Source organism: Micromonospora sp. PLK6-60 (assembly GCF_019890675.1).
GTDB lineage: Bacteria > Actinomycetota > Actinomycetes > Mycobacteriales > Micromonosporaceae > Micromonospora.
In genome coordinates, this window is the sequence record NZ_JAIOAA010000001.1 from 403,699 (window position 1) to 459,760 (window position 56,062).

The 56,062-nt window shown below is 71.9% G+C and carries 56 protein-coding genes (2 of these 56 running past the window's edge); 28 read left to right on the plus strand and 28 right to left on the minus strand.

The features are described from left to right. From K7640_RS01580 to K7640_RS01595, 3 genes are all read right to left on the minus strand, one after another. Nucleotides 1-650, minus strand: partial view of an LLM class flavin-dependent oxidoreductase gene (locus K7640_RS01580; RefSeq protein ID WP_222952829.1) — the 5' portion only. The gene continues 412 nt to the left of window position 1, outside the view; 650 of the gene's 1,062 nt are visible here — the first part of the coding sequence; the start codon lies at nt 648-650; the stop codon falls past the left edge of the window. A gap of 103 nt (nt 651-753) precedes the next feature. Next, the gene (locus K7640_RS29885; RefSeq protein ID WP_255607732.1) at nt 754-1,176 is read right to left on the minus strand and encodes a (4Fe-4S)-binding protein; all 423 of its coding nucleotides are present in this window, start codon (nt 1,174-1,176) and stop codon (nt 754-756) included. Nucleotides 1,177-1,207: 31 nt separating this feature from the next. Then, entirely contained in the window at nt 1,208-1,516 is a 309-nt protein-coding gene (locus K7640_RS01595) for a GNAT family N-acetyltransferase (RefSeq protein WP_222952830.1), read from the minus strand. A 218-nt stretch (nt 1,517-1,734) separates the two neighbouring features. Here K7640_RS01595 and K7640_RS01600 point away from each other — a divergent pair, with 218 nt between their 5' ends. Continuing rightward, entirely contained in the window at nt 1,735-2,202 is a 468-nt protein-coding gene (locus K7640_RS01600; protein ID WP_222952831.1) for a MarR family winged helix-turn-helix transcriptional regulator, read from the plus strand. A gap of 370 nt (nt 2,203-2,572) precedes the next feature. On the opposite strand, the gene K7640_RS01605 is transcribed toward K7640_RS01600, so the two are convergent. After that, nucleotides 2,573-3,175 carry a response regulator transcription factor gene (locus tag K7640_RS01605; protein ID WP_222952832.1) on the minus strand — a complete coding sequence of 201 codons (603 nt, stop codon included), beginning with the start codon at nt 3,173-3,175 and terminating at the stop codon, nt 2,573-2,575. Next, nucleotides 3,172-4,326, minus strand: a complete 1,155-nt coding sequence (locus tag K7640_RS30695) for a histidine kinase (protein WP_222952833.1) — start codon at nt 4,324-4,326, stop codon at nt 3,172-3,174. Before K7640_RS30695 ends, K7640_RS01605 begins: the two co-directional genes overlap by 4 nt. A gap of 107 nt (nt 4,327-4,433) precedes the next feature. On the opposite strand from K7640_RS30695, the gene K7640_RS01615 reads away from it, so the two are divergent. The 4 genes from K7640_RS01615 to K7640_RS01630 all read left to right on the plus strand — a co-directional run bounded on the left by K7640_RS01615 (nt 4,434) and on the right by K7640_RS01630 (nt 7,919). Further along, complete coding sequence (locus tag K7640_RS01615; RefSeq protein ID WP_222952834.1) at nt 4,434-5,315, plus strand: ABC transporter ATP-binding protein; 882 nt, start codon at nt 4,434-4,436, stop codon at nt 5,313-5,315. 24 nt (nt 5,316-5,339) lie between these two features. Further along, on the plus strand, nt 5,340-6,059 hold the full coding sequence (locus K7640_RS01620) for an ABC transporter permease (protein ID WP_222952835.1): 720 nt from the start codon (nt 5,340-5,342) through the stop codon (nt 6,057-6,059). Further along, nucleotides 6,056-6,742, plus strand: coding sequence for a GPP34 family phosphoprotein (locus K7640_RS01625; RefSeq protein WP_222952836.1), 687 nt, complete (start codon nt 6,056-6,058; stop codon nt 6,740-6,742). Before K7640_RS01620 ends, K7640_RS01625 begins: the two co-directional genes overlap by 4 nt. A 244-nt stretch (nt 6,743-6,986) precedes the next feature. Next, entirely contained in the window at nt 6,987-7,919 is a 933-nt protein-coding gene (locus tag K7640_RS01630; protein ID WP_222952837.1) for a zinc-binding dehydrogenase, read from the plus strand. A 55-nt stretch (nt 7,920-7,974) separates the two neighbouring features. Here the strand turns inward: K7640_RS01630 and K7640_RS01635 are convergent, their stop codons facing one another. Further along, nucleotides 7,975-8,919, minus strand: coding sequence for a DUF5996 family protein (locus K7640_RS01635; protein WP_222952838.1), 945 nt, complete (start codon nt 8,917-8,919; stop codon nt 7,975-7,977). 106 nt (nt 8,920-9,025) lie between these two features. Beyond that, nucleotides 9,026-9,751 (minus strand): flavodoxin family protein, encoded by a 726-nt coding sequence (locus K7640_RS01640; protein WP_222952839.1) that lies wholly within the window; start codon nt 9,749-9,751, stop codon nt 9,026-9,028. A gap of 305 nt (nt 9,752-10,056) precedes the next feature. Here K7640_RS01640 and K7640_RS01645 point away from each other — a divergent pair, with 305 nt between their 5' ends. Beyond that, nucleotides 10,057-10,665, plus strand: coding sequence for a TetR/AcrR family transcriptional regulator (locus K7640_RS01645; RefSeq protein ID WP_222952840.1), 609 nt, complete (start codon nt 10,057-10,059; stop codon nt 10,663-10,665). A gap of 286 nt (nt 10,666-10,951) precedes the next feature. On the opposite strand, the gene K7640_RS01650 is transcribed toward K7640_RS01645, so the two are convergent. Then, on the minus strand, nt 10,952-11,470 hold the full coding sequence (locus K7640_RS01650) for a MarR family winged helix-turn-helix transcriptional regulator (RefSeq protein WP_222952841.1): 519 nt from the start codon (nt 11,468-11,470) through the stop codon (nt 10,952-10,954). Nucleotides 11,471-11,562: 92 nt separating this feature from the next. Between K7640_RS01650 and K7640_RS01655 the strand changes: the two genes are divergently transcribed. Next, nucleotides 11,563-11,982 carry a Rid family hydrolase gene (locus K7640_RS01655; RefSeq protein WP_222952842.1) on the plus strand — a complete coding sequence of 140 codons (420 nt, stop codon included), beginning with the start codon at nt 11,563-11,565 and terminating at the stop codon, nt 11,980-11,982. A 70-nt stretch (nt 11,983-12,052) separates the two neighbouring features. Here the strand turns inward: K7640_RS01655 and K7640_RS01660 are convergent, their stop codons facing one another. Beyond that, nucleotides 12,053-12,496, minus strand: a complete 444-nt coding sequence (locus tag K7640_RS01660) for a helix-turn-helix domain-containing protein (protein WP_222952843.1) — start codon at nt 12,494-12,496, stop codon at nt 12,053-12,055. Nucleotides 12,497-12,620: 124 nt separating this feature from the next. On the opposite strand from K7640_RS01660, the gene K7640_RS01665 reads away from it, so the two are divergent. Further along, nucleotides 12,621-13,490, plus strand: a complete 870-nt coding sequence (locus K7640_RS01665) for an aldo/keto reductase family oxidoreductase (protein ID WP_308042398.1) — start codon at nt 12,621-12,623, stop codon at nt 13,488-13,490. A gap of 81 nt (nt 13,491-13,571) precedes the next feature. Here K7640_RS01665 and K7640_RS01670 read toward each other — a convergent pair whose 3' ends face one another. The 3 genes from K7640_RS01670 to K7640_RS01680 all read right to left on the minus strand — a co-directional run bounded on the left by K7640_RS01670 (nt 13,572) and on the right by K7640_RS01680 (nt 15,804). Beyond that, entirely contained in the window at nt 13,572-14,393 is an 822-nt protein-coding gene (locus K7640_RS01670; protein WP_222952844.1) for an alpha/beta fold hydrolase, read from the minus strand. 19 nt (nt 14,394-14,412) lie between these two features. Next, entirely contained in the window at nt 14,413-14,982 is a 570-nt protein-coding gene (locus tag K7640_RS01675; RefSeq protein ID WP_222952845.1) for a DJ-1/PfpI family protein, read from the minus strand. Between the two features lie 87 nt (nt 14,983-15,069). Continuing rightward, on the minus strand, nt 15,070-15,804 hold the full coding sequence (locus K7640_RS01680; RefSeq protein WP_255607736.1) for a GntR family transcriptional regulator: 735 nt from the start codon (nt 15,802-15,804) through the stop codon (nt 15,070-15,072). Nucleotides 15,805-16,145: 341 nt separating this feature from the next. On the opposite strand from K7640_RS01680, the gene K7640_RS01685 reads away from it, so the two are divergent. The 7 genes from K7640_RS01685 to K7640_RS01715 all read left to right on the plus strand — a co-directional run bounded on the left by K7640_RS01685 (nt 16,146) and on the right by K7640_RS01715 (nt 24,513). Then, nucleotides 16,146-17,510, plus strand: a complete 1,365-nt coding sequence (locus tag K7640_RS01685) for an extracellular solute-binding protein (protein WP_255607738.1) — start codon at nt 16,146-16,148, stop codon at nt 17,508-17,510. Nucleotides 17,511-17,545: 35 nt separating this feature from the next. Next, the gene (locus K7640_RS01690; RefSeq protein ID WP_308042399.1) at nt 17,546-18,454 is read left to right on the plus strand and encodes a sugar ABC transporter permease; all 909 of its coding nucleotides are present in this window, start codon (nt 17,546-17,548) and stop codon (nt 18,452-18,454) included. Then, nucleotides 18,454-19,365 carry a carbohydrate ABC transporter permease gene (locus K7640_RS01695; RefSeq protein WP_222952849.1) on the plus strand — a complete coding sequence of 304 codons (912 nt, stop codon included), beginning with the start codon at nt 18,454-18,456 and terminating at the stop codon, nt 19,363-19,365. The genes K7640_RS01690 and K7640_RS01695 overlap by 1 nt, the downstream gene beginning before the upstream one ends. Beyond that, nucleotides 19,365-20,432, plus strand: a complete 1,068-nt coding sequence (locus tag K7640_RS01700; RefSeq protein ID WP_222952850.1) for an ABC transporter ATP-binding protein — start codon at nt 19,365-19,367, stop codon at nt 20,430-20,432. Before K7640_RS01695 ends, K7640_RS01700 begins: the two co-directional genes overlap by 1 nt. Next, a complete protein-coding gene (locus K7640_RS01705; RefSeq protein WP_222952851.1) occupies nt 20,432-21,508 on the plus strand; it encodes an ABC transporter ATP-binding protein in 1,077 nt (358 codons plus the stop codon). Before K7640_RS01700 ends, K7640_RS01705 begins: the two co-directional genes overlap by 1 nt. Nucleotides 21,509-21,663: 155 nt before the next feature. Beyond that, a complete protein-coding gene (locus K7640_RS01710; protein WP_222953123.1) occupies nt 21,664-23,124 on the plus strand; it encodes an NAD-dependent succinate-semialdehyde dehydrogenase in 1,461 nt (486 codons plus the stop codon). Nucleotides 23,125-23,262: 138 nt separating this feature from the next. Next, nucleotides 23,263-24,513: an iron-containing alcohol dehydrogenase gene (locus K7640_RS01715; RefSeq protein WP_222952852.1), complete on the plus strand. Its 1,251-nt coding sequence runs from the start codon at nt 23,263-23,265 to the stop codon at nt 24,511-24,513. Nucleotides 24,514-24,525: 12 nt separating this feature from the next. On the opposite strand, the gene K7640_RS01720 is transcribed toward K7640_RS01715, so the two are convergent. Next, entirely contained in the window at nt 24,526-25,242 is a 717-nt protein-coding gene (locus K7640_RS01720; RefSeq protein ID WP_222952853.1) for a gamma carbonic anhydrase family protein, read from the minus strand. A 13-nt stretch (nt 25,243-25,255) separates the two neighbouring features. After that, nucleotides 25,256-26,845, minus strand: a complete 1,590-nt coding sequence (locus K7640_RS01725; protein WP_255607740.1) for a hypothetical protein — start codon at nt 26,843-26,845, stop codon at nt 25,256-25,258. 211 nt (nt 26,846-27,056) lie between these two features. Between K7640_RS01725 and K7640_RS01730 the strand changes: the two genes are divergently transcribed. Further along, nucleotides 27,057-28,388 carry an NAD(P)/FAD-dependent oxidoreductase gene (locus K7640_RS01730; RefSeq protein WP_222952854.1) on the plus strand — a complete coding sequence of 444 codons (1,332 nt, stop codon included), beginning with the start codon at nt 27,057-27,059 and terminating at the stop codon, nt 28,386-28,388. Between the two features lie 94 nt (nt 28,389-28,482). Next, entirely contained in the window at nt 28,483-29,094 is a 612-nt protein-coding gene (locus K7640_RS01735) for a sigma factor (RefSeq protein ID WP_222952855.1), read from the plus strand. A 100-nt stretch (nt 29,095-29,194) separates the two neighbouring features. On the opposite strand, the gene K7640_RS01740 is transcribed toward K7640_RS01735, so the two are convergent. Then, nucleotides 29,195-30,148: an alpha/beta hydrolase gene (locus K7640_RS01740; protein ID WP_222952856.1), complete on the minus strand. Its 954-nt coding sequence runs from the start codon at nt 30,146-30,148 to the stop codon at nt 29,195-29,197. 159 nt (nt 30,149-30,307) lie between these two features. Here K7640_RS01740 and K7640_RS01745 point away from each other — a divergent pair, with 159 nt between their 5' ends. From K7640_RS01745 to K7640_RS01755, 3 genes are all read left to right on the plus strand, one after another. Further along, nucleotides 30,308-31,351: a DUF4331 family protein gene (locus K7640_RS01745; RefSeq protein ID WP_222952857.1), complete on the plus strand. Its 1,044-nt coding sequence runs from the start codon at nt 30,308-30,310 to the stop codon at nt 31,349-31,351. A gap of 91 nt (nt 31,352-31,442) precedes the next feature. Next, nucleotides 31,443-32,369, plus strand: coding sequence for an SDR family NAD(P)-dependent oxidoreductase (locus K7640_RS01750; protein ID WP_222952858.1), 927 nt, complete (start codon nt 31,443-31,445; stop codon nt 32,367-32,369). Nucleotides 32,370-32,391: 22 nt separating this feature from the next. Then, nucleotides 32,392-33,231 carry an NAD(P)-dependent oxidoreductase gene (locus K7640_RS01755; protein ID WP_222952859.1) on the plus strand — a complete coding sequence of 280 codons (840 nt, stop codon included), beginning with the start codon at nt 32,392-32,394 and terminating at the stop codon, nt 33,229-33,231. Between the two features lie 93 nt (nt 33,232-33,324). Here the strand turns inward: K7640_RS01755 and K7640_RS01760 are convergent, their stop codons facing one another. From K7640_RS01760 to K7640_RS01770, 3 genes are all read right to left on the minus strand, one after another. Further along, nucleotides 33,325-34,209 (minus strand): carotenoid biosynthesis protein, encoded by an 885-nt coding sequence (locus tag K7640_RS01760; protein WP_222952860.1) that lies wholly within the window; start codon nt 34,207-34,209, stop codon nt 33,325-33,327. Then, nucleotides 34,206-34,670, minus strand: a complete 465-nt coding sequence (locus K7640_RS01765) for a hypothetical protein (protein WP_222952861.1) — start codon at nt 34,668-34,670, stop codon at nt 34,206-34,208. Before K7640_RS01765 ends, K7640_RS01760 begins: the two co-directional genes overlap by 4 nt. 83 nt (nt 34,671-34,753) lie before the next feature. Further along, nucleotides 34,754-37,489 carry an AAA family ATPase gene (locus K7640_RS01770; protein WP_222952862.1) on the minus strand — a complete coding sequence of 912 codons (2,736 nt, stop codon included), beginning with the start codon at nt 37,487-37,489 and terminating at the stop codon, nt 34,754-34,756. Nucleotides 37,490-37,706: 217 nt separating this feature from the next. On the opposite strand from K7640_RS01770, the gene K7640_RS01775 reads away from it, so the two are divergent. From K7640_RS01775 to K7640_RS01790, 4 genes are all read left to right on the plus strand, one after another. Beyond that, nucleotides 37,707-38,651 carry an AfsR/SARP family transcriptional regulator gene (locus K7640_RS01775; RefSeq protein ID WP_308042403.1) on the plus strand — a complete coding sequence of 315 codons (945 nt, stop codon included), beginning with the start codon at nt 37,707-37,709 and terminating at the stop codon, nt 38,649-38,651. After that, a complete protein-coding gene (locus K7640_RS01780) occupies nt 38,648-39,406 on the plus strand; it encodes a PP2C family protein-serine/threonine phosphatase (RefSeq protein WP_222952864.1) in 759 nt (252 codons plus the stop codon). Before K7640_RS01775 ends, K7640_RS01780 begins: the two co-directional genes overlap by 4 nt. 112 nt (nt 39,407-39,518) lie before the next feature. Then, complete coding sequence (locus tag K7640_RS01785) at nt 39,519-40,487, plus strand: helix-turn-helix domain-containing protein (protein WP_222952865.1); 969 nt, start codon at nt 39,519-39,521, stop codon at nt 40,485-40,487. A gap of 103 nt (nt 40,488-40,590) precedes the next feature. Then, the gene (locus tag K7640_RS01790; RefSeq protein ID WP_222952866.1) at nt 40,591-43,353 is read left to right on the plus strand and encodes an AAA family ATPase; all 2,763 of its coding nucleotides are present in this window, start codon (nt 40,591-40,593) and stop codon (nt 43,351-43,353) included. 123 nt (nt 43,354-43,476) lie between these two features. Here K7640_RS01790 and K7640_RS01795 read toward each other — a convergent pair whose 3' ends face one another. Genes K7640_RS01795 through K7640_RS01815 form a run of 5 tightly spaced genes read right to left on the minus strand, consistent with a single transcriptional unit; the run spans nt 43,477 to nt 50,706 of the window. Further along, nucleotides 43,477-46,092, minus strand: coding sequence for a cation-transporting P-type ATPase (locus K7640_RS01795; protein WP_222952867.1), 2,616 nt, complete (start codon nt 46,090-46,092; stop codon nt 43,477-43,479). Continuing rightward, nucleotides 46,089-47,036: a carbamate kinase gene (locus K7640_RS01800; RefSeq protein ID WP_222952868.1), complete on the minus strand. Its 948-nt coding sequence runs from the start codon at nt 47,034-47,036 to the stop codon at nt 46,089-46,091. Before K7640_RS01800 ends, K7640_RS01795 begins: the two co-directional genes overlap by 4 nt. 3 nt (nt 47,037-47,039) lie before the next feature. Continuing rightward, a complete protein-coding gene (argF, locus tag K7640_RS01805; protein ID WP_222952869.1) occupies nt 47,040-48,041 on the minus strand; it encodes an ornithine carbamoyltransferase in 1,002 nt (333 codons plus the stop codon). A 17-nt stretch (nt 48,042-48,058) separates the two neighbouring features. Continuing rightward, the gene (locus K7640_RS01810; RefSeq protein WP_222952870.1) at nt 48,059-49,309 is read right to left on the minus strand and encodes an arginine deiminase; all 1,251 of its coding nucleotides are present in this window, start codon (nt 49,307-49,309) and stop codon (nt 48,059-48,061) included. Beyond that, the gene (locus K7640_RS01815; RefSeq protein ID WP_222952871.1) at nt 49,306-50,706 is read right to left on the minus strand and encodes an amino acid permease; all 1,401 of its coding nucleotides are present in this window, start codon (nt 50,704-50,706) and stop codon (nt 49,306-49,308) included. Before K7640_RS01815 ends, K7640_RS01810 begins: the two co-directional genes overlap by 4 nt. 323 nt (nt 50,707-51,029) lie before the next feature. On the opposite strand from K7640_RS01815, the gene K7640_RS01820 reads away from it, so the two are divergent. Then, nucleotides 51,030-51,365: an STAS domain-containing protein gene (locus K7640_RS01820; RefSeq protein ID WP_222952872.1), complete on the plus strand. Its 336-nt coding sequence runs from the start codon at nt 51,030-51,032 to the stop codon at nt 51,363-51,365. Nucleotides 51,366-51,433: 68 nt separating this feature from the next. Here the strand turns inward: K7640_RS01820 and K7640_RS01825 are convergent, their stop codons facing one another. Further along, on the minus strand, nt 51,434-51,811 hold the full coding sequence (locus tag K7640_RS01825) for a UBP-type zinc finger domain-containing protein (protein ID WP_308042405.1): 378 nt from the start codon (nt 51,809-51,811) through the stop codon (nt 51,434-51,436). Between the two features lie 177 nt (nt 51,812-51,988). On the opposite strand from K7640_RS01825, the gene K7640_RS01830 reads away from it, so the two are divergent. Continuing rightward, the gene (locus K7640_RS01830; protein ID WP_222952874.1) at nt 51,989-52,795 is read left to right on the plus strand and encodes an alpha/beta fold hydrolase; all 807 of its coding nucleotides are present in this window, start codon (nt 51,989-51,991) and stop codon (nt 52,793-52,795) included. Nucleotides 52,796-52,951: 156 nt separating this feature from the next. Continuing rightward, nucleotides 52,952-53,287 (plus strand): cupin domain-containing protein, encoded by a 336-nt coding sequence (locus K7640_RS01835; RefSeq protein ID WP_222952875.1) that lies wholly within the window; start codon nt 52,952-52,954, stop codon nt 53,285-53,287. 94 nt (nt 53,288-53,381) lie between these two features. On the opposite strand, the gene K7640_RS01840 is transcribed toward K7640_RS01835, so the two are convergent. From K7640_RS01840 to K7640_RS01855, 4 genes are all read right to left on the minus strand, one after another. Next, nucleotides 53,382-54,221: a hypothetical protein gene (locus K7640_RS01840; RefSeq protein ID WP_222952876.1), complete on the minus strand. Its 840-nt coding sequence runs from the start codon at nt 54,219-54,221 to the stop codon at nt 53,382-53,384. A 165-nt stretch (nt 54,222-54,386) separates the two neighbouring features. Beyond that, complete coding sequence (locus tag K7640_RS01845) at nt 54,387-54,830, minus strand: SRPBCC domain-containing protein (RefSeq protein ID WP_222952877.1); 444 nt, start codon at nt 54,828-54,830, stop codon at nt 54,387-54,389. 12 nt (nt 54,831-54,842) lie between these two features. Further along, entirely contained in the window at nt 54,843-55,205 is a 363-nt protein-coding gene (locus K7640_RS01850) for a winged helix-turn-helix domain-containing protein (RefSeq protein WP_222952878.1), read from the minus strand. Further along, nucleotides 55,202-55,663: an SRPBCC domain-containing protein gene (locus K7640_RS01855; protein ID WP_222952879.1), complete on the minus strand. Its 462-nt coding sequence runs from the start codon at nt 55,661-55,663 to the stop codon at nt 55,202-55,204. The genes K7640_RS01850 and K7640_RS01855 overlap by 4 nt, the downstream gene beginning before the upstream one ends. Nucleotides 55,664-55,864: 201 nt before the next feature. Between K7640_RS01855 and K7640_RS01860 the strand changes: the two genes are divergently transcribed. Continuing rightward, nucleotides 55,865-56,062, plus strand: the beginning of a protein-coding gene (locus K7640_RS01860) for an RNA polymerase subunit sigma-70 (protein ID WP_222952880.1). The gene runs 801 nt beyond the window's last position; the window shows 198 of its 999 coding nt (coding positions 1-198); the start codon lies at nt 55,865-55,867; the stop codon falls past the right edge of the window.

Here is a 56,062-nt window from a genome sequence, read left to right on the forward strand (position 1 = left end):
TCCACGTACGGAGCGAAGCGATCGGGTGCGCCACCGATGATGGCGAGCATCAGCCGGAACCCGTAGTGGGCGGTGCGGAGCACCGACTGCGGCGACCCGCCCACGCCCACCCAGGTGTGCAGCCGTCCCGAGTCGGTCTTCGGGTAGACGTCGGCGTTGTGCAGGGCGGCGCGGGTGGTGCCCTCCCAGGTCACCGGTTTTTCGTCCAGGAGTCGATGGAACAGGTCGATCTTCTCCTCGAACAGCACCTCGTAGTCCTTCAGGTCGTATCCGAACAGCGGGAACGACTCGGTGAACGATCCTCGTCCGAGGATCACCTCGGCGCGACCACTGGAGAGGGCATCGAGCGTGGCGAAGCGCTGGAACACCCGCACCGGATCATCCGAGGACAGCACCGTCACCCCCGACGCGAGCCGGATGCGCTTCGTGGCGGTCGCGATGCCGGCGAGCACCGTCTCCGGACTGGAGATCGCGAACTCCGGCCGGTGGTGCTCGCCCAGTGCGACCACGTCGATGCCGATCTGGTCGGCCAGCACCGCCTCGGCCACCGCCGCGCGGATCGCCTGCGCGTGCGAGACGATCTCCCCGCGGTCGTCGCGGGGACGGTCCCCGAAACTGTCGATACCGAACTCGACCTGCGATGCGTCCATCGTGTGTAGCTCCTTAAATGTCTTCACCAGGACCTCGGGGGGGCACGAGAGCCTCACCTGCGGGGCGTTCGGACCATCCTTTTTCGTCAGCCGGGTTGTCGGGTCAGCCCTGTGGCGTCCGACCGCAGGGTCCCGCGTGATCGCAGTACGGCTGCCGGCGGCTCTGCCCGCAACCACACAGGACGACTCTGGTTTCGGCGCGCGCGCCGTGCGGCGTGTCCACGCTCAACTCACCACGCACGATCAACTCTCCGGTGGAACCGCGCGTGATCCGCGTGGGCCGGTCCGGGGTCTCCGCCCCGCCGTCCACGCGTGCGTACTGCAACGCTCCGGAGGGACAGCGCCGCACCACGTCGGCGACCCGCTCGGCCTCGGCACCGTCGGGCCGGATCCACGGGCGCCGGCCCGGGTCGAAGACCTCCGGCAGGCCGCGGACGCACTCGGCGGCGTGCAGGCACCGCCCGGCCTCGAAGGTCACGGTGATCGACTGGCCCTCGTACGCCTTCTTCCCGGTTCCGCTGCTCATACCGACCTCCATCGTTGCCGTGCCCGCCTCTTCAGTCCCTGACCCGGCTGCGGGACTGGTAGACCAGGTCCTGGTATTCCGGGTGCCGGGCGATCCACCCGGCGATGAACGGGCAGGTGGGCAGGACCAGCAGGTTCGCGGCGCGGGCCTCGTCGAGGGCGGCGCGGGCCAGGGCCGCCCCCACTCCGCTGCCCTCGTACTCCGGCGAGACCTCGGTGTGTACGAACGCGATGAGTTCCGGGGTGCGGATGTACTGCGCGAAGCCCGCGACCGTGGACTCTCCCTCGACCCGCGCCTCGTACCGGTTGGCTTCGGGGGCATCGCTCACCTTCACTGCCATGTGTCCTCCAGATCTCAGGTGTGGTGGAGCTTCACGTCGCTGGCCGCGGCCTGCCCACAGAAGCCGATTGGTTGACGCATCATCCACACTAGAGACAGTTTGTTGATCCGTCAACCAGTTGGCCGGGGTGTCGGCTGCCTTCCCTACCGCGCGGACGGCGGCATCCGTCGGGGCGTCCGGCAGGCACGAGCCACGCCCGAGGTGGTTACGCTCCCCGCATGGACGCAACGCCCCGCTGGCTCACCTCGGAACAGCAGGCCGCCTGGGACAGTTTCATCCGCATGCAGGAAAAGCTCATCGGGCGACTCTCCCGCCGGGTCCAGGCCGACTCCGGCATGTCCGCCGCCGACTACATCGTGTTGGTCAAACTGACCGAGAGCAGTGGCGGACGGATGCGCTTCATGGACCTGGCAAAGGTGGTGGAGTGGGAGAAGAGCCGCATGTCCCACCAGGTCAGGCGGATGACAGAGCGCGGGCTGGTGGCCAGGGAGGAATGTCCCGACGACGGACGCGGAGCGTTCATCGTCGCCACCCCGGCCGGCGTCAAGGCGATCGAAGAGGCGGCACCCGTGCATGTCGAACATGTCCGCCGACTGTTCATCGACGCCCTCAGCCAGGAAGAACTCGACACCCTCGCCAGGATCTCGGACCGCGTCCTCGCCCATCTGGAGGGGCAGCCCGACTGACCGGCCACGCGCCAGATCGTACGGACGCACGCGGCCCCATTGCTGCGACACCGCGTCTCCGCCCACCACCGTCAACGCCGCCTCACGCCGCGAAGGGACCGTCCGGGGCGAATGCCCGCGCGGCGAAGCGGTCAGCGATGCGGCGGTGGGTGGCGGTGTCCGGGTGGAACTGGTCGGGCAGCGGCAGTTCGGCGAAGTCGGCCTCGCCGTAGAGGTCGAGGCCGTCGAGGTGGTGCAGGTTCGGGTCGTCGGCCGCGCGCTGCGCGGTGATCCGCGCCAGCTCGCCGCGGATGACACCGAGCGTGAGCTTCCCGCTCTCAATCCATCGAGTGATGTCGCCTGCCGCGCAGGGCGAGGACCGATCCGCCGGTCACAGCCAGTCGTGTTCGCGGGCGTAGCGGGCCGCCTCGTGGCGGGTCCGGGTCTGGGTCTTGCGCATGGCGTTGGACAGGTAGTTACGGACGGTGCCCGGGGCGAGGTGGAGCCGGGTGGCGATGTCGGCGACCGAGTAGCCTTCGCCGGTGACCCGCAGCACGTCGGCTTCGCGGTCGGTGAGGGGGCAGTCCTCGGTGACGGCGAGCGCGGACACGTCCGGGTCGATCCAGCGTTTGCCCGCGTGCAGGGCGGCGATGACCGAGGTGATGTGGGCCGGTTCGGCGGACTTGCTGACGAAGCCCTGGACGCCGAGCCGCAACGCCTTGCGCAGCACGCCCGGGCGGGCGTGCCGGGTCAGCATGAGGATCACCTGCTCGGGCCGCGCCCGGCGGATCTGCGCGACCGCGTCGAGACCGTCCACGCCCGGCATCTCCAGGTCGACGACCAGCACGTCGGGCCGGTGCCGCAGGGTGGCTTCGACGGCGCTGCGGCCGTCGTCGGCTTCGGCGAGGACGATGATGTCGCCCTCCATCGGCAGCAGCGCGGCCAGGGCCGTACGCAGCAGCGCCTCGTCGTCGGCGAGCACGATACTGGTCATCGGCCGTCCTTCCCCGGGGCAGTTGGGGCCGCGACGGCACGAGCGGGTGGGAAGACCGCGGCGGTCAGGAACCGCGCGGCGGTCTGTTCCACGGTCAGCTCACCGCCGTCCCCCGCCACCCGTTGTCGCAGCGCCGCCAGTCCCCGCAGCTCGGGCTGCGCGCCGGCGGTGACGCCGTCGTTGACGATGGTGATGCCCGACTCGGCGAGCGTGATCTGCACCTGGGTCGCCTGCGCGTGCCGCAGGATGTTGGTGGTCGTCTCCCGCAACACCTGCCCGAGCAGTTCGCTGCTGCGGGCGTCCACCTCGGCCTCCCGGGTCACCCGGACCCGGATGCCGGCGGCCTCGAACAGATTCTTCGCGTTCTCGATCTCCGCGGTGAGGTTGAGCCGCCGTTGGCCGTACGCGAGTTCCTTGGTCTGCGCGATGGTGTCACTGACCAGGGCGTACGTCTCGCTCAGCTCCTTCTCCGCCCGTGCGGTGTCCCCGAGCAGCAGTCGCTGGGCCAGGGCGATCTTCAGTTTGACCACGTGCAGGGTGTGACCCTGGATGTCGTGCAGGTCACTGGCGAACCGGGCGCGTTCCCGCACGACGGCCAGCTCCGCCTCGCGCTCGCGGGTCTGTTCGAGTTCCCGGATGAGGTCGTAGAACCGCTCGCCCACCACCGTCATGACCGTCACCAGCACGGTGAGTCCCGTCGGGACGAGGACGTAACGGACCAGCACCTCGCGGATGTCGTCCCGCTCGACCAGCAGCCGCGCTGCGCCGACCACGGCGACGTAGCTGAACAGCCCGGTTACCGCGAGCACCCGCCGCCGCCGCACCTCGCGCAGGGCGAGGGACCCCACGGCGCAGATCCCCCAGTACGCGTTGGGGCTGCCGGTCACCAGCACCCCCAGCGGCCACACCGCTGCCGCGACGAGCACGCACGGCAGCGCGAACCGGGCGAGGTCGTTGGCCGTCCACCGTTCGAACGCCACCACGCCCGCCACCACGCCGGGCGCCAGGACGATGACGTGCCACCAGGCGCGCGTGTCGATGTAGAGCAGGACCACTGCGGCGATCACGACCGGCGGCAGTGACGTCGCCAGGTTGAGTCGGCGCAGCCGTCCCTGCGTCGACTCGGTGAAGCGCGGCGGTGGTGCGGTCACCACCCCAGTATCCGGCGGCCACCGGCGACGACCAGTGACACCACGTCACACGCGGTCGTGACACCACGCCACTGACGCCTCGGGCGCGGCCGCGCTGTCATGGGTGCATGTCCACCACACCCGTGATCGAAGTCGACCGGCTGAAGCTGACCTACGGCGACTTTCCCGCCGTCAGGGACCTCTCCTTCGAGGTGCGGCCCGGGGAGCTCTACGCGCTGCTGGGCACCAACGGGGCCGGCAAGACCTCGACCCTGGAGGTCGTCGAGGGACACCGCAGGCAGACCTCCGGCACCGTACGTGTCTTCGGACGCAGCCCCGGCGACCGGCGCGTGGTGCGTCCCCGGATGGGAGTCATGCTCCAGGAGAGCGGTTTCTCCCCCGACCTCACCGTCCGTGAGTCCGTTCGCCTGATCGGCCGGCTCACCCGGCGCAGCGACGACGTCGACCGGGTGCTCGACCTGGTCGGCCTCACCGACCGGGCCGGCCGGAAGGTGGCCCAACTCTCCGGCGGGGAGAAGCGGCGGTTGGATTTCGCGACCGCCGTCTACGGCACCCCGGAGCTGATCGTCCTGGACGAGCCGACCACCGGCCTGGACATCCAGTCCCGCGACGCCGTCTGGACGACGGTGGACCGGCTGCGCGAGAACGGCGCGACGATCGTGCTCACCACCCACTACCTGGAGGAAGCGCAGCAGCGCGCCGACCGGATCGGGCTGATGCACCAGGGCACCCTGCACCGCGAGGGCACCGTCTCCGAGCTGACCCGCAGCCTGCCGGCCGTCATCCAGTTCCGCCTCGCGGAACCGGTGCCGCTCCTGCCGCTGCCGGCCGCCGTCGGCGCCGACGGGACGGTCGTGATCGAAACCTTCGCCCTGCAGAAGGACCTGCACGACCTGCTCGGGTGGGCCCAGGACCAGGCGGTGGAGCTGCGCGACCTGCAGGCCGGGCCGACCCGGCTCGACGACGTCTTCCGCGCCATCACCCACTGAATCTCGTCCGCACAGGAGTGCCACATGTTGTCCATCGCGTCCAGCGAGCTGATCCAGATCCTCCGCAACCGGCTGGTGCTGGTCACCAGCCTCATCATCCCGTTCGCCGTCTCCGCCTTCTTCGTCCGCCAGCACGAGACCTTCGCCGACATCGGCAGCCTCGGCTACATCGCGGCGATCGTGCTGTTCACCGTGGCCGCTTTCGGGCTCTACGCCACGGCCGTCACCACGCTGGCCTCCCGACGCCAGAACCTCTTCCTGAAGCGGCTGCGCTCCACCGCCGCCGGTGACTCCACCATCCTGGCCGGCCTGCTGCTGCCGCCCACCGCGATCGCGGTGGTGCAGGTGGCGGCGATCCTGACCGCGCTGGCCATGGTCGCCGGCGGGCCGGCCAACGTCGCCCTGCTCGTGCTGGCCGTCCTCGCGACCCTGGCCATGATGATCGGCCTGGCCCTGGCCACCGCCGGGCTGACCAACTCCCCCGAACACGCCCAGGTGACCACCCTGCCCGTCACCCTCGGCGTGATCGCCGTGTCCAGCTGGGTGGGCATCTCCGGCACCGAGAACCTCGCCTGGCTCAAGCGGCTGCTGCCCGGCGGCGCGGCCACCGAACTGGCCAGGAACGCCTGGAACGGCGGCGTCGCCGTGGCCGACTCCCTGCTCCTGCTCGCGCCCACCCTGGGCTGGGTCGTCGTCGCCGTCGCCCTGGCCACCCGACTCTTCCGCTGGGAGCCCCGCCGATGACCACCGGACCCCGGACGCATTCGAAGCCGCCGACCCTGGCGGAAGATCTCCTGCTGCTGCTGTTCCAGCCCGGTTCCGGGACCGTCGCGAGTGAGAACACCCTCTTCTACGTCCTCGGCGGAGCCGTCCTCGCCGACCTCGCCCTCGGCGACCACCTGACCACGGCGGGCCGGGGCCGGGTCAGGAGTGTGCCGGACAGCCCACCGCCGGATCGCCTGCTGCGTCCGGCGTGGGACTACCTCGCGGAGAAGCCGCGAGGGGTGCAGACGGCACTCGCGGCCATCGGCCCCGCCCTGCGCCAGCCGGTGTTGCAGCGGCTCATCACCCGCGGCGACATCGACCAGGAGCCCCGCAAGGTGCTCGGCCTGTTCCGTTCGACCGCCCTGCGGGAGGGAAGGACCGAACGCCGGGCCCGTCTCCTCGCCGACGTGCGACAGGTGCTCGTGGAGGGCGCGCAGCCACCGGCTCGGGTCGCCGCGCTCGTGGCGCTGCTCTCGGCGAGCGGGACGCTCCCGCAGTTCCACCGCGAAATCCCCTGGACGTCACCGGTCATCACGCGGGCCAAGGAACTCGAGCGGGGCGACTGGGGCGCCGACGCCGCGGCGCAGGCGGTGACCCGCACCGTGACGGCCACGGTCGTCAACAGCGCCATCGTGGCCAGCACCGTGCTGCCGCGAGGCTAGCGCGCCGACCGGCCGGACCCCGCCCTAGGCCCTGTCCTGTCGATCATGTCGGTGCGAGGCGCGGTCCAGGCGGCGGTCCGGCAAGGCGGCGGTTCGTCCGGATACCGGTGTTGTATCCGGACGAACCGACAACGCCGCCGGTCGCCGTCTGGGCCCGTCGCAGCCCGGCAATGATCGGCAGGACGGGGCCTAAGCCCACCCGCCGGCGACGCGGGCGACTCGAACGACGAGAGGTGAGACAAGCATGTTGGCATGGACGGTCGAACCCGACGCACCCGGCCGACTAACGCTGCGTGACGTCGCGGACCCGGAGCCCCTGCCGCACGAGACGCTGGTACGGGTCGACGCCTTCGCGCCCAACCCCGGCGACGTCGCCGCGCTCGACACTGTCCCACCGGGCACGATCCCCGGCTGGGACGGCAGCGGCATCGTGCTCCGCGCCGCCGCCGACGGACACGGGCCCGGCGAGGGCGAGCGCGTGCTCTTCCTCGGTTCCGGCGGCGGCTGGGCCCAGGTACGCGCCGTGCCGCACACCACGATCGCGACCGCCGACGATTCTCCGGAGCGGCTGGCCACCCTTCCGGTGCCGGCGACCAGCGCCTTGCGCGCCATCCGGCGTTTCGGGTCGATCCTCGGCAGGCGGATCCTCGTCGTGGGTGCGGGCAGCGCCGTGGGCGCCGTGGCCGTGCAGCTCGCGGCCCGGTCCGGCGCACGGGTCGTCGCGGTGGCCCGGGATCCGGCCCAGCATCGCGCGATCCGCGCGGTGGGAGCGCACGAGACACACACCAGCGTCGCCGCCGCCGGCGCCCGCGTGCACGGCGTACTCGACGTGGTCGGCGGGCAACCCCTCGTCGACGCCTACCAGCTGCTCGAAGCGGGTGGCACGGTGATCTCACTCGGTCACGCGGCAGGGGTTGGGGAGCACTTCCCGTACGGGGCGTTCATCGGGGACGCCACCATGGCGAACCGCTCCATCACCAGCTTCTTCCTCGGTACTGAGCCGGACCTTGCGGCCGAGCTGGGCTTCCTCGCGGCGGAAGCACGGGCGGGGCGTCTCGACGTCGGCGACGTCGACCCGAGGTCGTGGACGGAGCTTCCCGAGTGGATCGCCAGCGGCACGCCCCGACGCTCGGGGCGGGTCGTGTTCCGGGTGGACCACGCGAGGAGGACCGCGTGACCGTCCCCCGTACCGCACCCGAAGCCGACGTCGCGCCCGTCCGGCGACCTGCGGCTCAGCCAGACCGCAGGTGGTGGCGCCACCGGAACGGGTCGTCCTCCAGCGCGGAACGGTCCCACCGCCCGAGGTCCGCGGCGGCTTCGTAGCTGGTGCGGAGGAATTCGGCGACCGCCCGGTCCGGGTCCGGTGCCGCGCGGGCGACCTCGTACGGCAGCAGGAACTGCTGGAACTCGGTGCTGAAGTAGGCGCCCTCGGGACCGACCCGCTGGTCGGCGAACCCGTCGGGTGCCGGGTAGGCGTAGGAGTAGAAGGCGCCTTCCTCACCCCCGCCGGGCCAGAACCCGCAGCTGGACAGCTCCCGGGAGTAGCCCTCGACCATGACCCAGTCCCCGCAGTTGGGCATCCCGCCGGGGTGCGGCGGGGCCGACCGGCCGGAGAAGCGGGTGCAGGCGAGATCCATCCCGCCCCAGAAGAAGTGCACCGGACTGACCTTGCCCACGAAGTGCGACCGGAACTTCCCGATCACCCGGTTCGCCTGCAACAACTGCCGCCAGAACAGGGTGGCCGCCTCGCCGTCGTAGGAGGCGTGCTGGTGGTCCTCGGCGAACGGGATCGCCGGGTCGACCTCGTTGGGGCGCGGCCGGATCGGCGCCTCGATCCCCAACTGGTCGAGCATGGCCATCAGTTGGGCGTAGAACTCGGCGACCGCCATCGGCCGCAGCGGAAGGCTCCGCGTGCCGCCGTCGCTGCTGCGCACGTCGAGCCGGTGGTCGAGGAAGTCGAACTCGATCTCGAAGGCCCCCGTCCGGTACGGGATGGTCGACGTCGTCAACCCGCGCGGGCTGACGTACAGGGTCACCTGCCACCAGTGGTTGAGCAGCGGAGCGTGGGCCATCCGGATCTTTCCCACGATCTGGGTCCACATGTGCAGGGTCTCGCGGGTCGCGGTCCAGTCCGCGACCCGCAGGCTCGGCCAGCTCACCGTTGCCGGGCTTGTCATCCGTACGCACATCCTTCCTGGTCTGTCTGACGTCGGGGCGTCGTTGCGGCCCGGCCGCACCCGGCGAGCGCTGGTGCTCCGCCGCCGGTGTGCGTTCGCGACGTGATCAGCGGTACTCCGGGTTGGCGTTGCCGGGACGGGTGCCGGCGTCCCACGCCGTGCGCTGGTTGCCGTAGGCCGGGAACCCACCGGCGCGGCGGATCATCGACGCGAGGTGGAGCAGGTTGTAGGTCATGAACGCGGTGTTGCGGTTGGTGAAGTCGTTGTCCGGGCCGCCGGAACCCTCGTCGAGGTAGGACGGCCCGGGGCCGATCTCGCCGAGCCAGCCCGCGTCGGCCTGGGGCGGGACGGTGAAGCCGATGTGCTGCAGGCTGTAGAGAATGTTCATCGCGCAGTGCTTCAGACCGTCCTCGTTGCCGGTGAGCAGGCAGCCACCGACCCGGCCGTAGTAAGCGTACTGGCCGTGCTCGTTGAGTACGCCGGAGTAGCCGTAGAGCCGCTCGATCACCCGGCGGGTCACCGAGCTGTTGTCGCCGAGCCAGATCGGTCCGGCGATGACCAGGATGTCGGCGGCCAGCACCCGGGTCAGCAGCGCGGGCCATTCGTCGGTGTCCCACCCGTGCTCGGTCATGTCCGGTCGGACGCCGGTGGCGATGTCGTGGTCGACGGCGCGAATCTGGTCCACGCTGACCCCGTTCGCCTCCATGATCGCCGCACTGCGGTCGACCACGCCCTGGGTGTGGCTCCGGCCCGGGGAGCGGTTGAGGGTGCAGTTGATGTACATCGCGCGCAGCCCGGTGAAGTCGGGCTTGTCGGTCACCGACGCGGTCATGCGGGTCCTTCCTGGTGGTCGGGGGTGCTGGCGGCCCGCCGGTCGGCGCGGAGGTCGTCACGCTCGACGTCGGTCCAGACGAAGGAGCCTGCTACCTCCCGCGCATCCGGTGGGCCCACGTGACGAGGCCAGGGCAAAGGCCGTCGCCCGGCCGATGCCGGTGGTGGACCCGGTAACCAGGGCAGCCTTGCCGGTCAACTCGCTCATAACGGGATCTCTCCTCCGCAGATTCTGTACCGATCGGTCGGTACAGAAGACCGTAGCACTTCCGATTCGATCGGTACAGAACTGGTAGGCTCGATCACATGGACACGCACCGGAGCGCGCAGGTCGGCCGGCCTCGGGGCTTCGACGCCGACGAGGCTCTCGAGAACGCGATGCGGGTGTTCTGGGAGCACGGCTATGAGGGCGCGAGCCTCGCCGACCTGACCGAGGCGATGGGGATCAACCGCACGAGCATGTACGCGGCCTTCGGCAACAAGGAGGAGCTGTTCCGGAAGGCCCTGGCCCGCTACAGCAACGGCCCCGCGTCGTACGGCGTCGAGGCACTGGCCGAGCCGACCGCCCGGCGGGTGGCCACGGCGTTCCTGCACGGCGCGGTGCGGAGCAGCACCCTGCCGGGCTACCCGGCAGGGTGCCTCAGCCTGCGGGCCTCCCTGCTGGGGGGTGCGGACGGGCGGGCGGTCCGCGACCTCCTGGCCACCTGGGGCACCGACATCAGCACCCAGCTGACGGATCGCTTCCGGCGGGCGGTCGAGGAGGGCGACCTGCCTCCGGAGACCGACCCGGCGCTCTTGGCGAAGTACGTCATCACGCTCGGCAACGGCGTCGCGGTGCAGGCCGCCGGCGGCGCCGAGCGCGACACCCTCCAGCTGGTCGTCGACGCCGCCCTGCGGAACTGGCCGCCGCTCTAGCCGGCCACCGCGTACTGGCTTCCGGGAACATCACCACCGCGCTCCGCGACGCGCACGGTGTTCCTGGCCCCACGTACCCGCTTCCTCAGGGTTGGAGCGGGCGCAGCATAAATGGGAGAAAGCACTGGGAGTCCGCTGCGGCGTGGGGTCCGGCGGCCAGGACGACGCCGTGGTGGGCGGCGATCAGCAGCCGGAAGTCGGCTACCTCACCTGTCCCGCGTACGCCCACCCACGCCCGACCGCGACGGCGTCCGTCTGACGTGCAGCCGCGACGAGGCAGCGCCCACTACGGGCCGGTCACCTCCCCGGCCAGGTCGACCGGCCGCACCTTGAGCTTGGTGGCGATGCGCATCAGCGCGCGTCGGTCGGCGGGGGTGAGCGGGTCGAGCACGTACCGCCGCACCGAGCGCACATGCGCCGGCGCGGCGGCGACCACGACGTCGTAGCCGGCGTCGGTGAGGGCGGCGATCGTGTAGCGGCGGTCCCCCGGGTCGGGGAATCGTTCGACCCAGCCGCGCTGCTCGAACCGCTTGACGACGTTGGAGAGGCGGGACAGCGAGCCGTTGGCCAGGTAGGCGAGTTCACTCATCCGCAGCCGCCGGTCGGGCGCCTCCGACATGTGGCTGAGGGTCAGGTAGTCGAAGAGGGACAGGCCGGCCACCTGCTGCAGGGGCGACTCCAATCGGCCGGGCAGCAGCAGGACCAGCGAGGCCAGACCGGTCCAGGCGTCCTTCTCCTCCGCCGACAGCCAGAGCGTCTCGTCGGTGCCGTCCCCGTCCGGGCCCGGGGTCGCGGTGGTTGCCATGCCGACACCATACCCAGCCGCACTGACTTCATGGTTGAAGTTCTCCGTGCTACCTTTCACTTCAAGCATGAAGTCAGAGACGGGAGCGAACCATGACTCAGCCACAGTTCTTCGCCACGCCCGGCTACGGCCCGTGGATGCTGGAGAACCGGCACTACCAGCAGGCCGTCCGGATCGGCGACCGGGTCGAGATCTCCGGCCAGGGCGGCTGGGACGACCAGTTGACCTTCCCCGAGTCGCTCGATGAGGAGATCGTCCGGGCCTTCGACAACGTCGAGCGCACCCTGGCCACGGCCGGGGCCACCTGGCGGGACGTCGTGTCCGTGGACTCCTTCCACGTGTCGGACTCCCCCGACGTTCTCAGCGAGGCGCACGGCCCGGTCATGATCGAGCAGCTCCGCAAGCGGATGGGTGACCGGTCGCCCATCTGGACCGTGCTCGGTGTCGCGACGCTGGCCGCGCCGAAGATGCGCGTCGAGATCCGGGTGACCGCCGTCGTGGGTCGTTCCTGACCGGTCACGATCCGCCACGACGCGGAACGCGTGCGCCGGGCCGGCCTCTCGCCGGCCCGGCGCACCCGCTTCAGCCGGCGCGGTTGTCGTACGACGCGCGGTTGGCGAACACGTCGTCCATGTGCGTCTCAGCCCAGGCCTTGAGACCGCGCATCATCGCCAGCAGGGAAAGACCGAGGTCAGTCAGCTCGTAGGAGACCGTCACGGGCACGGTGGGCGTCACGCGACGGGTGACCAGGCCGTCGCGCTCCAGGGAACGCAGCGTCTGAGTCAGCATCTTCTGACTTACGCCAGCGATCAGGCGGGACAACTCCGAGTAGCGCAGTGACCGCGGCTCGCCGGCGCAATCGGCGCCGGGCCGGGCCGATCCGCCGCCACCGAGCGCGGAGAGGACGAGGGTCACCCACTTGTCCGAAACCCGGTCGAGCAGTTCGCGGCTGGGGCAGCCGGCCAGGAAGGCGTCGTACTCGGCCTTGGCCTGGGCTCTGCGCTGCGCCGCCGAGGTCGTCGCCATCGCCGCGTCTCCCGTCATCTGGCCCGTTACGCACCTGGAAGTGCGTACTTCCTTCTGGGTAGTTACCCCCTCAGAGTAGAGCAGGCATCCGCAAGCCCTCCTTCCGAAAGACAGAGGCATCAACGTGCTCTCCTCCTCTTCGCTGCCCGGTGGCAGCTGGACCATGGGCGACCTGACCGTCACCCGATTCGGCTACGGCGCCATGCAACTCGCCGGTCCCGGGGTCATGGGGCCGCCCGCCGACCGCGCCGGCGCGCTCGCCGTGCTCCGCGAGGCAGTGGAACTCGGCATCACCCACATCGATACCGCCGGCGTCTACGGCCCGCGCGTCACCAACCAGTTGATCCGGGCGGCGCTGCACCCGTACCCGGCGTCGCTGCACATCGCGACAAAGGTTGGCGGAGCCCGCGACGAGCAGGGCGGCTGGCCTCCGGCCCGCAAGCCGCAGGACATCCGCCGATCCGTCCAGGAGAACCTGGAGGACCTCGGCCTCGAGGTGCTCGACCTGGTCAACCTCCGGCTCGGTGACGCCACGGGACCACAGGCCGGCTCACTCGCCGAGCCGTTCGAGGCGCTCGTCGAGCTCCAGCAGCAGGGCCTGGTCCGGCACATCGGGGTGAGCAACGCGACCGGGCAGCAGGTCACCGAGGCGCAGTCGATCGCGCCCATCGTGTGCGTGCAGAACGCGTACAACCTGGCGCTGCGGCACGACGACGAGCTGATCGACGCCCTCGCGGACCAGGGCATCGCGTACGTGCCCTACTTCCCGCTCGGCGGCTTCAGCCCGTTACAGTCCTCGGCACTCACGAACGTGGCCGCTCGGCTGGAGACGACTCCGATGTCGGTAGCCCTGGCCTGGCTGCTCCAGCGCTCGCCGAACATCCTGCTGATCCCCGGTACCTCGTCCACGGCACACCTGCGCGAGAACGTCGACGGCGCCGGTCTCGTCCTCTCCGACGAGGACGTCGCCGAACTGGACAAGATCGGCCGCTAGCGGCAGGTCAGCGCTGTCCGGACCGCGTCCTCGATTGCCCGGCCGGTACGTTGCCGGCGCCAACTCCAACGTGCGGAATTCCTAGTCATCTCGGTCCCGGCGAAGAAAGCCCGACAGCAGTTGCCGGAACTCGTGCGGGTGCTCGATCGCCGGCACGTGCCCGCATCGGCCGAACACATGCAGACGGACGTCGGCCAGGTGTGCGAGCAAGGGCTGGGCTGCCGTTTCGAGCGGGGTGACCCGGTCCTCGGCGCCGTGCACGAGCAGCACGGGCGCGCGGACCGCCGCCAGCGTCTGCGCCGAGAGGGTGAGGTCGTCGACCCATCGGGCCCGGGGTGGGGGGAACAACGACGCGTATGCGGCCGCCCCCGCTCGCATCGCGGCCGCCCGGGCGTCGACGGCCGAATCGGTCACGAGCGCCTGGTCGAGGACGAGGCGACTCAGCATGTCCCGCGCCCCGAGCGGGCCGGCGGGGGCGGCCCAGATCGCGTCGAGGTCGGCCGACAGCGGCGCCCCCGGGGCGCCCATCGTCGAGACCGCCACGACCCGGGTGACCTGCCGGGGGCGCGCGGCCGCCAACGCCAGCGCCACGGCACCGCCCATGGAGTGGCCCACCACGGCGTAGCGCTCGACACCGAGCGCCTCCATCAGGCCCGCGGCCTGCGCCGTCCACAGCCGGAGCCCGCCCCGGGACCCCGCCGGGGCAGGTGTACGGCCGAACCCCGCCTGGTCCGGAGCCACCAGGTGCCAGGACGTGCCCAGCGCCCGTGCCGTCGCCGCCCAGGCTCCGGGCCCGGTCGTGCCGGGCCCGGAGCCGTGCAGCATCAGCACCGCGGGCCCGGTGCCGCTCTCCAGGACGTGTACTCCAGACCCGTCGACCGGGACCGTCCGAAGTGCCGTCACCGGGGCGGGCCAGGGGTGCTCATGCCGATGCGGAGTTGACGGACTTCGAGAAGAGCTCCATCATCGCCCGGCCGAACTGCGGCATGTCGGGCCACCCCCGGCACGAGACGAGGTTGCCGTCCACGACGTCGGGAGCGTCGATGACCGTCGCGCCCGCGTTCTCCATGTCACCGGTGATGGGCGGGAAGCACGCCGTCTTCCGGCCCTTCAGGAGCCCGTACACCGCTGGTACCTGCGCGCCGTGGCACACCAGCGCGATGGGGAGGTTGCGCGCGAAGAAGTGCTCGGTGATGCGCCGGACGTCGGCGTCGACCCGGATCCACTCGGGGGCACGTCCCCCGGGGATGATGAGGGCGTCGTAGCGCTCGACGTCGACCTCGGCCCAGGGCACGTCGACCGGCAGCTTCCGGCCGTTCTTCTCCACGTAGGCGTCGGAGTTGGGGTCGAACTCGTGGATGACCAGCTGCACGTCACGCATCGTCCGTGACGAGACGTCGACGTCCCAGCCGCCCTCCTGCACGCGATAGTAGGGATACATGGTGTCGAGTTCCTCGGCGGCGTCGCCGGTCAGGAGCAGCGCTCTGGGCACCTGCTTCTCCTCGCATCTGGTGGCGGTGAGGTGGACGCGATCCAATCCGATCCGATTGGGCTAGCATTCCTCTGCCCCGCCCGCCCGTCAAGCCTCCACCCCCACCGGGTCCGCGTCCTCGACCTCGTCGAACAAGCGCCGGAAACGCTCGCCGGAGCGCAGGATGTGCCGACGCATCGCGTAGGCGGCGGCGTCCGGGTCACGCGCGGCGATCGCGGCCACGACGTCCTCGTGCTCGGCCATGGCCAGGTGGGTGACCTGGCTGTCGTGGTGCAGCCGGAAGAGGTGCACGTGGCTGTGCAGGCGAGCGAGCGCTTCCCGGATGACCTGGTTCTCCGCGCTCAGCGCGACGAGATCGTGGAAGGCGGCATCGCGTAGCCCGAAGGCGCCGTAGGCCGTGGGCCCGCTGCCCTCCTCCAGCTCCGCCATCTCCGCCAGCATCCGGCGCAGACCGGCCACCTGCGCCAGGGAGGCGCGTTCGGCGGATCTGCGCGCCGCGGCCGGCTCGAGGAGCAGGCGGACCTCGAGCATGTCCTCGAATCGGTGCCGGGTGATCTGCGGGGGAATGCGGTAGCCGGCATTGGGCACCCGCACGACCAGGCCCTCGGCCTCCATCCGGTTCAGCGCGTCCCGGATCGGCGTCTGCGAGACCCCCAGCTCTCGCGCCAGGACGTCGATCGTGACGCGGGAGCCAGGCTCGATCCGCAGCGACATCAGCTGTCCGAGCAGCGTGTCGTACACCTCGTCGGCCAGCCGGCCACCGGATCTGCCCGGCGGCGTCCCGCCCCTACGGCCCCGCGCGGGCATCGCATCGTCGTCCATCGTGACGAGAGGTCCTTTCTTGCGCCTTCGGGAACCTGTTGACATCAGTCACAGCGCTGCGACATGCTGACGCCCCCACCAGATCGTATAGGAAAACGTGGACCGAAGATCTTCTCGGTGCCATGCGGACCCGGTACATCGCGGCGTACTCGTGACGCCGGCCCGCAGGGCGACTCCCGCGACAGCCCGGCAACACGCCTGAACAACCCCGCAACCGCTCGGCGAAGCACATAGCGAGGCCACCGAATCCCCACCCGGAAAGCAGGCAAAAGATGCGGCATCCGAAGCGAATAGCGCGAATATCCACTTCTGGGCGAAAGGTACGGCTGGCGACGGCGGCCATGCTGCTGGTGGCCACGACCCTGACGGCCTGCGGCGGTGGCGGGGACGACGGGACGAAGGCGAGCGCTCCCAAGGCGCCGGCGACCATCCCGGAGCTCACCAAGGACCCGCTGACCCTCAGCTTCATCTGGTTCGACTGGCCCCCCGCCCACGCCCTCGAAGACTTCGCCAACGCGGAGTACAAGAAGGAGCGGCCGAACGCGACCATCAAGGTCAACACCGTGCCGAACGCGAACTGGCACGACGCGATGTTCACCCAGTTCGCCGCGCGCAAGACCGACTTCGACATCGCGATCCTGGACTCCCAGCACATCGGCGAGGCCGTGACGAACGGCAACATCCTCGACCTCACCGACTTCGTCAAGAACAACATCGACGTCAACGCCTACAACCCGTACCTGCTGGCGGCCTACGGCCAGTTCCCGCAGGCGGAAACCGGCAAACGCGACGAGAACGCCAGCCTGTACGGACTGCCGCTGCTCGGCGACACCTGGACGATGATCTACCGCAAGGACCTGATCGGCGACAAGCCGCCGCAGACCTGGGACGAGATGATCTCGGTCGCCGAGAAGTGCCAGGCGGACCACCCCGGCGTCAGCGGGCTGGCTTTCCACCAGGCCAACGGCTCCGACGCCGCGGCCGTCACCTACAACACGGTAAACGGCGTCTACGGCGGCAACCTCTGGGACGCCAAGACGCGCAAGATCGAGGGCGTCCTGAACGACGCCGCCGGCCAGGAGGCGATGGACGTCCTGGTCAACAAGATGAAGCCGCTGACCGCCAAGGGCTCCGGCAACTGGTTCATCGACGAGGTGAACGCGGCGGTCGCCCAGGGCAAGGCGTGCATCGCGTTCAACTGGATCGCCGCGAGCGGCGGCCTGCTCGATCCGAAGGAGTCGACGCTCGGCACCACGCGGGAGCAGATTCTCGACAAGCTGGGCTTCGCCACCCTGCCGAGCCAGAAGACGAACCTGGTTCCGCTCGGCGGCATGGGGATGCACGTGTCGGCCTACTCCCCCACGGCGAACCAGGCGGAGGCCCTGAACTTCATGAAGTGGTTCGAGCGGGCCGACATCCAGAAGAAGTGGGCCGCGGCCGGTGGCGTGCCATCGCGTACGGACGCCCTGGAGTCGCCCGAGTTCCTCAATGCCGGGCCGTTCAACCAGGTGTACACCGACTCGGTGCCGCGGATGCGGGACATGTGGAACGTGCCCGAGTATGCGCGCCTCGTCGACATCGAGAACACCAACGTGAACGCGGCTCTCAACGGCGCGAAGAAGCCGAAGGACGCGCTCGACGACATCGCCAAGGAGCAGCAGGCCGTACTTGACTCCAGCAGCCGCAAGGGCGGCGGCGGACTGTGAGTGCCCCCGTCCCTCTGACGACCGATCCCGGGCGGGTGGCGTCCGCGACGCCACCCGCACCGGGTCGGTCCCGCCGGCTGAGCGACCGCGGGCTCGCCGTGGCCTTCACCTCCCCCGCGCTGCTGCTGTTGCTCGCCATGTCGGTGTTCCCGTTGCTGTGGGCGTTGTACCTGTCCTTCACCGACTACTCGGCCACCCGCGGCGGGGCCGCCCATTTCGTCGGGTTCGGGAACTACACCGCCATCCTGACGTCGGCGCAGGTCCACCAGCGGGCCCTGACGACGTTGATCTACGTGGTCGGCGCGGTCACCCTGCAGACCGTGCTCGGTTTCGCCATCGCCTACCTGATCTCCCGGCGTACGCACGGGCGAGGGCTGCTGACCACCCTGTTCCTGGTCCCGATGATGCTGTCGCCGGTGGTGGTCGGGCTGTTCTGGCGATTCATGCTCGACGCGCAGTTCGGCGTGATCAACAGCATGCTCGGCTCGCTCGGCCTGGGCCAGGTGGAGTGGCTCACCCGGCAGCGCACCGCACTGGTCTCCCTGATCGTGGTCGACACCTGGCAGTGGACGCCGTTCATCATGCTCATCGCGCTCGCGGGCCTCACCGCGGTGCCCAAGTACCTGTACGAGGCCGCCTCGATCGACCGGGCGTCCGAGTGGTTCCGGTTCCGCACCATCACGCTTCCGCTGGTGTGGCCGCTGCTGCTCATCGCCGTGTTGTTCCGGGCCATCGAGGCCTTCCGGCTGTTCGACCTCGTCTACATCCTCACCAGCGGAGGGCCGGGCGTCTCCACCGAGACGTTGTCGTTCCACGTCTACAAGGTCGCGTTCCTGGGCTTCAACACCGGCACCGCCTCGGCGTACGGAATCCTCATGGTCCTCGTCGTCATCGTCCTCACGCAGCTCTACCTGCGCTATTTGAACAAGCTCAAGGAGGGCTGATGGCCGTCTCCGTCGACGAGGCCGTGTCCGCGGGCCCTGCCCGGGGTCGCCCGCCGGCCGCGCGCCGCCCGGGCGGCCGGGGCCGCTCCGTGCTGGAGGTCGCGCTGCTGACCGTGCTGGCCGTCGTGATGCTCTTTCCGGTGCTGTGGATGATCGAGACATCCATCAAGGAGAACCGGGACGTCTACGCCATCCCGGCCGAGTTCTTCGGCTTCACGGTCACCATGGACCACTTCAAGGACGTGTTCGTCGCCCCCGACGGCGGTCGCTCGGCCCTGTCCGTCGCGTTCCTCAACTCCGTCCTGGTCGCCGGGGCCTCCACCGTGCTCGCCACCGTGCTGGGCGTCCCGGCGGCCTGGGCCTACTCGCGCTTCGCCCTGAAGGCCAAGAAGGACCAGCTGTTCTTCATCCTGTCCACCCGCTTCATGCCGCCCGTGGTGGTCGTGATCCCGATCTTCCTCATGTACCGCCAGGTCGGACTCATCGACAGCAAGCTCGGCCTGATCCTCATCTACGCCGCGTACAACGTCCCGTTCACGATCTGGATGATGAAGGGCTTCGTCGACGAGGTGCCCGCGGAGTACGAGGACGCCGCCATGCTCGACGGCTACACCCGGCTGCAGGCGTTCCGGAAGTTCACCCTGCCGCTGCTCGTGCCCGGCATCGCCGCGACGGCGGTCTTCGCACTCATCTTCTCGTGGAACGAGTTCGTGTTCGCCATCTTCCTCACCTCCAGCGACAGCGTGCGGACGGCCCCACCCGCCATCGCCGGTCTCATCGGTGGCACCACCGTGGACTGGGGTCTCGTGGCCGCCGCCTCCGTGGTGTTCGCCCTGCCGGTGCTCGTCTTCGCCTACCTGGTGCGCAGGCACCTCGTCGCCGGCGTGACCCTCGGGGCGGTGCGACGCTGATGGCCGGCATCGAGGTGAGCGCCCTGCACAAGCGCTACCCGGACGGGACGGTCGCGGTCGATCACGTGGACCTGTCCATCGACGACGGCGAGCTGTTCGTGATGCTCGGCCCTTCGGGTTGCGGCAAGACGACCACGCTGCGGGCCATAGCCGGCCTGGAGAGGCAGACGACGGGCGACATCCGCATCGGCGACACGCTGGTCAACGACCTGCCGCCCGCCGAGCGCGACATCGCCATGGTGTTCCAGTTCTACGCCCTCTACCCGCATCTGCGAACCCGCGACAACCTGGCGTTCCCGCTGCGGGCCGAGGGACTGCCCAAGTCGGAGGTGCACGAGCGGGTCGCCGAGGCCGCCCGGCTGATGCGGCTCGATCCGCTCCTGGACCGGCGACCGCGCCAGCTGTCCGGCGGGGAGCAGCAGCGCGTCGCGCTCGCCCGCGCCCTGGTGCGACGACCGCGCGCATTCCTCATGGACGAGCCGCTCACCAACCTCGACGCGGAGCTGCGGGCGGACATGCGCACGGAGATCAAGCACCTGCAGGGGGAACTGGGGGCGACGATGGTCTACGTCACCCACGACCAGGTCGAGGCGATGTCGCTCGGTCACCGGATCGCCATCCTCAACAAGGGCCGCGTCGAGCAGATCGGCACGCCCCTGGAGGTCTACGACCGGCCGGCGAGTCTCTTCTGCGCTGCGTTCATCGGCTCCCCGCCGATGAACCTAATCGAGGTGGAGGTGGCCGACGGGAAGCTGCGCGGTCAGGGCGGACTGGTCCTCACGCCACCGCCCGGCCTGCCGCGCGACCGGCGCCTGGTCGCAGGCGTCCGGCCGGAGGCGCTGGAAGTCACCGCACCAGGGGCGGAACGGTCGGTCCCGGCCCGCGTCGTCTCGGCGGAGTGGCTGGGCGACGAGATCATCTACGTGGTCGACCACAGCGGCCAACGCGACGTACGGGTGCGGATGCCACCGACTGTCCGCTTCGCCGCTGACGCACCGGTCGGGCTGCGGCACACCGGCGGGACCCCGGCAGTGTACGACGTGCGCACGGAAGAACTGGTGGCCTGATGGGAACCGTGGCAGTGCAGGGGCTTCGCAAGTCCTTCGGCAAGGTCCAGGCCCTGGACGGGGTGACACTGGACGTGCCGGACGGCTCGTTCTTCGTCGTGCTCGGGCCCTCCGGGGCGGGCAAGACGACGACCCTGCGCGCGATCGCCGGCCTGGAGAAGCTCGACGCCGGGTCGGTGCACCTGGACGGGCGGGACGCGACCGGTGACACCCCGGCCGCGCGCGACCTGGCCATGGTCTTCCAGAACTACGCCCTCTACCCGCGACACACCGCGTACGAGAACATCGCCTCGCCGCTGCGGGCACGTCGCTGTTCGTCGAGCGAGATCGCCGCTGCCGTCGAGCGGATGTCGAGCCTGCTGCACATCGAACGTCTGCTGCAGCGTCGTCCCGCGCAGTTGTCCGGCGGTGAGATGCAGCGGGTCGCCCTGGCCCGGGCGCTGGTCCGTAGCCCGCGCGCGTTTCTCATGGACGAGCCGCTGACGAACCTCGACCTCAAGCTCCGCGTCGAGATGCGTACCGAGCTCACCCGCATCCACCGCAGCCTCGGCGCGACCTTCGTCTACGTGACGAACGACCAGGTCGAGGCCCTGTCCATGGCCGACCAGGTCGCGGTCCTCAAGGAGGGGAAGGTGCAACAGGTCGGAACGCCGACCGAGGTGTACGAGCGTCCCGCCAACCAGTGGGTCGCGGGATTCGTCGGGAGCCCGCCGATCAGCCTGCTCGCCTGCCACGCCGAGGGAGACCGGCTGGTCGGTGCGGACGGGTGGACGCTGCCGCGACCCCGCTGGACCACGGCTGAGGACGGACGTGCGCTGCTGCTGGGCCTGCGCGCGGAGGACCTGTCCGTCGAGCAGCGGGGGGACGCGTCGTTGTCGGGCGAGCTCTACGGGCTTGAGCCGCTCGGTGACCGAACGGTGGTCGACGTCCGCGTGGGAACGGAGATCCTCAAGGTCAAGGCCCGACCCACCGTCACCGGTACGCCGGGCGAGCGGCTGCACGTCACGGTCGACCTGGACCGTGCGCACGTGTTCGACGCGGACACCGGGCTGTCACTGTCCGAGGCCGGGCGGTAACCGCGCCGGGCGGCGACGGCAGCACGGGGCGATCAAGCCTCGGCGGACCGGTGAGCACGGCCTGCCGACGCTGCGACGGCCGTGGCCCGAGAACGCGATCGGTGGCGCGAGGCGTCGCCCTGCACATCACCAAGAAGATCACCGGAGGCGACGCGATGAGTGACCCGACGAACGTCCTGGCCCCCGAGCACCGCCGGCTCCGGATCGGCGACGCCTGGCGCGACGCCGCGAGCGGCGCCACCTTCGCCGTCGAGGACCCGGCCACCGGCAAGACCATCGCCGAGGTGGCGGACGCCGACGTCGTCGACGGGCTGGCCGCGCTGGACGTGGCGAGCAGGGCGATGGCGCAGTGGGCGGCGACCCCGCCGCGGAAACGGTCGGAGTTGCTGACCGCGACGTACCGGGCCCTGACCGAGCGGTCCGAGGAGGTCGCCCGGCTGATAACGCTCGAGATGGGCAAGCCGCTCGCCGAGGCTCGGGCCGAGGTGGCCTACGGCGCCGAGTTCTTCCGATGGTTCGCCGAGGAGGCGGTGCGCGTCGAGGGGCGCTACGGCACCGCTCCCGCAGGTGGCTATCGGATCCTCACCGTGCCGAAGCCGGTCGGACCGTGCGTCTTCGTGACGCCCTGGAACTTTCCGCTGGCCATGGGTGCCCGCAAGATCGCTCCCGCGCTGGCCGCGGGCTGCACGACGATCACCAAGCCAGCAGCCCAGACGCCACTGACCATGCTGCTCCTGGCCCGCATCATGGAGGAGGTCGGTGTTCCACCGGGCGTCGTCAACGTGGTGACCACCAAGCGCGCCGGCAAGGTGGTCTCCGCACTGCTGGCCGACAGTCGGACCCGCAAGCTCTCGTTCACCGGGTCGACCGAGGTCGGGCGCGTGCTGCTGCGCCAGGCCGCGGACAACGTCCTGCGTACCTCGATGGAACTGGGCGGCAACGCGGCCTTGATCGTGTGTGCCGACGCCGACCTGGACGTCGCGCTCGACGGCGCCATGGTGGCCAAGATGCGCAACATCGGGGAGTCCTGCATCGCGGCCAACCGGATCTACGTCGAGGAGCCGGTGCGCGAGGAGTTCACGGCGCGCTTCGCCGAGCGGATGGGCGCGCTGTCGGTGGGCCATGGCCTCGACGACGGCGTGGACGTCGGGGCGTTGATCGACGAACCCTCGGTCGCCAAGATCGACGAGCTGGTCGCCGACGCGGTCGACCGCGGTGCCCGGGTCCTGGTGGGCGGCGAGCGTCCGGCTGGGCCGGGCCACTTCTACCCCCCTACCGTCCTCGTCGACGTGCCCGACGATGCGCGGATGCTGCGGGCGGAGATCTTCGGCCCGGTGGCGCCGATCATCTCGTTCACGTCCGACGACGAGGTGTTGGCGAAGGCCAACGACACCGAGCACGGCCTGGTCGGATACGTCTTCACCCGTGACCTCCAGCGGGCGCTCCGGTTCGCCGAGGGGCTGGAAACGGGGATGCTCGGCATCAACCGTGGTCTGATCTCGGACCCGTCAGCCCCGTTCGGCGGCGTGAAGCAGTCCGGGATCGGCCGGGAGGGGTCGCACGAGGGCATCCTCGAGTACCTCGACCTCACCTACGCGGCGATCGACCTACCGTGACCGGCCTGCCACGCCGGGCGCCCGGTGCGCGCGCCCGCGCCACCCGGGCGCCCACCCTCGCCGACGCCGTCCCGGTCTCGCCGGAGACCTGGACGTCCGCCCAGCACACCGCCGCCGACGTTCCGGAGAGGCACCGACATGCTTGAGACCGTCCGCGGACCGCGCCAGCTGATAGTGGGCGAAGGGGTCGCGCAGAACATCCCACGGGTGGTGGCCGAGAGTGGCTCGCGAGTCCTCGTCGTGACCGACCAGGTTCTGCTGGGGCAGCCGGGCGTGGCCGAGATCGTGGCCGCCGTGCGGGAGAAGGTCGAGGTCGTCGAGGTGTTCTCCGACGCGACTCCGGACGTGCCACTGGCCGATGTCGCCCTGGCCGTCGCGGTCGCCGCCGAGGTGGACGCCGACGTGATCCTCGCCATCGGCGGTGGCACGGTGATCGACCTCGCCAAAATCGTCGGCGTGATCCGGCGCCACGGTGGGACGCCGCGCGACTTCTACGGCGAGTCGAAGGTGCCGGGGCCGACCATTCCTCTCGTCGCGGTCCCGACGACGTCCGGCACCGGCTCCGAGCTCACCCCCGTCTCGGTCTTGACCGACCCGGACCGCGAATTGAAGGTGGGGGTTTCCAGCGTCCACATCGTGCCCGACTTCGCCATCGTCGACCCCGAACTCACCTACACCTGCCCGGCGACCGTCACCGCCCACTCCGGCATCGACGCGTTCTGTCACGCGGTGGAGAGCTACACCGCACGACCCCGGGCCCACGGACCGCGCGACCCGGTGGAGCAGGTCTTCCTCGGCCGCAACCCGATCACCGACCACTACGCGCTCCTGGCCGCGGAGCGGATCGCCCGCAGCCTGCGTCGTGCGGTCCGGGACGGCGGCGACACGGACGCGCGCGCGGACATGTCCTACGGGTCCATGCTCGCCGGGCTCGCCTTCTCCCACGCGGGCAACGCGGCCCCGCACGCTCTCCAGTACCCCATCGGCGCCGCCACGCACACGCCGCACGGCCTGGGCGTCGGGCTGCTACTGCCCTACGCGCTGGACGCGGCCAGGGACGCCATCGGCGACCGGTTGGCCGTCCTCGCCCGGGTGTGCGGGCTCGACGTGGCCGACGCCTCGGACGCCGAGGCCGCGGACACGTTCCTCACCTGGCTCGACGGGCTCCTCGCCGACATCGGCATCCCGCCCACCCTGGCGGACATCGGCGTGGCACGCGCCGACCTCCCGCGCTTCGCGGAGATGGCCAGCGGCGTCACCCGTCTGATCCAGAACCATCCGGGCCCGACCGACACCGCCAGCCTGACCGCGATCCTCGACGCGGCCTGGACCGGGGACCGGACCCGACCCGTCCCGACTCCGAGCGGAAGTGACCGGCCCTTCACCTGAGCCGATGCGGCGCTAGCCGGGATGCAGAACCTCGTCGTCCGCGTGCGCGCCGAACTCGGCGACGCGCACCTCCGCGATGCGCTCGTACCGGCTGATCCGGTCGGTCCACTCCGCGTCGACACCGAACGCCACCTGCGCGAAGCCCACCCGGCCGATGGCCTCGGCCAAGCCCGGCTCGCCCGGGGCCAGCAGCCGCACCGGCGCGTCGAGCGCCACGGTGTACGGCGGCACGAAGTACTCGTCCGGCAGGACGGTGCCCGCATGGACGAGCGCGCCGACAGCGACAACCGAACCGGCCCCCAACCGCGCGCACTGCAGCACCGTCGCCGCGGTCGCCACGTAGCCGCACCTGCCGACCTCGCAACCCAGCAGCGTGGCATGCGGCCCCACGAAGACATGGTCGTCGACAAGCACCGGCTGATCGCCGGCGGCCGCAGACCCGCGCAACACCGCGTTCTCGCAGATCACCGCCGCCTCGCCGACCTCGATCCGGGACCCCTCGGCGTCGAGCACCGCGCCGTACATCACCCGCGCCCTCGGCCCCACGCGGACGTCACCGACCAGCGTGGCCGTCGGGGCGACGTAGGCGGTGGGATGGACCTGCGGTTCACGACCGCGATGCCGGATGCGGATTCCCTTCGTCCCAGCGGTCATGAGCGGATTCTCGCCCGACCGACCACGAGCATGCTGGCGGATATCAGACGTCGCGTTCGTCGAGACCTGTGACACCCGTGGCCTGGGGCTAGGTCCCTGGGTGGCTGCTCGCCAACCACCGGGTGAGGTGCTGGCTGGTCTGCTCGCCGAGCGCCGCCGCGGCGCGGGTCGCCGACGCCACCAGCTGCTCGTGCTCCGCGATGGTGCTGCGGAGCTGCGGCTGAGGTGCGTGACGCCAGGAAGGTCTCGTCGCGTCACGGGTGATACGGGTGGCATCGGCCCTGCCCCGTTCGGCCAGCCGAGGGTCCGGGTCGACGGCCAGGATCAGGGCCGCACGCAGTTCGACGCCGACGCCACGGCCGCGCAGCAGCCGGTAGCCCGCCCGGCGTACCTCCACCCGATCGTCGGCGAGCAGCGCCCACGGCAGCCCCGGGGGCAGGGCGCCGACCACCGGGCGCAGCGCAAGGGTCGCCTCCCGCACCACGGCCGGCGACGGATCGCGTACCAACGCCGCCACTTCGCCGGGCACGACGGCATCGAGCAGCCGTAGACCGCGCACCGCCTGGGCGCGTACCCGGGCCTGCCCGTGACCGAGCAGCGGCCGCAGCAGTGGGGCGTCGGCGGCCGAGCCGGTTTCGGCGAGCCCGGCGACCGCCCCCAGGGCCGGCGTGCCGGCGGCAACGGCGCTGCGGTAATGCTCCCGTACGTCGACACCGACGCGGCGCGCCGCGTCCCGGGCCGCCGCCCGCACCAACGGCGCATCGTCATCCAGCTGGCCGGCGACGTCGGCGTCCCGGCCGGCCCGCATCAGCGCGGTCAACGCCAGCACCCGCACCTCCGGTCGAGCAGACCGGGCCAGGCGCTGCAGGACGTCGTGCCGCCGGGTCCAGAGCGCCTCACGGCACGCCGCCTCCGCCGCCCGGGCCCGTACCCACACGTCCGGATCGGACTCGGCGAAGGTCACCAGGTCGGGCAGGCGCGGCCGGGCCTGCGCCAACACGATGTCGACGACGAACCGGCGCTCCCGGCGGCCACCGGCATCGAGCAGGCCGCGCCACGCCTGCTCCCCCGCGCGCAACACCGCGGCCTGGACCTGGCTGACCACGAAACCGGCCCGCCGTCGTGCCGCAAGCCGCAAGGCCATCGGCAGGACCGCCGGCAGGTAGCCGGCGGCGTCATCGGCGAGCAGCACCGCCAGCCCGGCTCTGGCCCGGTTCCGCACGGCACCGACCCAGTCGGCGGTGCGCAACACCAGGAACGGCATCGCCTGCGCGTACGGACGGTCGACCACGGCGGCGACCGCGCGCTGCCGGATCCGCCCGTCGCCGTGCATGCTCGCCAGCACCGTCACCACCGGCCCCGGCGACATGCCCGCGAAGCGCTCCGCCACCCGCCCCGACACCGGTTCCTGGTACGGGCCGTGCCACGGCGCCGACCGCGCGTGCTCGTCCAGCCGGACGACCAGGCCGGGAACCCCGGTCACCAGTGCCAACGCCGCCCGACCCAGCACCTCGTCGCCGGCCGAGTCGACCTCGAGCAGCACGTCGACAAGACGGTTCAGCGCCTCCCACCGGCCGATCCGAGCCTCGTCGACGGCGATTCGCACCTCGCCGAGCAGCCCGTTCTCCCCCACCGCCGGTGACGGGAGAACCCGGCCGTTCCGTCTTCCCCAGATCATCCCGACATCCTGCCGCAGCCGACGAACCCGACCGAACCCATTTCCCCGGCGGCGGTCGCTGCGGAGTGCGGCTGCGCCGCCGCCCGCGGCCGTCGGCGTGGTCGCGCAGGCTCAGCCCTCCCCGGGGCGTCACGTTTGCGTCGGCGCCAGCGCCACCAGGGGGCGTGGTGGCCGGCACCGGCCACCGGCGGAGGACGACGGGAGTATCACGATGAAACAGCAGGCACGGCACCGGGTCGTGGTCGTCGGCGCCGGGTTCGGCGGACTGTACGCCGCTCGGGCGTTGAAGCGGGCTCCGGTCGACGTCACTTTGATCAACAGCACCAACCACCACATCTTCGAGCCGCTGATCTATCAGGTGGCGGCGGGCATCCTCTCCCCTGGCGAGGTGGCGGTGTCCGTGCGGGAGGCGGTCAGGCGCCAGCGCAACTGCGAGTTCGTCCTCGGCACCGTGACCGACGTCGACCCGCTGGCCCGGACCGTCGCGGTACGGGCCGGCAACGGCACCTCGGTCTACGAGCTGCCGTACGACACGCTGATCGTCGCCGCGGGGGCGAGCCAGTCGTACTTCGGTCATGACGAATTCGCCCCGTACGCGCCCGGCCTGAAAAGCATCGACGACGCGCTGGAGATTCGCGGCCGGGTCTTCGGCGCCTTCGAGATGGCCGAGCTCGCCAGCAACTCCGCCGAGCGGGCACACTGGCTCACCTTCGCGGTGGTGGGCGGCGGGCCCACCGGCGTGGAGATGGCCGGGCAGATCGCCGAGATCGCCCACCGCGCCCTGCCGGGCCAGTACCGTCGCATCGACCCCCGGCAGGCCCGGATCGTGCTGCTCGACGCCGTCGACCGCGTCCTGCCGACGTTCGACCCGCGGCTGTCGGCCAAGGCCGAACGCCGTTTGCGCGCGATCGGAGTCGATGTCCGCCTGGGCGCCCGGGTGGTCGGCCTCGACGCGCTCGGCGTCACGTACGAGACGGCGGACGGTATCCGGTCGCTGGACGCCATGACCAAGATCTGGGCCGCCGGGGTGTCCGGGACCGGTCTGGCCGCGCGCCTCGCCGCGGCCACCGGCGCCCCGACCGACCGGGTCGGTCGGATCCTCGTCGAGCCGGACCTCACGGTGCCCGGGCACCCCGAGATCTTCGTGCTGGGTGAGGCCATGAGCCTGGACCACCTGCCCGGCGTCGCCCAGGTCGCCATCCAGGGCGGCCGGTACGCGGGACGCCGGATCGCCCACCGCCTGACCGGTGCGCGGGCCGGGACGTCGTTCTCCTACTACGACAAGGGCAACCTGGCCGCGGTGTCCCGCTTCTTCGCGATCGCCGACCTCGGCCGGGTCCGGCTGGCCGGCGTCACCGGCTGGCTGATCTGGCACGGCGTGCACGTCTGGTACCTGTACGGCCTGCGCAACAAGTCGACCGTGCTGCTGCGCTGGGCGCTCAGTTTCCTGGGCCGGTCCCGCTCGGAGGCCGTCATCACCGCTCAACAGGTTGCCGCCCGCACCGCCCTGCGGCAGCGGGCGAGAGCCGGCGAGCCCGTTTAGGCCGTGGGCGGTCGACACTCGCACGGCACTGCCAGCGCACTGCCGCTGCCTAGCGTCGGATGCACCGATCGCACGCCACGGAAGGTGACCCGACATGCCCATCGACACACCGGTCCGGCCGGACGGTCTCACCGAATTCCTCGCCGCGCGGTCTCGGCTGCTGGCCATCGCGCAGCACATCGCCGGACGGCACGCCGACGCCGAGGACATCGTGCAGGACGCGTGGCTGCGGTGGCAGCGGGTCGATCGCCGCGTCGTGGACAACCCGCCGGCCTTCCTGTCCCTCACCACGTCCCGGTTGTCGATCAGTGCGATCCGCTCGGCCCGGCGACGGCCGTCCCTGCCCGCGGGCGACTGGCTGGAGAACCTGCCGGTACCGGACGAGGATCCCGCCGGCCTCGCCGAACGCGCCGACGACGTGCGCGCCGCCATCGCCCTGCTCGCGCGCGTGCTGACGCCGCTCGAGCAGGTCGCCTACCTCCTGCGGGAGGCGTTCGGGTGGCCCTACCGGCAGATCGGTGCCGCCCTCGACCGCACCGACGTGTACGCCCGGCAGCTCGCCCATCGGGCCCGCTCGCGCCTGGCGGCCGCACGGGGAGGCACCGTGCCGCCCCGCACGCCGGACCAGGGACCGCCGTTGCTGAACGCGTTCCTGCTGGCCTCGCGGACCGGTGACATGACCGCGCTGGTCGCCCTCGCCGGGTAGGCGGCGCCTCCGCCCGCCGCGGCCATCGGCGCGCCACCCGCCGGTCCACGACCAGAACCCGAGGCGGCCACGCTGCCGCCTCGGGTGACCGGTCGAGAACTCAGGCCGCGGTGCCGAGCGCCTGCCGCAGCACGGCGATGGCCTGCGCCGTCGCCCCCTTCGCCGCCTGGGTGTCCTTCAGCGGGTTCAGCATCATGAAGTCGTGGCAGATGCCGTCGTAACGAACGGTCGTGACGGGCACGCCGGCGGCGCGCAGCTTGGCCGCGTACGCCTCGCCCTCGTCACGCAGCACGTCGGCCTCGTCCACACAGAGGTAGGCCGGGGGCAGGCCCCGCAGATCCTGCGGGGAGGCGAGGTTCGGCGAGGCGGTGATCTCCGAGCGGGCCTGCGGGTCCGGGGCGTAGTTGTCCCAGAACCACGCCATGCCCTTCGCCGTCAGGAACGGCCCGTTCTCGAACAGCCGGTACGACTCGGTGTTCTGCCGCGCGTCGGTCACCGGGTAGTACATCGACTGGTGCACGAAACGCACGTCGCCCCGCTGCTTCGCCAGGATGGCGACCGCGGCGGTCATGTTGCCGCCGACCGAGTCACCGGCGATCGCCATCCGGGAGGCGTCGAGCCCTTCCTCGGCGCCCTCCCGCGTCACCCACCGCGCCGCCGCGTAGATCTGCTCGATCGCCACCGGGTAGTGCGCCTCCGGGGACCGGGTGTACTCCACGAACACCACCGCCGCGCAGACGCCGGTGGAGATCTCCCGCACCAGGCGGTCGTGCGTGCCGGCGTTGCCGAGCACCCAACCACCGCCGTGCACGTACACCACCACGGGCAGGGTGCCGGTGTGGCCCTGCGGCCGCACGATCCGGACCTGGACGTCGCCCACGTCGGCGGGCACCGTCACCCACCTGTCGTCCACCGCGGGCGCGTCCACCGGACCCGCCTGGACGTCGTCGAGCACCTTGCGCGCCTCGGCCGGGGTCAACTCGTACAGGAACGGGGGCTTCGACGTCGCCTCCGCGAATTCCTGAGCCGCGGGCTCAAGCACGATCTCAGCCATCACACATCCTCCAGTTTGGTATGGGCTACTGAGCGTCGACGCTAGGGACGGGCAGTGCCGTCCCAGTGTCGATCCAGTGCGTCCCGGTCGGTTGTCACGAAACACGGCCACCCGGGGTCCTCGGTGCGCCCCATTCCCACACCCGGAACGGATCGCCGCATGTCGCATCACCTCGACTCGCCGCTCGCCCGCAAGGACCCGCGGCTGAACATCACCGACCAGTACGTCTTCGACGACGCCGGGACCACGGTGTTCGTGGTGAACGTACGGACCTCGCTCGCCGGGGATGCCGTGCCACCCGGGTTCCACCCGGAGGGCCGCTACGAGATCAAGGTGCACCTGGACGGGGCACCCACGGAGAACCTCGCCTTCCGCTGGACCTTCGGACCGGCCGGCGGCGGCGGCGGTCAGCTCTATCAGATCGTCCGGCTCGACGGCGCCGCCGCCGGGAGCGACCAGGCGACCGGCGTTCCGATCGCCGGCGGGCGTACGGGTGAGGAGGTCACCGGCGACAGTGGCGTGCGCGCATGGGCCGGTCCCGCGCTCGACCCGTTCTTCCTCGACCTGCGACAGCTCGCCGCGGTCGACGCTCTGGTCCAGCGCGCCGAGGACGCGGATCCACTCGCGTTCGCGGCCGGTCAGGCCACCGACACGTTCGCCGGCTCGACGGTGCACAGCCTGGTCCTGCGGGTGCCGCAGACGGACCACGACCTGTTCACCGGTCGGCTGGTGCGGGTGTGGGCGCGCACCGTGCTGGCTACCGACAGCGGCGGATGGCATCAGGTGGGGCGGGCGGGCCTACCGATGATCTGGCCGATCTTCCGCGACGCCGAGAGCGAGGCGGCCAGCCACGCCAACGAGACGCATCCGGGCGACGACCAGGCCAACTACGGCAACGCGATCCGGGGCGCGGTCGCGGCGACGGTACGGCGGCTGGGCACCTCGCGACGCCCGGAGGCGTACGCCGAGGAGGTCGTCTCGCGGCTCGTTCCCGACAGCCTGCCCTACCGGATCGGCACTCCCGCCATCTTCGGGTTCACCGGTTTCAACGGCCGGCGGCTCGGGGACAACGCGCCGGAGGTGATGTTCTCCCTCGTCATGAACCGGGCGGTCACCACGGGCCTCGGGAGCCGGCCGGTCGGCGGTTTCCCCTACGTCACCCCCGCGCCCGACGCGCCCAGCGGACGACCCGGCCCCAGCTGAAACACCACCGCGTCCGGATCGGCGGACGGCTGCGGCCAAGCGGCGACGAAGCCCCGATCCGGGAATGGACACCACCCGACAGGAGACAACCATGCGCATCAGCACACCGTTCGGCGCGAAGTCGACGGCCGACGAGGTGTCCGAGGGCATCGACCTGACCGGTAAGCGGGCCGTCGTCACCGGCGGCGCCTCCGGCATCGGCGTCGAGACCGCCCGCACCCTGGCCCGCCGTGGCGCGGCCGTCACCCTGGCCGTGCGCGACCGGGACCGCGGCGCCACGGTCGCCGAGGAGATCATCGCGAGCACCGGCAACGGCCGCGTCGACGTGCGGCCCCTGGAGTTGACCGACCACTCCTCGATCGCCGCCTTCGCCGACGGCTGGGACGGCCCGCTGCATCTGCTGATCAACAACGCCGGCGTCATGGCGCTGCCGTCGCGCACCCCCGACCCGCGCGGCTGGGAGTTCCAGTTCGCCACCAACCACCTGGGCCACTTCGCGCTCACCACCAGGCTGCACGGCGCCCTGGCCGCAGCCGGTGGGGCCCGGGTGGTCAGCGTCGGCTCCTCCGGCCACCTGTTCTCACCGGTCGTCTTCGACGACATCAACTTCCACTTCCGCCCGTACGACGCGATCCTGGCGTACGGGCAGTCCAAGACGGCGGTCAACCTGTTCGCCGTCTGGGCGAGCGCGCTCTGGCGCGACGACGGCATCACCGTCAACTCCCTCAACCCCGGCGCCATCGCGACCTCGCTGCAGCGGCACGTCGGTGGCACCCTCGCCACCCCGGCGGAGCTGCGCAAGACCACCGAGCAGGGTGCCTCGACGACCGTGCTGCTCGCCACCTCGCCGCTGCTGGACAGCGTCGGCGGTCGCTACTTCAACGACAACCAGGAGGCGGTGCCCACCGACCACCGTCCCGCCGACGTGAGTGAGCTCGTGGCCAGCGTGGCGCCGTACTCGCTCGACCGGGACAACGCCGAGCGGCTGTGGTCGGTCTCCACCGCCGCCGTGGCCTGACGTGCTTCCGGGAGGGATTCCCATGACCGAGCTACGACCCGAGGTCGGATGGATCGGCCTCGGAGACCAGGGGGCGCCGATGGCCCGTGCGGTCGCCGAGGCCGGCTATCCGCTGCACGCGTGGGCCCGCCGCGAGGCGTCGCTGGCCGCCCTCGCCGGTGTCCCCTTCACCAGCCACGACACCGTCGCCGAGCTGGGGGCGGTGTGTGACATCGTCGCGGTCTGCCTCAGCGACGACCCGGACGTGCGTGAGGTCGCCACCACCGGAGGACTGCTGGCGTCCCTCGAACCCGGCGCGGTGCTCGTCAACCACGGCACCGGCCTGCCGGCGTTTGCCGCCGAGTTGAGCGAGATCGCGTCGGCGTACCGGGTCGAGGTCCTCGACGCGCCGGTCAGCGGCGGGCACGCCGGCGCGGTCGAGAAGCGGTTGACCGTGATGGTCGGCGGGGACGCCGACGTGGTCCGTTACGTCCGCCCCCTGTTCGCGTCCTTCGCGACGACGGTCGCCCACCTCGGTGGGCCCGGCGCCGGCCAGACCGGGAAGCTGCTCAACAACACGCTGCTGATGGCCAACCAGCAGAACATCGCCGAGTTGCTGGAGGTCGCCGGGCGTCTCGGAGTCGCTCTTCCGGCCCTGGTGGAGGCCATCCGGGCCGGTAGTGGGTCCAGCGTCGCCCTGGAGTCGCTGGGCCGGGCGATCACCGCGGACAACGCGGAACACCTCAGCCGGCTCCAGCTCATCGACATGGACATCTACCGCAAGGCCGTCGCCGGGCTCGGCGACGACGTGGACGCCCTCACCGAGCGGGCGATCGCGGGCGCGGAGACACTGCCGCGCCTCGTCCGCCGCGTGACCGGGTGACGATCGGTCGGTGCGGGCCGGGCGGCAGCCGCTGCCTGGCCTCCACCGACGCGGGCGGGACATCCCATCGTGGGGATGTCCCGCCCGCGTCGGTCAGCCGGTCACCGGCCGCTCGGCGCCGGCCGGTGCGCGCACGGTCGCACCGTCGTCGCGGCCCGGCCGAGCGGTTCGCTCCGCCACCGCCGCGCGCAGACCGAGCAGCCCGAACGGCAAAACGGCGAACAGGTTGATCACCATCATCGTCTCCGCCAGGGCGCGGTTGCTCCACACCACGCCGGACGGATCCGTGACCGCGCCCCCGTCGGCGACCAGGAAGAGCGCCACCGCGTTGAGGGCCAGCGCCAGGTACACGATCGGGGCCGCCGCCGGTGTCGCCGCGCGGGGCTTCGGTCGGCGACGCACCTGGTAGATCGCGAAGACCTGGAAGAACAACCAGGTGACGAACCACCAGCCCAGATAGTTGGTGAACGGCACGCCGAAGACACCGCCGCCGTTCTCCCACTCCCAGACGTGGTTGACCGTCGACGCGGTGGAGTCACTGCCCAGGTCGAACGCGGTCATCAGCACCGCGGCCAGGGCGGGCACCGCGACGACGTCGCCGGTCCGGCGCCGGCCACCGGTGAGGATCAACCCGGCCAGGCGCCAGCAGAGGTAGCCGAGGCCGACGTACACCGGTCCGATGTAGACCGGTACGTGGACCAGCTGCGGCCCCGCGGTGTAGTGGTAGTGGCCGAACGGGAACCCGGTCTGCACGCTGAGGTTCTCGAAGAAGTTGCTGATCACCAGCGTCTCGACGAGGAAGAACAGCATCGCCACCCAGCCGTACCGTCGGACTCCGTCGATCAACGCCACCGGTGCCGCCAGCAGCAGCACCGGGAGAATGGCCGCTCTGCCGGTGGTGACGAACGGCAGCACCAGCGCCAGCACCGCCGCGAGACCGGCCAGGACCCAGGTGATCGCCGACCAGAGGGACCTCATGCCGACCCGCGAGCGTTCACCGCGCCGGTCTCCTCGTGCCGCACCAGCCGTGCGAGGTAGAGCAGCGAGATCGCCAGGATGACCTCGATTCCCAGGCCGGTGCCGACGCCCAGCGCGGCCTCGGGCGAGAAGTGGGCGAAGTGCGTGACGTGATAGAGGAAGTGCGCAGCCGCGTAGATCAGGTAGCCGGTGAGCGCCGCCGTGACGGCCGTGGGCTGGCGGGACCGGGCGGCGAGGAAGACCACGGCGGCCAGCGCCAGGCCCAGGCCGCCGACGTCGGAGACCAGGTGTTCGTTGTAGGGCGGATCGAGGTCCACGGTCGGGAAGTCGTCGTAGAAGGAGCGGGGGAACGCGTACTGCCAGACGGAGACGATGGTCTGCAGGCCGGCCAGCGTGAACAGCCCGCCGCGCAGCCAGGTCCGCTTGGCCTGGACGGAAGTCCCGGAGGATGGAGGGGTCATGCCGTCAAGACGCCCACGCCCGCGAATCCGTTATGCCGCGCGGCTGGCCGCCGAGCCGACCGGCGGACGCCGACGCCGCCGGCCTACCGACTGAACGGCGCGACCGCGGCGCCCAGCACCTGCGCCAACTCGGTGCGCGAGGTGATCCCGAGCTTGGGAAAGACGCGGTAGAGGTGCGAACTGATCGTTCGAGGCGACAGGTACAACCGCTGGGCGATGTCACGGTTGGTGAGGCCCTGGGCGGCGAGCGCGGCGATCTGCAACTCCTGGGGGGTGAGCCGGTCGACCCCGTCGGACCGGGGGGCGGCGACACGTTCACCGGAGGCCCGCAACTGCGCACGGGCCAGTTCGCTCCACGGCTTGAGACCGAGTGCGTCATAGGTCAACAGGGCGGCCCGCAGCTGCCGCCGGCTCTCCGGCAGCCGGCGCCGCCGGCGCAGCGACCGTCCGTACGCCAACTGCAGGTGCGCCCGATTGGCCGCACCGAGCTCGTCCACGCCGAGGGCCTGCTGGAACGCCTCGTCGGCCCGCTCGTCGTCGGCGCGTACGGCGGCGGCGTAGCGCAGGCCCGCGGCCAGCGCGGGAGATCCCCACCGCTCGGCCGCCGGGCCCAGCTGCCGGACGAGGGCGTCGAGTTCCTCCGGCCGGCCCGCCCGGACGGCGGCCTCGGCCAGGTGCGCGACGAGAAAGAGCCGGAAGTGGCCGTGGAAGCCGGGCGCGCCGGCCGTGAAGATCCCCCGCAGCTGCTCGTACGCCTCCTCGGGACGGTTCGCACCGAGCGCGGTGATGCCGCGCGCGAGCCGCACGAGGACCAGCACCTCGACCGCGTCCAGCGGCAGCAGGATCTGCTCCGCCTCGGTGGCCAGCGCCTCGGCGGCGGCGAGATCGCCGCGCAGTCCCGCGGCGGCGGCACCCAGTATCTGCCCCACCGACACGGACAGATGCTGGCCGGTGTCCGGTGCCAGCCGTGCCGCTTCTTCGGCGCAGGCCGCGGCCAGGCGGGCGTCGCCGAGCAGCAACGCCGCGAGGCTCTGCGAGGTGAGCACGTTCACCAGCAGGGTCAGCTGCCCGGAGTCACGCAGGGCGGCGATCGCCCTCGCCTGCAGGTGCAGCGAACGGGAGAGGTCACCGGCGACCTGAGCCGCGAGGCCGACCTGATACAGGCCGACGGGGCCGAGGTCGGACAGGTCACCGCAGCGCAGGCGGCGGAGCACCGACGCCCCCCGCTCGACCGGCTTCAACATCGCCTCGGCATGCAGTCGTCGCGGGTCGTCCGCCGGCATCGGCAGCCGGTCGACGATGTCCGCCAGCGCCGTGCGCAGCGGGTCGCTGAGGTCGCCGGACCAGTACAGGCGCGTCGCGACCTCGCCGATGCTGACCAGGATCTGCGCGTAGTCGGCGTCCGCGTCGGTGGACACCGCGGCGGCCGTCTCGGCGATCACCGACAGCGGCCCCTCGGTGCCCCAGCCGCCCTCGACGTAACTCCCCCGCAACAGCGTGAGGAGCAGCCGGGACGGGGCGTCCAGCCGGCTCGGCTCGATGATCCGGAAGAGCCGGTCCACCTCCTGCGCGTCGCCCAGGTCGGCGGCGGCGATGAGCGCGGCGAGCAGTCGCCGCTGCTGCCGGTTCGGCTCGACGGTGAGCTCGGCGGCGCGCAGGAACATCCGGTGCGCGACGTTGCCACTGCCCCGATCCCGCACCGCGTGGGCCGCGTTCTCCAGATCCGCGGCGGTCCGTTCGTCCGGCTCGTCGGTGGCCGCGGCCCGGTGCCAGGCGTGGCGTTCCGGCCGGCCGACCGTCAGCGTGGCGAGGGCGCGGTGGGACGACCGGCGTACCCGCGGGTCGGCGGTCTGACTGATCGCGGAGCGGATCAGGGGGTGCCGGAATCGAACCGGTTGTCTGGCATCGAGGGGCTCGATGATCCCGGCCGCCACCGCGGGTTCCAGCTCCGACTGGTCCACCGGGTGGCCCGCCACCGCGCTGGCGGCGGTCAGCACCTCGTCCAGGCCGCTGTCCCCCAGCGCCGCCACGACGAGGGCCAGCCGGGTCGTTCCCGGCAGCGCCGCGGCCCGCGCGGCGAACGTCTGCGTCAACCGCTCGGTGAGCGGCACCTCGTCGGGGGCCGCCGACGAGGGCGGGCGGTCGGGGAACCGGGCCAGTTCGGCCAGCGCGAGCGGGTTTCCGCTGGCCTCCCGCAGGATGCGCTGCCGTCCCGCGGCGTTGACGTCCGGCGCGTACGCCCGCAGGATCCGGTCCGCCGCCGAAGGATCCAGCGGCGGCAGCGAGATCGTCGGTATGTCGGTGGCGAACGCCGGAGGACTTTCCGAATCATCCCGGTAGGCACCGATGAGGACGACGGGATCCGAGGCGATCCGCCGGGCGACGAAGGACAGCACGACCGCGGAGGCCGGGTCCGCGTGATGCAGGTCGTCGACCGCGAGCACCACCGGCGCCTGCTCGGCGAGGCCGGTGATGAGTTCCAGCGTGGCCCGCGCGACGGCGTACGGCGCCGCCGCGCTGCCGGTCCCTCGCGGCAGTGGCGCGAGGATGGCGGACCGGGCGGCCTCGGAGGCCACGGGATCGAGCACCTGACCGAGCATCGAGTAGCCGAGCGCGTAGTCGGTGGGCGCGCCCGCTCCGGTCAGCACGCGGGCACCGGCTGCCCGCGCCGCCTCGACGGCACGACCCAGCAGCACCGTCTTCCCGATGCCGGCCGGCCCCCGCAGGAGCAACGCGCCGCCACGGCCCGCCACCCCGGCGCGGATCAGCGCGTGCAGCCTCGCGATCTGCTCGTCGCGGCCAGCCAGGAAGTCGGTCACGTGCCGACTCTACGAAGGGCCGCCGCCGCCCGCAGAGCGGACCGGCAGTGACCTCCACCTCGCCTTTTCAGTCACGCGCGCGCCCGACGCAGTCACGCGACTGATGACGTGGGGGACGGTGACGGCCAGTCTCGTAGTGGGGCACGGGACGGCGTCGATCACCGCAGCGCAGGTGGGCCGCCCACCCCGCTCTCGGACTGAAAGGAGTGTGACAGCTGTGCGTTTCACCATCCTCGGCCCGGTCGGTGCCCGGCGCGGTGACGTCGAAGTCGATCTCGGCGGCCGTCAGCAGCGACTCGTGCTCGCCCTGCTGCTGGCCCGCCACGGATCGGTGGTCAGCCTCGCCGAGCTGGTCGACGCGATCTGGAACCAGGATCCGCCCACGAGCGCCGCCAATGTCGTCCATCGGCACATCGGCCTGCTGCGGCGGATCATCGAACCGGATCTGCCGGTACGGGCCGTCGGGGCGTACCTCGTCCGGCAGGCGGCCGGTTACCAGCTGCGGGTCGACGAGGACGGCGTCGACCTGCTCCGCTTCCGTCGCCTCACGGCCGAGGCCAGGCGCGCAGACGAGCCCGGCCCGGCGGTCGCGCTCTACGCCCGGGCGCTGGCGCTGTGGCGCGGTTCCTGCGCGGCGGGCTTGGAACCGGACCTGCGCCGCCAGCCCGCCTTCGCCGCGATCGACGCCGAGCGCGCCGAGGCGGTCCGGGACGCCGTCGACGTCGCCCTGCTCACCGACGACGTACGGTGGGTGATCCCGGCGCTGCGCCAGGCGATCGAACGGGACCCGCTCGACGAGGCGTTACGGGCCCGCCTGGTGCTCGCGCTGGCTGCTGACGGCCGCCAGGCCGAGGCGCTGGCGAGCTTCCAGGAGATCCGCCGACGGCTCAGCGCCGAGCTCGGGATGGACCCGAGCCGCGAGCTGCTCGGGGCCTACCAGCGCGTGCTGCACCAGCGGTTCGGGCCGGCCGCCGGCGACCGGAGCGGGCACCCGCCGACGGCACGCCTCGCCGCGGTGAACCACCGCCGGCCCGCGACGGTCGTGGCCGAGCTCGCCGGTCATCGCCGTACCCGGGCGGTGGGCGCGGACAAGGCCGCCGTCCGGGGACGCCGCGCGGCGCATCAAGGGTCCGCCCCGCACCTGCCGGGGAACCAGCGGTGACGACGACGGCGTCACCGGTCGACGCTCACGGGCCGCTGTCCTATCGGCGTCGGTTCGCCCGTGAACAGCGGATCAGCCACGCGCTGCAACACGCCATCCAGCCCGCCACCAGCGTGTTCGGCGGCATCGACGGCCTGCGGGTGGCCGTACGGTATCGCGGCGCCGACCCCACAGTGCGCCTCGGCGGTGACTGGTACCTGATCCAGCGGTTGGCCGGCGGCGACCTGCTGATGGCCGTCGGTGACGTCATCGGCCACGGACTCGGCGCCGTCGAGGTCATGATCGGGTTGCGCTACGCGATGGCGGCCTACGCTGCCGAGGGGCACCGGCCCGCGGCGATCCTGTCCCGGCTCAACACCCTGCTGTGCGGCTCCGGGGACGAGGCCACCGCGACCGCGGTCGTCGCGGTATACCGGCCGAGCACCGGCCGCATCGAGTGGGCCGGCGCCGGGCACCCACCGTTGTTGCTCGCCGACGGTCGGCGGGCCGTGCCCCTTCCCGCCCCGCAGGGCCCGCTGCTGGGGGTGTTCCGGACGCCGCCGTTCGGGCAGGAGTCCCGCCAGCTGCTTGCCGGGCAGTCGGTGCTTCTCTACACCGACGGCATGATCAAGCGGGGCACCTTCGACGTCGGCATCGACCTGCTGGCCGACCGGATCGCGGGCCTGGATCAGGACCCCGCCGACATTCTCGACCAACTGGACTTCGACGTCGCCCGCGACGATGCCTGCGCGCTGCTGGCACAGCGCACGGCCTGACCGGTCGAGCAGGATCCGGACCGGCCGGTGACCTCCCCACCTGTTGGACGCCGGCCCGAGCTGAGGAGACAATTGCCGGAGCGAGTCAACGCTGGGGGGAGGGGCACGGTCCGTGGCAGTCGTCTTCGACACCGAATCAGTCACGGTCGCCGAGCGCGTCGACGCCTTCCGGGCGGTGATCGTCGATGCGACCGTGCCGTCCAGCGTCGTCCTGGACCCGCCCGCGGTGGGCGTGCCGCTGTCGGCCCGGCTCACCACCTGGCGGCTGGGCCGCGTCCAGGCGCTGCGCACGCAGATCAATCACGGCATGGAACTGGCGCGCAGCCCGCGGCAGACTCGGATGGGATGTACGCCGATGATCTCGCTCGCCGTCCCGACCCGCAACGCCGGCCGCCACGAGCAGTTCGACCGCGTCCGGACAGTGCCCGTGGGCACGCTCAGCTGCGTCGACCTCACGGCGCCCTACCGGTTCACCCAGCCTCACCGGCACGCCGGCTGCGCGCTGCAGATCCCCATCGACGAGCTGGATCTGCCGATGGACGTGGTCAGGCGGGCCGCCGCGGCCCTGCCCAGCAGCCCGCTCTACGAGCTGATGACCGCCCATGTCACGGCGTTGACCCGAGTCCCGGACCGGCTGGACCCGCAGGTCGCGGCCGGAATGGGACGGTCCGCGATCGAGCTGGCGCGCTCGTTGCTGCTCTCCGCGGCCGGCGGCCGCCAGTCGCCGGCCGAGGGCGCCGCGTTGCTCGCCCAGGTCCGGGCCTACATCGCCCGGCACCTCGCGGACGAGGACCTCGGCCCGGACGTGATAGCCGCGGCCCTGCACGTCTCGGTACGCCACCTCTACTCCGTGTGCGCCCGCGACGGCTTCAGCATCGAACAGTGGATCATCGGGCAGCGGCTGGAAAAGGCCAAGAACGACCTGGCCAGTCCGGCGTCCGCGAACCGCACCGTGGCCACGATCGCCCACCGGTGGGGGTTCCGCGACCCCGCCCACTTCAGCCGCCGATTCCGGCTGGCCTACGGCATCACCCCGACCGGCTGGCGGGCGGTCGCCGACGGCGACCAGGGTCACAGCTGACACTGCACGATGTTGTCCCTGGCTGCACGATCGTGCCGGCCGGGATGCCCACCGGGCCACCATCGCGACATTTCACGCGATCGGTGTTGTCAGAGTTGCGGACATGAACGCAGCCGCCGTGCGGGAACCCGGCCATGGCGTACCCGTGATCATCGGCCGCGACGCGGAGCTGCGGCTGATGCGCCGCCTGGTCGTCCGGACCGGGGCGGGAGAGGGCACCGCGCTGCTCCTGCGCGGCAGCGCCGGGGTGGGCAAGTCCGCCCTCCTGCGGGCCCTGCGCGCCGAGGCCAGCGGAGGCGGCCTGACGGTCCTCTCGGCGGCCGGGGTGGAAACCGAACGGTGGTTCCCGTACGCCGCCCTGCACCTGCTGCTGCGACCGCTGGACCACTGCGTCGAAGGGCTGCCACCGGGGCACCGGCAGGCGATCCGGGCGGCGTTCGGCGCCGAACAGGCCCAGCCCGAGGTGCACCAGGTCGCCCTGGCGGTCCTCGAGCTGCTCGCCGACGCCGCGGTGCGGCGGCCCGTCCTGCTGCTGGTCGACGATCTTCAGTGGGTGGACACGCCGAGCCGGGACGTGCTCACCTTCGTCGCGCGCCGCACCCACGGGCACGCCATCCTGCTCGTCGCTGCGGCGCGGACCGAGGGCGCGGAGCCGTACCGCTGGAGCGACCAGGCCGACCTGACCGTCGAACCGCTCGACGCGGCGGCCGCCGCCGTACTGCTCGACACCGGCGCGCCGGACCTGCCACCCCCGGCACGGGCGCTCATCCTGGCCCGGGCAGCGGGTAATCCGTTGGCGCTGGTCGAGCTGCCCAAGGCGGTGCACGGCACGCCCGAGGAGAGCGATCACCTGCCGCTGACCCGCCGGCTGGAGGCCGCCTTCGCGTCACGTACCGACCCGACCAGCCCGGCCTGCCGGATGTTCCTGCTGGTCCTGGCCGCCGAGCCGACGGCGTCGCTGGACCGGCTGTTGACGGTGTCCAGCCGGCTGGCCGGCGCCGCGGTAACCCTGGACGCGCTCCAGGAGGCGGCCGACGCGGGCCTGGTCACCATGGTCGACGGACATCCCGAGTTCCGGCATCCGCTGATGCGGTCCGCCATCTATGGGCGGGCCACGCTCACCGACCGGTTGGCCGTGCACCGCTGCCTGGCCGCCATGCTGGCGGACGACCCGGAGCGCCAGCTCGCCCACCAGGCCGAGGCTGCCATCGGTCCGGACGAGGACCTGGCCGACCGGCTCGAGCGCTTCGCCGACGCGGCGCAGGCGCGGGGCAAGATCGCCGTGAGCGTGCCGGCCCTGCGCCGGGCAGCCCGGCTGGTACGCGACCCGCACCGACAGACCGGCATCCTGATCCGGGCGGCGGAACTGTCCAGCCAGCTCAGCGACCGCGCCCACACCCGGGCGCTGCTGGCGCAGGCCGACCTGCACGGGCTCGGCCCCGTGGACCGCGGTCGACTCATGCTCGTGTCCGACAATGCCGCGTTCGAACCGGACGAGCCGCAACGGCGCATCCACGGCATGGTCGCCACGGCGGCTGCGGCAATGGACGCCGGGGACCGGCACGTCGCCGAGAACCTGCTGTGGCGGGCGGCGGCCCGGTGCTTCTTCCAGGACGGTGACGCGGCGACGCGCGCCGAGACCGCGGCTGAGCTGGACCGGTGGAACCCTGACCCGGACGCTCCACACACGCTGACGGTGCGGTTGTACACCGAGCCGTACCGGCACGGACGCGACGTGCTCCGACGGCTCGACAGGGTCAGCCCCGGCCCCCAGGACGGCTACCGGCTGCACTTCCTGGGCAGCGGAGCGATGGTCGTCGGCGACTTCACCCACGCCTCGCGGTACCTGGCGCAGACGGCCGAGATCTGGCGGGCACAGGGGCGGCTCGGCCTGCTCGCCAGGGCGCTGGCCGGCAGCTGGCCGCGCTTCTATCTGGGTCGGCTCGAACAGGCACGCGCCGAGTCCGAGGAGGGGCGGCTGCTCGCCCGGGAAACCGACGAGTCGATCGCCTGGCTGGGCCTCACCGCCACGGCCGCGCTGGTCGCGGTGACGCGCGGGGAAGGCGAGACGGCCACCCGCCTGATCCAGGAGCTGCGGGCCAGCAGCCTGTTCCTCGGGATGCCGTTCGCCGCCGCGATAGCCCAGCAGGTCACCGGGCTGCTCGCGCTCTTCGACGGGCACGCCGGCGAGGCGTACGAGTTCCTCGCGCGGGTCTTCGACCCGAACGATCCGCACCACCACTCGGTGAGCCGCTGGTTGGTGGCGCCCGACCTGGCCGACGCCGCCGTGGCCGCCGGCGCCGTCGACCGGGCGCGGGAGCTGCTGGCCGAGCTGGCGGACCTGGCCAGCCGGCTGCCATCGGAGATGATGCGGATGGCGCAGGCGTACTGCGATGCCGTGCTGGCCCCGGACGACGAGGCGGAGCCGCGCTACCGCCGGGCACTGACCGCGCTGCCCGACGGGTGCCTGCTGATCCGCGCCCGGCTGCAGCTGCACCACGGCCGATGGCTACGCCGGCAACGGCGCTACCTCGACGCCCGCGACCCGCTGCGCACCGCCCGCGACGAGTTCGACCGGCTCGGCGCGCGCCCGTGGGCCGAGGCGGCCCGCCGGCAACTGCGGGCCGTCGGCGAGTCCACCGGACGGCGGTCCCCGAACGTCGGCGAGCAGCTGTCCGGTCAGGAGATGCAGATCGCGCTGCTCGCGGCACAGGGGCTGAGCAACCGGGAGATCGGGGAGCGGCTGTTCATCTCCCACCGGACGGTCGGCTCACACCTGTACCGGATCTATCCGCGCCTGGGGGTGACCAACCGGGGGCAGCTGGCCGCCGCCCTGGCCGGCGGCGGCCCCGAGTCGGACGACTGACCGTCGCCACCCGTGGAGCCGGCGGGGCGGGAGCCGCCGATGCGACCGGCGGCCGCTCCGTCGACTCCCGCACGGCGGCCGCCGGTGCGCCGGCGAGCGGACATGTCGCGCTGCCCGGTGCCGTCACCGCCGCCCTCCGCGGCGCGACCTGCGGTGCCGACCGGGCTTCGACAGCTGGCGGGCCAGGCTCAGCGCGAGCCCCGGGATCGCCGCGACCGCGACGCAGGCGGCCAGCTCGACCAGGCCGAGCGGGTCGACCCCGAGCAGTGCCCGCAACGGGGGCGCGAGCACGGCCAGCAGTTGCAGCGCGACGGAGAGCGCCACCGCGGCGAGCAGTCCACGGTTGCTCGGCGTACCCGGTGCCGGGCGGGCGCGTACGGCGAGCGCGACCCCGAGCTGGGCGAGCCCGAGCACGACGAAGGTGATCGTCTGCCACGGTCGCCCCAGCTGGTGCGCCGCTGTCCCCGCCGCGAGCACCACCGCCGCGATGAGACCACCGGTCACCAGGATCTGCCTGGTCAACCCGCCGCCCAGCACCGAATGCCGCCCGGAGCGCGGCGGTCGGCGCAGCACCCCGTGTTCGGCGGGCTCGGCGCCGAGTGCCACCCCCGGAAGGCCGTGGGTCAACAGGTTCACCCACAGGATCTGCGCCGGCAGCAGCGGCACCGCCAGCCCGAGGAACGGTCCCACCAGCATGACGGCGATCTCCGCGAGCCCTCCGGACAGCGCGTACCGCAGGAACCGGCGGATGTTGTCGTAGATGCGCCGCCCCTCACCGATGGCGGCGGCGATCGTGTCCAGGTTGTCGTCGACCAGCACCAGGTCGCTGGCCTGGCGGGCCACCTCGGTGCCGCCGCCCATGGCGACCCCGATGTCGGCGCGACGCAGCGCAGGGGCGTCGTTGACACCGTCACCGGTCATGGCCACCACGTGACCGCGCGCCTGGAGCCCGGCGATGATGTCGAGTTTCTGCTCCGGCTGGATCCGGGCGAACACCCGGACCCGATCGGCCTGCTCGGCGTCGAGAACGCCCCCGGCCGCCGGGTCGGCGTTCGCCCGTCCGTCCTGAAGCTCTGCCCCGGTGAGGACGGGGTCGCCAGCGCGCCAGATGCCGAGCCGGTTGCCGATGGCGGCGGCGACAGCCGGATGATCTCCCGTGATCAGCAGCATCCTGACCTGTGCCCGGTCGAAGGCCGCCGCGACCGCCGGTGCACCCGCTCGGATCGGGTCCCCGAGGCCGACCAGCCCGAGCGGCCGCAGGGCCACCGGGCACCCGGGGTCGGGCGCCGTCCGGGTCGTCGCGGCGGCGATCGCGAGGACTCGCCACCCGTCGGAGGCGAGCGCGTCGGCGGCGGCGACCAGCCGGGCCACCGTTTCCGGGTGGGCCGCGACGAGCGGGGCGGCCAGGACGTTCTCCGGTGCGCCCTTGCACGCCACGAGGTACTCGTCATCGCCGATGCGGTGCACCGTGACCATCCGACGGGTGTCCTGGTCGAACGGACGCTCGGTGATCCGGGGCCGGGCCGCCCGCACGGCAGCGACGTCCAGGCCCGCGCGGGCGGCGAACGACACCAGTGCCGCCTCCAGCGGATCGCCCACCGCGCTCCAGTGCGGACGCTCCTGGGTGGGTGCGGCCAGGGTCGCGTCGTTGCACAACAGCGCCGCCTCGGCGAGGCGACGCAGGTCGTCCGAGGCGACGACCGTTTCGCCCGCGCGGCGTATCACGCCGTGCGGTGCGTACCCGTCGCCGGTGACGTCGAATTCCGCGCCGTCCGGGGTCACGACGCGCTGCACGGCCATCCGGCCCTCGGTCAGGGTGCCGGTCTTGTCCGACGCGATGACGGTGACCGACCCGAGGGTCTCGACGGCATGCAGCCGGCGCGGGATCGCCCGCGCGGCGGCCATCCGTCGGGCGCCGAGGGCCAGCGCGAGAGTCACCACCGCCGGCAGGGACTCCGGGACGGCGGCGACCACCAGACTCACCGCCGTGACCGCCATGTCGGGCAGCGGACGCCCGGCCACCAGACCGAGGACCAGGACCACGCCCGCGAGGCCGACCGCGGCCGCCCCCAGCGTCCGGCCGAGCCCCGCGAGCCGGCGTTGCAGCGGGGTCGGCGCCGGGCGCGTCGAGGCCACCAACGTCGCGATCTTCCCCAGCGCGCTGTCCGAGCCGGTCCCGGTCACCACCCCCGTCGCGCGCCCGGTCACCACGACCGTCCCCGCGTACGCCTCCTCCCCCGTTACGCGGCCGACCGCGATCGACTCGCCGGTCAGTGCCGACTCGTCCAACCGCAGCCGCACCGCGTCGGTCAGGCGCAGGTCGGCTGGCACGACGTCGCCTACCTCCAGGCGTACCAGGTCCCCCGGCACCACCTCGGCGGCAGGTACGACCACGTCGTGGCCGTCCCGTACGACCCGGGCGGTCGGTGCGGCGAGCCGGTCCAGGGCGTCGACCGCGGTGTCGGCGCGGATCTCCTGCACCAGACCGATGACGGTGTTCAGGAGCACCACCAGGGCGATCACGGCGGTATCGGGATAATCGCCCAGGACGGTGGTGACCACCGCGGCAGCGAGCAGCAGCAGCACGAGCGGGTCGCCGAGCTGACGGGCGATCCGGCTGACGAGACGACGGGGCCGGGCGGCGGTGACCGTGTTGGGCCCGGCGGTCCGGAGCAGGTCGCCCGCGTGTGCGGAGGTGAGCCCGCGCTCGACCCGCGGGTCCTCCAGCTCGACGCTCATCCGGCGCTCCCCCCGTTGCGGGCGGTCGACTGCGACGAAGCGGCGTCGGGGACGACCGTGGTGCCGCTCGTGCCGGCGAGGACGGCGGCGGCGTCGTCGAGGGCACCGATGGCGGCGGTGTGGCCCGAGGCCCGCACGAACCGGATACAGGCTTCGACCTTGGGTGCCATGGATCCGGCGGGGAAACGCATGCCGGCGAGGGTGTCCACGTCGACGGTGCGCAGGGCGGTGGCGGCGGGGGTGCCGTGGTCGCGCAGGACTGCCGGCACGTCGGTGAGTACCAGCAGCCGGTGCGCGCCCAACCGCAGGGCGAGCAGCGCGGCGGTGAGGTCCTTGTCGACGACCGCTTCGACGCCGTCCAACCGGCCGTCACCGGTCTCGATCACCGGTGCGCCGCCGCCACCGCCGCAGACCACGATTTCCCCGCGCTCGACCAGGGTGTGCAGGGTGTCCATCTCGACGAGCCGGCGCGGCTCGGGCGACGCCACGACCCGCCGCCACCGGTCGCCGTCCCGGCCGATCCGCCAGCCGCGCTGGTCGGCGAGGGCCCGGGCGCGCCGCTGGTCGTAGCCGGGTCCGACGAACTTCGTCGGTGTGGCGAAGGCGGGGTCGTCCGCGTCGACGACGGTCCGGGTGAGCACGGCGACCGCCGGAGCGCCGGCGTTGTGCAGTTCCTGGACCAGCCAGTAGCCGATCATGCCCTGGGTCTGGGCGCCGAGCACGTCCAACGGATACGGCCGGCTCAGCGCCGGGTCGCTCTCGCTCTCCTGGGCGAGCAGGCCGACCTGCGGACCGTTGCCGTGACAGACGATCAGCTGGTGGTCGGTCGCCAGGTGGGCGAGGGACGTCGCGGCCCGGCGCACGTGCCGGCGCTGGATCGCCGCGTCCGGTTTCTCGCCGCGTTCCAGCAGGGCGTTGCCGCCGAGGGCGATGACGATACGCACGGCTCACTCCGCCAGTGCCCGCACGAGCAGTGCCTTGATGACGTGCAGCCGGTTCTCCGCCTGGTCGAACACGATCGACCGCTTGGACTCGAACACCTCTTCGGTGACCTCCGCGCCGTCCAGACCGAACTGACGGTGCAGGCGGGCGCCGATGTCGGTGCCGCGGTTGTGGATCGCGGGCAGGCAGTGCATGAACCGCACGCCGGAGCGGTTCGTGGCATCCAACAGTTCGTCCGTGACGCGGTACGGCAGCAGCGACGGCACCCTGTCCTGCCACGCGTCGTCGGGCTCGCCCATGCTGACCCACACATCGGTGTAGACGAAGTCGGCGCCGCGTACCGCGGTGTCCAGGTCGTCGGTGACCAGGATGCGCGCGCCGCTGGACCGGGCGGCGACCTCGGCCGCGGCCACCACGTCGGGTGGTGGTTGCAGGCCGGCGGGTGCCGCGACGCGTACGTCCATGCCGAACAGGGCGCCGGTGACGAGCAGGGAACGGGCGATGTTGCCGCGGCCGTCGCCGGTGAAGCAGAAGGCGATGTCCTCGAGGTCACCGCCGTGGTGCTCGGTCATGGTGAGCACGTCGGCGAGGCTCTGGGTCGGATGCCAGGCGTCGGTGAGGGCGTTCCAGACCGGTACGCCGGAGTGCTCGGCGAACAGTTCCACCGTGTCCTGGGCGTGGCCGCGGAACGCGATGCCGTCGAACATCCGGCCGAGCACCCGGGCGGTGTCGGCGGCGGACTCCTCCCGACCGAGGTGGGTGCCGTCGGGTCCGAGGTAGGTGACGTGGACCCCCTGGTCGTGGGCGGCCACCTCGAACGCGCACCGGGTACGGGTGGAGTTCTTCTCGAACACCAGCACGATGGACCGTCCGCGCAGCCGCGGGATCTCGTCTCCGTGCCGCCGGTCGTGTTTCAACCCGGCGGCCAGGGCCAGCAGGTCGAGACGTCGGGGCTTGTCCAGGTCCAGGTCCTGCAGGAAGGAGCCGGGGCGGGGTTGCGAGGTCATGAGGGGTTCTCCCTTGCTCAGAGCGGTTGGCGGCGTACCGGGCAGCTCATGCAGCGGGCGCCACCGCGACCGCGGCCGAGCTCGCTGCCGGCGAGCGTGATGACGTCGATGCCGTTGCGCCGCAGCATCGTGTTGGTGACGACGTTGCGGTCGTAGCCGACGACCACACCGGGGGCGACGGCCAGGAAGTTGTTCGCGTCGTCCCACTGCTCCCGTTGGGCGGTGCGGCGGTCCGCCTCCGCGGTCAGCACCTTGACCGACCCCGTGTCGAGGGCCTGGGCCAGCGCGGCCGGCACGCCCCGGCTCTCCTCCACGTCCAGGTCGTCCGGGCCGCCGCCGGGGGTGAGCCGCCAGCACCGCACCTCGTTCCAGGCGACGTACGGGTAGAGGACGAAGGTGTCGACATCCACCATGGTCAGCACCGTGTCCAGGTGCATCGCGGAGCGGGTCCGGGGCAGCTCCACCGCGAGGACAAGGCGCGCCTGCCCGGTGGCGAACAACCGGCGGGCGAGCATCTCGATGCCCGCCGGCGTGGTGCGCTCACCCATGCCGACCGCCACGACATCCGGGGCGATGACGTGGATGTCGCCGCCCTCCAGCGTCGCCGACCCGTGGTCGGCGTCGTCGTCGCCGCAGTAGACCGGGAACTGCGCGCCGCGGAACCGCGGGTGGTAGCGGTAGACGGTGCGGGTGTTTACCGACTCCCGGCGGCGGGCCGCCTTGGCCATCGGATTGATGGTCACGCCCGCGCCGATCCACGCCGAGTTGTCCCGCTGGAACAGCGTGTTGGGCAGGGGGGCGAGCAGGAAGTCGTCGACGTCGGCCGCCTGCCAGGTCAGGCTGGGCCGGGTCAGCGGAGACAGCTCCGCCTTGGTCACCCCGCCGACGAGATACTCGGCCAGCCGGGCCGGCTCGGTGTCGTCGAACAGGGCGCGGACCTCGCGGGCCAGCCCGGCGCCCAACTGCTCGGCGGTGATCGTACGGGCCAGGGCGAACTCTCGACCGTCGGGCGTGGACAGCGCTTCGGCGAGCAGGTCACCGAACAGGTGCACGGTCACATCGCGTTGCCGCAGTGCCTCGACGAACGCGTCGTGTTCGCTGCGGGCGCGGCTGGCCCAGAGGACGTCGTCGAAGAGCAGCTCGCCGGCGTTGCCCGGGGTGAGCCGCTCGATCTCGAGCCCGGGCCGGTGCACGATGACCTCGCGCAGGGCCCCGATCTCCGATCCGACGCCGATGGTCGGCCTGCTGTCGATGCTGGTGCGGGTCATCGCCGTACCCCTTCGGCCAGGGAAGCCGGCGACGTCTCGCCGTACTCCCGGTTTCCGACTTTGAGCCAGATGTAGACGGGCACGCCGAGCAGCAGGCAGAACAGCCCGTAGTAGGCGGCCTGGTACCCGCTGCCGGCCACGGCCCAGAAGCTGAACAGCAGGGCGGTGACCGAGACGAGCAGGTCGCGCAGCAGATGGCCGGAGCGGGTCCGGCGGCCCTCGGTCAGCAGCCAGTACACCTGGGCGGCGGCGGAGAACAGGTACGGGATGACGGCGGTCAGCACCGACAGCAACACCACCGTGGCGAACACCTCGGCGAAGCTGGTGTAGCTCACCACCGTCAACGCCGAGGCCAGGATCGTGCCGGCGACGATCCCGTACGCCGGCACCCCACGCCGGCTGTCCCGCGCGAACGGAGCCGGGAACAGCCGATCCCGCGCGGCGGCCTGCGGCATCTCCCCCACGATCAGCGTCCAGCCGACCAGCGCCCCGAAACCGGACACTATCGCCGCCACCGCGACCGTGTCGCCCGCCCACCGGCCGCCGAAGATCGCGTTGGCCGAGTCGGTGAACGGCGCGGCCGAGGCGACCAGCGCCTCCTGGCTGACCGTGCCGAACACGGTGACCGTGCCGAGGATGTACACCACGGCGCAGGCGACGGTGCCGAGAACGGTGGCCCGGCCGACGTTGCGCCGCGGGTTCACCACCCGCCCGGCGGCCACCGAGGCGGTCTCGATGCCGATGTAGGCGAACAAGGCGATGGCCGCCGCGGCACTGACCGCGCCGAAGGCGGACCCGCCGCTGGCATTGAACTCGCCGAAGTTGGCGGACTTGACGAACAGCAGCCCGACCGTGGCCATGAACAGCAGTGGGATGAACTTCAGCACGGTGGTGAGCACCTGCACCACGGACAGGCTCCGGATCCCCGCCAGGTTGATCCCCGCCGGCACCCACAACCCGACCAACGCGATCACCAGCGACCAGCCCCGGGAATGGGAGGTGTTCCAGAACACCTCCACGTAGCCGACCCAGGCCACCACGATGGCGGCGTTACCGGCCCAGGCGGTGATCCAGTAGCTCCACGCGTTGACGAACCCGGCGAACTCCCCGAACCCGTTGCGCGCGTAGAGATACGGTCCGCCGGAGCCGGGGACGCGCCGGTTCAACGCGCCGAACGTCAGGGCGAGCGCGACCGCGCCGACCGTCGCCAGTACGAACGCCACCAACGAGATCGGACCGAAGCCGGCCAGCGCCGACGGCAACGCGAACACACCCGTACCGATGACCGACCCGACAACCAGAGCGGTGGCGGTCGGCAGCCCGAAGCGTCGATCGTCGGGCCGGCCACGCGCCGGACTGTCATCGACGACCAGTGACGGTCCTACCGCATTCGGCATGACCTTCCTCCTCACCGAGTGATCTCTTCTGCTCGGTGACGCTAGGAGGGGCCAGTGCAGGACCAGTGGCAAACGAGTGCGCTCAGACCCGTCCCGCAGAGGTTGCCGGCCGGGCACCGCTCCCGGCTGCGGACGTCGTCGCGGACGCCGGGCGGTCGGCGTGCACACTCCTTCGTCACTGAGACCGCACGAGCCGCCCATAGCTTCGCAACTGGTCGAAAGTCCGAGCCGGTGGCCGGCACAGCCTGGCACCGGCAGACGTTGATCAAGAAGCCGATCTTCGACAAGGACAACGACTCGACGTGAGGGGAGATGAGCAGGCCATGACGCCATCGTCGGAGCCGGACTGGCAGTTGGAGGTCACCGCGCTGACCCGTTGCCCGGGGGTGCGGCTGCGCGGCGAGGTGGACCTGTCCACCGTGCCGACGCTGGAACTCGCGCTGGACCTACTCGTCGAGACGGCCGGCGACGTCACCGTCGACCTGCACAAGCTCACGTTCATCGACGTGCTCGGGTCGCGAGCTCTCGCCCAGGCTGCGATCCGGCTCTGCGCCACCGGCCGACGCATGCGGCTGCGTGGCGCCAACCCACAGCTGCGGCGGATGCTGAGCGTGCTGGGGTGGGCCGAGTTGTTCGACTTCCCCCTGGCCGAGGGGTAGTCCGGGGGCCGCCGACGCGGCCTGCCTTCCCACCCAGCCGTCCGGGCCGAGACCCGGACCGGTCGGGCTCAGTGCAGCCGAGACTTCCAATCCTCCGGTACCCGACCACGGGGACCGGGGGCGGGCTGGCTGAGCGGGCGCGCGTGCGGCTCGGCCAGCTCCGGCCCGTCGGCGTACAACTGGTCGTTGGCGTAGTCCCAGAACCACGACTCGCCCGGTTCGAAGCTCTGCACGACCGGGTGACCCGTCGCGGCCGCGTGCGCGGTCGCGTGCTGGCCCGGCGAGGAGTCGCAGCAGCCGACATGGCCGCAGGCCGCACAGCGGCGCAGGTGGAACCACCACCCACCGGAGGAGTCGCACTCGACGCAGCCCGCTCCGCTGGGTGGAACAGCCGGATTGATCGCCGCGGTCCCGGCCGGCGACTCCGGCGTGGGCTGGTCATCCACGATGTGTTCCCTCCGACTCGCGGCCGCGGTGCTCGGGCCGGTCCGCCGGGCATCCGCACCCCAGAGCGTACCCATCTTTCCTGCTCGCCGGCCAAAGCCACTGGATAGGCATTGAATCGGCACTGCTGCCCGGTTCCATGGCGGTATCCGATCTCCCGACTTCAGAGGAGCAGCAGCATGAGATCCAGGAACATCCGCCGTATCGCCATGGCCGCGCTGACCGCCGCCGCCGTGGTGACCGGCACCGGACCGGCCGCCCTGGCGGGTGGTGGGCGCCCCGCCAAGCCGACCGTCGTGCTCATCCACGGCGCCTTCGCCGACTCGAGCGGCTGGAACGGCGTGGTGCGCCGGCTCCAGCACGACGGCTACCCCACCGTCTCGGCCGCCAACCCGCTGCGCGGTGTCGCCGCCGACGCCGCGTCCGTCAAGGCACTGCTCGACTCCATCGACGGCCCGATCGTGCTGGTCGGCCACTCCTACGGCGGCATGCTGGCCAGCCGGGCCGCGGCCGGCGACCCGGACGTCAAGGCCCTGGTGTACGTGGCCGCGTTCGCGCCGCTGCCGGGCGAGAGCGCCGGCGACCTGGCCGCGAAGTTCCCCGGCAGCAGCCTCGGGGAGACGCTGCGCCCGGTGCAGCTGCCCGACGGCAACGAGGATCTGTACGTCGATCCGAAGCTGTTCCCCCAGCAGTTCGCCGCGGACGTGCCGAAGGCCGAGGCGAAGCTGATGGCCGTCTCCCAACGGCCCATCACCGGGGCCGCGCTGAGCGAGGCCGCGGCGGGGCCGCAGGCCTGGCAGACGAAACCCAGCTATTTCCTCATCGCCGAGGCGGACCGCAACATCCCGGCCGCCGCGCAACACTTCATGGCCGCGCGTGCGCACGGCACCGCCCGCAGCGTGCAGGGCGCCTCCCACGCGGTGTTCGTCTCCCAGCCGACGATCACCGCGCAGTTCATCGAGAAGGCAGCGCGCGAGCGCGGCTGACCGGCCAGGCGGCATCCCGCGGGTGGCAGGCGGTTCGCCCGCCACCCGCTCTCGCCACCGCCCTGACGGATGCCGCCGACGCACGGCACCGCACGCGGGTGAACGGCGATGTGGTGAATCCGTGGTGACAGCGACTCCTACGAAAGGCAGGCACCGATGCAATCGACCCGGCTCACCGATCTCGCCGAGACACTGCTGGCGGCGGCGCGTACCGCCCACAGTGGCCGCGGCGCGCACACCCTCTTCGGTGGTCACGAGCACCAACTGCGGCAGACGGTGATCGCGCTGGTCGCGGGCCGTGAGCTCGGCGAGCACAACGCTCCGGCCGAGGCGACGCTGCAGGTCCTCCAGGGTCGTGCCCGCCTGACCACGGCGTCGGAGACCTGGGAGGGGACCGCCGGTGAGCATGTCGTCATCGGCCCGGACCGGCACAGCGTGACGGCCCTGGCGGACACGGTGGTGCTGCTGACCGTGGTTACAGCCCACAGCTGATCCCAGCGACACCATTCATTGTCATCCTCGGGCGAACCAGGCGGGCCGGCCCTTGATCTTCGTGCGGCAACTGGTCCTCATGGCGCCGGTGCTGCTACCGGCCCGTCATGAGGCCGATGGCCCAGATAGCGGCGAGGGCGGCCACGCCGACCAGTCCGGTCCACAGCGCGCACCCCATCCCGTACGTGCGGTCTCCGGCCAACTCCCGCTCGGTCTCCGTGGGCTCCCGGCTCTGCACGAGGTAGCGGCCGGTGCTGGGCAGGGTGAGCGCGGCGACTCCGCTGTCGAGGACCGCGGGCTTGCCGATCACGTGCAGCGCGACGCCGGCGGGCACGATCTGTTCCATCACCCGCACCCGCTCCACGCGCCGGGCCGCGTCCGCCGGGACCAGTCCCCGGTCGACGACCTGCTGGAGCCACCGTCCGTTGCGACGGTGGCTGGTGGTCTCCTCGTCGACGACGGTCCGCACCGGTGTGGGGCCGGCGTGCGCCACCGGCAGCCGGGTTTGTGCCAGCACCGACAGCCGAGGGTTGTAGGTGGACGCCTGAAGGATCTCGGCCGAGACGGCGACGGTGCCGGTGTTGTCGGCCACCCCGAACGGATCCCCCGCAGACTGTTCCCACAGGACGGCCGTCCGGGTGAGGCCCGGGTCGCCGACGTCGTCGATCGCGCACACCGTCGTGCGGAACCACACGGCCTCGGCACCGGACAGCGGCGCGGTGACCAGCCCGTCGCGACCCGGCACGGTCTGGCCGTACACGGCGAGGCGCTGGGGCAGTCTGGCTCCGGGGCGCAGCGCGGCGCACGGGGTAACGGCGTGCCGGCGGACCCACCGGTGCTGGCGGCCGTTCGACACGGCCAGGGCCAGCAGGACCGGCGCCAGCATCAGCGTTCCGAATCCCAGGATCGCGAGGGCGACCGTCAGGAAGCTCACAGCGTGAGGGTAGGTGTCGGTCGCCAGTGTCCTGGTCGTCCGCTCGCCGGAGCGACCGCGGCCGCGTGCGGCGCTGCCCGGACGGCCGCGCGGGTGGGCCGGCCCCGTCGATCGCACGGCAGGTGCCGTCGCCGGGGCCGGCCCACCGCAGCGGGCGTCGCCGGGTCAGTGCCAGTCGCTGACCCGCACGTCGCGCGGATCGGGCGCGCCCTGTCCCGTCTCCAGGAGTTGCTTGAGGCTCAGCAGGTAGACCGCCCACTTGGTGCTGCAGTGGTGCATGAACTCCACCGGCTCACGCCAGCCCTCGTGGGCGAACAGCACGATCGTCCAGTCGCCGTCTCGGCGGAGGTCCCACCGTACGGTGGTGCCGATCCACTCCGGCGGCCCGTCCACGACCTCCCAGCGGACGTGGCGGCCGGGGTCGAGTGCGATGACCTTCATGTCGAATCCGCCGGGACCGAACCGGAACTCGATCACCCCGTCGAGGTCGGTCTCGCCGGCGGTCTTCTCGGTCCACCAGCCGGACAGCCCGTCCAGGGTGGTGAGGGCCTCGTACACCTGCTCGGGCGAGGACCGCTCGACGCCGATGCGGTGCAGGATGTCTGCCATCTCGTGTCCTTCCTACTGCTGCTGGTCGGTGTCGTTCGTCGCGTCCTTGCCGCGTTGGATCGTCTCGGCGATGCGCTTGATCCGCCGCAGGCGGGAGTCCCAGGCGGCGCCGACGTCGGCGAGCTGGGCGACGGCGCGGGCGAGGCGGGCCTCGTCGACCCGGAACTGCTTCTCCCGGCCGGCGGTGGTGGCGCGCACCAGGCCGACCCGGTCGAGCACGGCGAGGTGCTTCGCCACCGCCTGACGGGTCACCGGCAGGTGCCCGCTGAGGCTGGTCGCCGTCCCCGCGCCCTGGCTGAGCAGCAGGTCGAGCATCCGCCGCCGGGTCGGGTCGCCGACGGCCGACCAGAGGTCGTCGTCCACCAGCACGCTCACGCGCCCGCTCCCACCTTCGCCGCGTACGGCGGAAGCTGCGGCAGGTAGCGGTCCCAGCCGGAGACGTGGTCGGCGTGCTCGGCGGCGACCTTCGCCTCGTCCCAGCCGCGCTCGCGGAAGCCGCTCTCGGTCATCCGCAGCAGCGTCCCGGCCCCGGCCGGTTCGAGTTCGAAGACGACCAGGAACGAGTTGCCCGGCCCGGGGACCTGCCCCTCCTCGTGGGTCCAGCGGAAGGAGAACAGCCGCGGCGGCACGGCGTCGACGACCTGGAACTGCACCCAGACGCCGCCCTGCGCGGGGTCCCCGAAGCCGATCCGGCCCGCTCCCCCGGGCACGGCCGGATACTCCGCCTCGTCCGGCCACCACTCCCGCAGGTGCTCAGGACTGCTCACCACGTCGAAGACCACCTCGGGTGAGGCGTCGATGTGCAGCTCCCGCTCGATCGTGCCGTACTCCATGACCGCCACCTTCCGCAACGTTTGGTTGCGCATCACGCTAGCCGGCGGGAGCGTCATGCGCAACCTTTAGTTGCATGATGTCGCGGCGGGCGGGCGTTCGCCGGGCTTGGGGCGGCCGACGAGCCGTGCGCTGGTGATGAGTTGTCGGGCCGGCACCCGTCACATCTTCGACGGGACACGACGAGGCGGAAGGATGGCGTGATGGGTGGGCACACGAGGCTGGCGGAGGTGGGCGTGAACGGGCTGGGCGAGGTCGACGAACCGGCCTTCTCGGGGTTGGCGCAGCGGCACCGGCGGGAGCTGCACGTGCACTGCTACCGGATGCTCGGGTCGTTCGAGGACGCCGAGGACACCGTGCAGGAGACGTTCCTGCGGGCCTGGCGGCGGCGGGAGACCTTC

Coding starts and splice junctions, on each gene's coding strand:
- K7640_RS29885 (WP_255607732.1), bottom strand. CDS start 1,176: ATGAGCAGCGGAACCGGGAAGAAGGCGTACGAGGGCCAGTCGATCACC.
- K7640_RS01595 (WP_222952830.1), bottom strand. CDS start 1,516: ATGGCAGTGAAGGTGAGCGATGCCCCCGAAGCCAACCGGTACGAGGCG.
- K7640_RS01600 (WP_222952831.1), top strand. CDS start 1,735: ATGGACGCAACGCCCCGCTGGCTCACCTCGGAACAGCAGGCCGCCTGG.
- K7640_RS01605 (WP_222952832.1), bottom strand. CDS start 3,175: ATGACCAGTATCGTGCTCGCCGACGACGAGGCGCTGCTGCGTACGGCC.
- K7640_RS01615 (WP_222952834.1), top strand. CDS start 4,434: ATGTCCACCACACCCGTGATCGAAGTCGACCGGCTGAAGCTGACCTAC.
- K7640_RS01620 (WP_222952835.1), top strand. CDS start 5,340: ATGTTGTCCATCGCGTCCAGCGAGCTGATCCAGATCCTCCGCAACCGG.
- K7640_RS01625 (WP_222952836.1), top strand. CDS start 6,056: ATGACCACCGGACCCCGGACGCATTCGAAGCCGCCGACCCTGGCGGAA.
- K7640_RS01630 (WP_222952837.1), top strand. CDS start 6,987: ATGTTGGCATGGACGGTCGAACCCGACGCACCCGGCCGACTAACGCTG.
- K7640_RS01635 (WP_222952838.1), bottom strand. CDS start 8,919: ATGACAAGCCCGGCAACGGTGAGCTGGCCGAGCCTGCGGGTCGCGGAC.
- K7640_RS01640 (WP_222952839.1), bottom strand. CDS start 9,751: ATGACCGCGTCGGTGACCGACAAGCCCGACTTCACCGGGCTGCGCGCG.
- K7640_RS01645 (WP_222952840.1), top strand. CDS start 10,057: ATGGACACGCACCGGAGCGCGCAGGTCGGCCGGCCTCGGGGCTTCGAC.
- K7640_RS01650 (WP_222952841.1), bottom strand. CDS start 11,470: ATGGCAACCACCGCGACCCCGGGCCCGGACGGGGACGGCACCGACGAG.
- K7640_RS01655 (WP_222952842.1), top strand. CDS start 11,563: ATGACTCAGCCACAGTTCTTCGCCACGCCCGGCTACGGCCCGTGGATG.
- K7640_RS01660 (WP_222952843.1), bottom strand. CDS start 12,496: ATGGCGACGACCTCGGCGGCGCAGCGCAGAGCCCAGGCCAAGGCCGAG.
- K7640_RS01680 (WP_255607736.1), bottom strand. CDS start 15,804: ATGGACGACGATGCGATGCCCGCGCGGGGCCGTAGGGGCGGGACGCCG.
- K7640_RS01685 (WP_255607738.1), top strand. CDS start 16,146: ATGCTGCTGGTGGCCACGACCCTGACGGCCTGCGGCGGTGGCGGGGAC.
- K7640_RS01695 (WP_222952849.1), top strand. CDS start 18,454: ATGGCCGTCTCCGTCGACGAGGCCGTGTCCGCGGGCCCTGCCCGGGGT.
- K7640_RS01700 (WP_222952850.1), top strand. CDS start 19,365: ATGGCCGGCATCGAGGTGAGCGCCCTGCACAAGCGCTACCCGGACGGG.
- K7640_RS01705 (WP_222952851.1), top strand. CDS start 20,432: ATGGGAACCGTGGCAGTGCAGGGGCTTCGCAAGTCCTTCGGCAAGGTC.
- K7640_RS01710 (WP_222953123.1), top strand. CDS start 21,664: ATGAGTGACCCGACGAACGTCCTGGCCCCCGAGCACCGCCGGCTCCGG.
- K7640_RS01715 (WP_222952852.1), top strand. CDS start 23,263: ATGCTTGAGACCGTCCGCGGACCGCGCCAGCTGATAGTGGGCGAAGGG.
- K7640_RS01725 (WP_255607740.1), bottom strand. CDS start 26,845: ATGATCTGGGGAAGACGGAACGGCCGGGTTCTCCCGTCACCGGCGGTG.
- K7640_RS01730 (WP_222952854.1), top strand. CDS start 27,057: ATGAAACAGCAGGCACGGCACCGGGTCGTGGTCGTCGGCGCCGGGTTC.
- K7640_RS01735 (WP_222952855.1), top strand. CDS start 28,483: ATGCCCATCGACACACCGGTCCGGCCGGACGGTCTCACCGAATTCCTC.
- K7640_RS01740 (WP_222952856.1), bottom strand. CDS start 30,148: ATGGCTGAGATCGTGCTTGAGCCCGCGGCTCAGGAATTCGCGGAGGCG.
- K7640_RS01745 (WP_222952857.1), top strand. CDS start 30,308: ATGTCGCATCACCTCGACTCGCCGCTCGCCCGCAAGGACCCGCGGCTG.
- K7640_RS01750 (WP_222952858.1), top strand. CDS start 31,443: ATGCGCATCAGCACACCGTTCGGCGCGAAGTCGACGGCCGACGAGGTG.
- K7640_RS01755 (WP_222952859.1), top strand. CDS start 32,392: ATGACCGAGCTACGACCCGAGGTCGGATGGATCGGCCTCGGAGACCAG.
- K7640_RS01760 (WP_222952860.1), bottom strand. CDS start 34,209: ATGAGGTCCCTCTGGTCGGCGATCACCTGGGTCCTGGCCGGTCTCGCG.
- K7640_RS01765 (WP_222952861.1), bottom strand. CDS start 34,670: ATGACCCCTCCATCCTCCGGGACTTCCGTCCAGGCCAAGCGGACCTGG.
- K7640_RS01790 (WP_222952866.1), top strand. CDS start 40,591: ATGAACGCAGCCGCCGTGCGGGAACCCGGCCATGGCGTACCCGTGATC.
- K7640_RS01795 (WP_222952867.1), bottom strand. CDS start 46,092: ATGAGCGTCGAGCTGGAGGACCCGCGGGTCGAGCGCGGGCTCACCTCC.
- argF (WP_222952869.1), bottom strand. CDS start 48,041: ATGACCTCGCAACCCCGCCCCGGCTCCTTCCTGCAGGACCTGGACCTG.
- K7640_RS01810 (WP_222952870.1), bottom strand. CDS start 49,309: ATGACCCGCACCAGCATCGACAGCAGGCCGACCATCGGCGTCGGATCG.
- K7640_RS01815 (WP_222952871.1), bottom strand. CDS start 50,706: ATGCCGAATGCGGTAGGACCGTCACTGGTCGTCGATGACAGTCCGGCG.
- K7640_RS01820 (WP_222952872.1), top strand. CDS start 51,030: ATGACGCCATCGTCGGAGCCGGACTGGCAGTTGGAGGTCACCGCGCTG.
- K7640_RS01830 (WP_222952874.1), top strand. CDS start 51,989: ATGAGATCCAGGAACATCCGCCGTATCGCCATGGCCGCGCTGACCGCC.
- K7640_RS01835 (WP_222952875.1), top strand. CDS start 52,952: ATGCAATCGACCCGGCTCACCGATCTCGCCGAGACACTGCTGGCGGCG.
- K7640_RS01845 (WP_222952877.1), bottom strand. CDS start 54,830: ATGGCAGACATCCTGCACCGCATCGGCGTCGAGCGGTCCTCGCCCGAG.
- K7640_RS01855 (WP_222952879.1), bottom strand. CDS start 55,663: ATGGAGTACGGCACGATCGAGCGGGAGCTGCACATCGACGCCTCACCC.